At 67.9% G+C, this 43792-nt stretch carries 49 protein-coding genes and 1 pseudogene (1 of these 50 running past the window's edge); 24 read left to right on the top strand and 26 right to left on the bottom strand.

Annotated features, from left to right (window positions below):
* The 7 genes from GLP40_RS30070 to GLP40_RS30040 form a co-directional block, all read left to right on the top strand.
* Positions 1-136, top strand: a 136-nt coding sequence (locus GLP40_RS30070) for a GvpL/GvpF family gas vesicle protein (protein WP_196054848.1), incomplete at its 5' end; no start/stop codon positions are given.
* Between the two features lie 3 nt (positions 137-139).
* The gene (locus GLP40_RS30065) at positions 140-391 is read left to right on the top strand and encodes a gas vesicle protein GvpG (protein ID WP_154791374.1); all 252 of its coding nucleotides are present in this window, start codon (positions 140-142) and stop codon (positions 389-391) included.
* Between the two features lie 5 nt (positions 392-396).
* A complete protein-coding gene (gvpO, locus tag GLP40_RS30060; RefSeq protein WP_328290817.1) occupies positions 397-732 on the top strand; it encodes a gas vesicle protein GvpO in 336 nt (111 codons plus the stop codon).
* Positions 729-1115, top strand: a complete 387-nt coding sequence (locus GLP40_RS30055; RefSeq protein WP_154791373.1) for a gas vesicle protein — start codon at positions 729-731, stop codon at positions 1113-1115. Before gvpO ends, GLP40_RS30055 begins: the two co-directional genes overlap by 4 nt.
* Positions 1112-1906 carry a GvpL/GvpF family gas vesicle protein gene (locus GLP40_RS30050; protein WP_407671730.1) on the top strand — a complete coding sequence of 265 codons (795 nt, stop codon included), beginning with the start codon at positions 1112-1114 and terminating at the stop codon, positions 1904-1906. Before GLP40_RS30055 ends, GLP40_RS30050 begins: the two co-directional genes overlap by 4 nt.
* On the top strand, positions 1903-2133 hold the full coding sequence (locus GLP40_RS30045) for a gas vesicle protein (RefSeq protein WP_154791372.1): 231 nt from the start codon (positions 1903-1905) through the stop codon (positions 2131-2133). The genes GLP40_RS30050 and GLP40_RS30045 overlap by 4 nt, the downstream gene beginning before the upstream one ends.
* Positions 2126-2440: a gas vesicle protein K gene (locus GLP40_RS30040; protein ID WP_154791371.1), complete on the top strand. Its 315-nt coding sequence runs from the start codon at positions 2126-2128 to the stop codon at positions 2438-2440. The genes GLP40_RS30045 and GLP40_RS30040 overlap by 8 nt, the downstream gene beginning before the upstream one ends.
* Before the next feature lie 269 nt (positions 2441-2709).
* Here GLP40_RS30040 and GLP40_RS30035 read toward each other — a convergent pair whose 3' ends face one another.
* From GLP40_RS30035 to GLP40_RS30015, 5 genes are all read right to left on the bottom strand, one after another.
* A complete protein-coding gene (locus GLP40_RS30035) occupies positions 2710-3837 on the bottom strand; it encodes an alkane 1-monooxygenase (RefSeq protein ID WP_154791400.1) in 1128 nt (375 codons plus the stop codon).
* 284 nt (positions 3838-4121) lie between these two features.
* Positions 4122-5438 (bottom strand): alpha/beta fold hydrolase, encoded by a 1317-nt coding sequence (locus GLP40_RS34190; protein WP_154791370.1) that lies wholly within the window; start codon positions 5436-5438, stop codon positions 4122-4124.
* Between the two features lie 650 nt (positions 5439-6088).
* The gene (locus tag GLP40_RS30025; protein ID WP_154791369.1) at positions 6089-6448 is read right to left on the bottom strand and encodes a hypothetical protein; all 360 of its coding nucleotides are present in this window, start codon (positions 6446-6448) and stop codon (positions 6089-6091) included.
* An 81-nt stretch (positions 6449-6529) separates the two neighbouring features.
* Positions 6530-7618, bottom strand: a complete 1089-nt coding sequence (locus GLP40_RS30020; RefSeq protein ID WP_154791368.1) for an NAD(P)H-dependent amine dehydrogenase family protein — start codon at positions 7616-7618, stop codon at positions 6530-6532.
* Positions 7615-8439: an SDR family oxidoreductase gene (locus tag GLP40_RS30015; protein WP_328290816.1), complete on the bottom strand. Its 825-nt coding sequence runs from the start codon at positions 8437-8439 to the stop codon at positions 7615-7617. The genes GLP40_RS30020 and GLP40_RS30015 overlap by 4 nt, the downstream gene beginning before the upstream one ends.
* 95 nt (positions 8440-8534) lie before the next feature.
* Between GLP40_RS30015 and GLP40_RS30010 the strand changes: the two genes are divergently transcribed.
* The 5 genes from GLP40_RS30010 (at position 8535) to GLP40_RS29990 (ending at position 14071) form a co-directional block, all read left to right on the top strand.
* Positions 8535-9116, top strand: coding sequence for a TetR/AcrR family transcriptional regulator (locus GLP40_RS30010; RefSeq protein WP_328290815.1), 582 nt, complete (start codon positions 8535-8537; stop codon positions 9114-9116).
* Positions 9117-9168: 52 nt separating this feature from the next.
* Complete coding sequence (locus GLP40_RS30005) at positions 9169-10545, top strand: SPFH domain-containing protein (RefSeq protein ID WP_154791366.1); 1377 nt, start codon at positions 9169-9171, stop codon at positions 10543-10545.
* Positions 10546-10636: 91 nt separating this feature from the next.
* Complete coding sequence (gene fadD11 / locus GLP40_RS30000; protein WP_154791365.1) at positions 10637-12448, top strand: fatty acid--CoA ligase FadD11; 1812 nt, start codon at positions 10637-10639, stop codon at positions 12446-12448.
* A 339-nt stretch (positions 12449-12787) separates the two neighbouring features.
* Complete coding sequence (locus GLP40_RS29995) at positions 12788-13387, top strand: TetR/AcrR family transcriptional regulator (RefSeq protein WP_154791364.1); 600 nt, start codon at positions 12788-12790, stop codon at positions 13385-13387.
* A 30-nt stretch (positions 13388-13417) separates the two neighbouring features.
* Positions 13418-14071 (top strand): enoyl-CoA hydratase-related protein, encoded by a 654-nt coding sequence (locus GLP40_RS29990; protein ID WP_154791363.1) that lies wholly within the window; start codon positions 13418-13420, stop codon positions 14069-14071.
* 258 nt (positions 14072-14329) lie between these two features.
* On the opposite strand, the gene GLP40_RS29985 is transcribed toward GLP40_RS29990, so the two are convergent.
* The 3 genes from GLP40_RS29985 to GLP40_RS29975 all read right to left on the bottom strand — a co-directional run bounded on the left by GLP40_RS29985 (position 14330) and on the right by GLP40_RS29975 (position 19265).
* A complete protein-coding gene (locus GLP40_RS29985) occupies positions 14330-14539 on the bottom strand; it encodes a hypothetical protein (protein ID WP_154791362.1) in 210 nt (69 codons plus the stop codon).
* A 665-nt stretch (positions 14540-15204) separates the two neighbouring features.
* Positions 15205-16110, bottom strand: a complete 906-nt coding sequence (locus GLP40_RS29980) for an alpha/beta fold hydrolase (RefSeq protein WP_154791361.1) — start codon at positions 16108-16110, stop codon at positions 15205-15207.
* 50 nt (positions 16111-16160) lie between these two features.
* A complete protein-coding gene (locus GLP40_RS29975; protein WP_328290814.1) occupies positions 16161-19265 on the bottom strand; it encodes a type II toxin-antitoxin system Rv0910 family toxin in 3105 nt (1034 codons plus the stop codon).
* A 155-nt stretch (positions 19266-19420) separates the two neighbouring features.
* Between GLP40_RS29975 and GLP40_RS29970 the strand changes: the two genes are divergently transcribed.
* Together GLP40_RS29970 and GLP40_RS29965 are read left to right on the top strand one after the other, a co-directional pair.
* Positions 19421-19750: an ArsR/SmtB family transcription factor gene (locus tag GLP40_RS29970; RefSeq protein ID WP_328290813.1), complete on the top strand. Its 330-nt coding sequence runs from the start codon at positions 19421-19423 to the stop codon at positions 19748-19750.
* Entirely contained in the window at positions 19747-20226 is a 480-nt protein-coding gene (locus GLP40_RS29965) for an SRPBCC family protein (protein ID WP_154791360.1), read from the top strand. The genes GLP40_RS29970 and GLP40_RS29965 overlap by 4 nt, the downstream gene beginning before the upstream one ends.
* Positions 20227-20233: 7 nt before the next feature.
* Here the strand turns inward: GLP40_RS29965 and GLP40_RS34930 are convergent, their stop codons facing one another.
* The 6 genes from GLP40_RS34930 to GLP40_RS29935 all read right to left on the bottom strand — a co-directional run bounded on the left by GLP40_RS34930 (position 20234) and on the right by GLP40_RS29935 (position 25892).
* Entirely contained in the window at positions 20234-21121 is an 888-nt protein-coding gene (locus GLP40_RS34930; protein WP_154791359.1) for a GNAT family N-acetyltransferase, read from the bottom strand.
* Between the two features lie 290 nt (positions 21122-21411).
* Entirely contained in the window at positions 21412-22650 is a 1239-nt protein-coding gene (gene mshC, locus GLP40_RS29955) for a cysteine--1-D-myo-inosityl 2-amino-2-deoxy-alpha-D-glucopyranoside ligase (RefSeq protein ID WP_154791358.1), read from the bottom strand.
* A 154-nt stretch (positions 22651-22804) separates the two neighbouring features.
* Positions 22805-23575, bottom strand: a complete 771-nt coding sequence (locus GLP40_RS29950; RefSeq protein ID WP_328290812.1) for an SCO1664 family protein — start codon at positions 23573-23575, stop codon at positions 22805-22807.
* Positions 23576-23579: 4 nt separating this feature from the next.
* Positions 23580-24164 carry a DUF3090 domain-containing protein gene (locus GLP40_RS29945; RefSeq protein ID WP_154791357.1) on the bottom strand — a complete coding sequence of 195 codons (585 nt, stop codon included), beginning with the start codon at positions 24162-24164 and terminating at the stop codon, positions 23580-23582.
* Between the two features lie 26 nt (positions 24165-24190).
* Positions 24191-24925, bottom strand: coding sequence for a histidine phosphatase family protein (locus tag GLP40_RS29940; RefSeq protein WP_328290811.1), 735 nt, complete (start codon positions 24923-24925; stop codon positions 24191-24193).
* 16 nt (positions 24926-24941) lie between these two features.
* Positions 24942-25892 carry an undecaprenyl-diphosphate phosphatase gene (locus GLP40_RS29935; protein WP_154791356.1) on the bottom strand — a complete coding sequence of 317 codons (951 nt, stop codon included), beginning with the start codon at positions 25890-25892 and terminating at the stop codon, positions 24942-24944.
* Between the two features lie 274 nt (positions 25893-26166).
* Between GLP40_RS29935 and GLP40_RS29930 the strand changes: the two genes are divergently transcribed.
* The 4 genes from GLP40_RS29930 to GLP40_RS29915 all read left to right on the top strand — a co-directional run bounded on the left by GLP40_RS29930 (position 26167) and on the right by GLP40_RS29915 (position 30378).
* Positions 26167-27126: an aldo/keto reductase gene (locus tag GLP40_RS29930; protein WP_154791355.1), complete on the top strand. Its 960-nt coding sequence runs from the start codon at positions 26167-26169 to the stop codon at positions 27124-27126.
* Between the two features lie 20 nt (positions 27127-27146).
* Entirely contained in the window at positions 27147-28184 is a 1038-nt protein-coding gene (locus GLP40_RS29925) for a heme/hemin ABC transporter substrate-binding protein (RefSeq protein ID WP_154791354.1), read from the top strand.
* 338 nt (positions 28185-28522) lie between these two features.
* Positions 28523-29539 (top strand): FecCD family ABC transporter permease, encoded by a 1017-nt coding sequence (locus GLP40_RS29920; protein ID WP_230330080.1) that lies wholly within the window; start codon positions 28523-28525, stop codon positions 29537-29539.
* A complete protein-coding gene (locus tag GLP40_RS29915) occupies positions 29536-30378 on the top strand; it encodes a heme ABC transporter ATP-binding protein (RefSeq protein WP_154791353.1) in 843 nt (280 codons plus the stop codon). Before GLP40_RS29920 ends, GLP40_RS29915 begins: the two co-directional genes overlap by 4 nt.
* Positions 30379-30446: 68 nt before the next feature.
* Here the strand turns inward: GLP40_RS29915 and GLP40_RS29910 are convergent, their stop codons facing one another.
* Positions 30447-30722: a hypothetical protein gene (locus GLP40_RS29910; protein ID WP_154791352.1), complete on the bottom strand. Its 276-nt coding sequence runs from the start codon at positions 30720-30722 to the stop codon at positions 30447-30449.
* An 11-nt stretch (positions 30723-30733) separates the two neighbouring features.
* Between GLP40_RS29910 and GLP40_RS29905 the strand changes: the two genes are divergently transcribed.
* Positions 30734-31156 carry a hypothetical protein gene (locus GLP40_RS29905; protein WP_154791351.1) on the top strand — a complete coding sequence of 141 codons (423 nt, stop codon included), beginning with the start codon at positions 30734-30736 and terminating at the stop codon, positions 31154-31156.
* 25 nt (positions 31157-31181) lie between these two features.
* Here the strand turns inward: GLP40_RS29905 and GLP40_RS29900 are convergent, their stop codons facing one another.
* Positions 31182-31370 carry a hypothetical protein gene (locus GLP40_RS29900; RefSeq protein WP_154791350.1) on the bottom strand — a complete coding sequence of 63 codons (189 nt, stop codon included), beginning with the start codon at positions 31368-31370 and terminating at the stop codon, positions 31182-31184.
* Between the two features lie 75 nt (positions 31371-31445).
* Here GLP40_RS29900 and GLP40_RS29895 point away from each other — a divergent pair, with 75 nt between their 5' ends.
* Entirely contained in the window at positions 31446-31667 is a 222-nt protein-coding gene (locus GLP40_RS29895) for a linear amide C-N hydrolase (RefSeq protein WP_328290819.1), read from the top strand.
* A 32-nt stretch (positions 31668-31699) separates the two neighbouring features.
* On the opposite strand, the gene GLP40_RS29890 is transcribed toward GLP40_RS29895, so the two are convergent.
* Entirely contained in the window at positions 31700-32485 is a 786-nt protein-coding gene (locus tag GLP40_RS29890; RefSeq protein ID WP_154791348.1) for a CPBP family intramembrane glutamic endopeptidase, read from the bottom strand.
* A gap of 82 nt (positions 32486-32567) precedes the next feature.
* Here GLP40_RS29890 and GLP40_RS29885 point away from each other — a divergent pair, with 82 nt between their 5' ends.
* Positions 32568-32924: a DUF4158 domain-containing protein gene (locus GLP40_RS29885; RefSeq protein WP_154791347.1), complete on the top strand. Its 357-nt coding sequence runs from the start codon at positions 32568-32570 to the stop codon at positions 32922-32924.
* Positions 32925-33356: 432 nt separating this feature from the next.
* On the opposite strand, the pseudogene GLP40_RS29880 reads toward GLP40_RS29885, so the two are convergent.
* From GLP40_RS29880 to GLP40_RS29860, 5 genes and pseudogenes are all read right to left on the bottom strand, one after another.
* Positions 33357-33725 (bottom strand): annotated as a pseudogene (locus GLP40_RS29880) (recombinase family protein); the annotation flags it as partial.
* 363 nt (positions 33726-34088) lie between these two features.
* Complete coding sequence (locus GLP40_RS29875; protein ID WP_154791346.1) at positions 34089-35003, bottom strand: hypothetical protein; 915 nt, start codon at positions 35001-35003, stop codon at positions 34089-34091.
* A gap of 194 nt (positions 35004-35197) precedes the next feature.
* Positions 35198-35608 (bottom strand): nuclear transport factor 2 family protein, encoded by a 411-nt coding sequence (locus GLP40_RS29870; RefSeq protein ID WP_230330071.1) that lies wholly within the window; start codon positions 35606-35608, stop codon positions 35198-35200.
* An 11-nt stretch (positions 35609-35619) separates the two neighbouring features.
* A complete protein-coding gene (locus GLP40_RS29865; RefSeq protein ID WP_154791345.1) occupies positions 35620-36519 on the bottom strand; it encodes a fumarylacetoacetate hydrolase family protein in 900 nt (299 codons plus the stop codon).
* The gene (locus GLP40_RS29860; protein WP_154791344.1) at positions 36516-37157 is read right to left on the bottom strand and encodes an MBL fold metallo-hydrolase; all 642 of its coding nucleotides are present in this window, start codon (positions 37155-37157) and stop codon (positions 36516-36518) included. Before GLP40_RS29860 ends, GLP40_RS29865 begins: the two co-directional genes overlap by 4 nt.
* Before the next feature lie 88 nt (positions 37158-37245).
* On the opposite strand from GLP40_RS29860, the gene GLP40_RS29855 reads away from it, so the two are divergent.
* The 3 genes from GLP40_RS29855 (at position 37246) to GLP40_RS29845 (ending at position 39508) form a co-directional block, all read left to right on the top strand.
* Positions 37246-37791 (top strand): MarR family winged helix-turn-helix transcriptional regulator, encoded by a 546-nt coding sequence (locus GLP40_RS29855; RefSeq protein WP_328290810.1) that lies wholly within the window; start codon positions 37246-37248, stop codon positions 37789-37791.
* Positions 37792-38196: 405 nt separating this feature from the next.
* Positions 38197-38715, top strand: coding sequence for a hypothetical protein (locus tag GLP40_RS29850; protein WP_154791343.1), 519 nt, complete (start codon positions 38197-38199; stop codon positions 38713-38715).
* 232 nt (positions 38716-38947) lie between these two features.
* Positions 38948-39508, top strand: coding sequence for a TetR/AcrR family transcriptional regulator (locus GLP40_RS29845; protein WP_154791342.1), 561 nt, complete (start codon positions 38948-38950; stop codon positions 39506-39508).
* Between the two features lie 36 nt (positions 39509-39544).
* Here GLP40_RS29845 and GLP40_RS29840 read toward each other — a convergent pair whose 3' ends face one another.
* The 4 genes from GLP40_RS29840 to GLP40_RS29825 all read right to left on the bottom strand — a co-directional run.
* Entirely contained in the window at positions 39545-40666 is a 1122-nt protein-coding gene (locus GLP40_RS29840; protein ID WP_154791341.1) for an alpha/beta hydrolase, read from the bottom strand.
* Positions 40667-40955: 289 nt separating this feature from the next.
* On the bottom strand, positions 40956-41471 hold the full coding sequence (locus GLP40_RS29835) for a DUF6630 family protein (protein WP_154791340.1): 516 nt from the start codon (positions 41469-41471) through the stop codon (positions 40956-40958).
* 183 nt (positions 41472-41654) lie between these two features.
* Positions 41655-42062, bottom strand: coding sequence for a hypothetical protein (locus tag GLP40_RS29830; protein ID WP_154791339.1), 408 nt, complete (start codon positions 42060-42062; stop codon positions 41655-41657).
* 618 nt (positions 42063-42680) lie between these two features.
* On the bottom strand, positions 42681-43792 hold the 3' portion of the coding sequence (locus GLP40_RS29825) for an acetolactate synthase large subunit (RefSeq protein ID WP_154791338.1). It continues 445 nt past the right edge of the window; only the last 1112 of its 1557 coding nucleotides appear in the window; its start codon lies beyond the right edge, outside the window — the gene reads right to left on this strand; its stop codon occupies positions 42681-42683.

Here is a 43792-nt window from a genome sequence, read left to right as displayed (position 1 = left end):
CGAATCGGCCCGGGAACAAGAGCTGGAGGACACCGTGCGCCGGCTCGTCGCGGACTGGGACGGCCGGGTGGAGCTCGATTTGCTCGGACCGATGGCGGCCTACGACTTCGTCACCAAGCCAGCCCCCGGGGAGTGAGACATGGGCCTGCTCTCATCGATATTCTCGCTGCCCCTCGCGCCGATTCGCGGTGTGATCTGGGTGGGCGAACTGATCCAGGACCAGGTCGAACGGCAGCTGCATGATCCAGCGATCCTGCGGCGCGAGCTCGAGGAGATCGACCGCGCCGCAGCGACCGGCGACTTGTCCGCGGAAGAGGCCGAACAGGCGCAGCAAGCGGTTCTCGAACGCATGACCGGCTCCGCGGTAGGCCCGGTCGACCGGAAGGAGTGACTCACGTGGCCCGCGACACCATTTCCGAGGATTCCGACAATGCTCGTTCGGCATCGAATGAACAACCGGCCCTGACCGCGGCGCAAGCCGCCGCGGTGGCGGTCGAATGCCTCGCGGAACTGACTTCCAACGACATCAAAGGCGTCACGCGCGTGGAACCGACGGAGGACGGTTGGCTCGTGGAGATCGAGGCACTGGAGGATCGCCGTATCCCGCCGTCGGCGGACATCATGGCGCTCTACGAGGTGGAGATCGATTTCGACGAGAATCTGCTGGCCTACCGCAGAATCAAACGCTACAGCCGTGGCAGCACCGACATCGAACCGAGGGTGCAACGATGACGGTGGTCGGAGGCGAATCGTACGCGCCGCAGCCCTACGGGGGCGGGCGCCAGTCCACCAACCTCGCCGACATCCTGGAGCGAGTCCTCGACAAGGGGCTGGTGATCGCAGGCGATATCCAAGTCAATCTCCTCGACATCGAACTGCTCACCATCAAACTGCGGCTGGTGATCGCATCCCTGGAGACAGCCAGGTCAGTGGGCATCGACTGGTGGGAGAGCGACCCGTGGCTCAACAGCAAGGCCCGCGCGCTGGAACGGAAGGAACCCGATCTCGAGGTCGAGAACCGGGAACTCCGAAACCGGATCGCGGAACTGGAGGCGGCGAACGAACGCCGTCAACCCCTTGAAAGCGGCAGAGAACGGAAGAAAGAACGATCGTGACCGATGGCTTCGCGGTGTGGCTGTACGCGGTGGCATCCCGCCGCGACGGCGCGCTGGAATTGGGCACGCTGACCGGAGTCGCGGGCGAGCCGGTGCGGACGGTCGTCTCGGGCAACCTGACCGCGGTCGTCGGCTCGGTGCCGCTGGATGTTTTCGGGGAACAACCGCTACGCCGAAACTTCGAGGATCTCGACTGGCTGGAGGCCACAGCACGGGCACACGACGTGGTGGTATCCGCCATGGTGCGTCGAGGTCCGACCGTACCGCTGCGGCTGGCCACCGTCTTCCACGACGACAACCGCGTGCGCGAGCTGCTCGATGAGCGGCAAGCGGACTTCGACGCCGCCCTGCAGTTGGTGAGCGGCCGTACCGAGTGGGGTGTGAGAGCCTATGGCGATCGTGCTGCCCTCACCGCCGCCGTGGCCCAGGCCAGGTCCGCGAACGAGGGCAGCACGACGACCCCGGGGGCCGCGTACCTGGCCCGGCGTCGCGCGCAACTGTCCGCGCGGGAAACCGTAGAACGCGATGCGGCAGAGCGCGCCGAGCAGATCCACGAGCGTTTGGTTCACCACGCCGCCGCGGGACGACGTCACCCGCTGACCGACCCGGCGGTCAGCGGACGCCGGGACTGGATGGTGCTCAACGGGACATACCTCGTGGACGACGATCGCACCGACGACTTCACTACGGCCGTCACCACGCTCGGCGCCGAACTCCCCGGCATCCGGCTCGAACTCACCGGCCCTTGGCCGCCGTATTCGTTCGCGGGCATGGAACGAGGGCCGACATGAATCCGGCCGACCGCACCGTCGACACTGAGCGCCGCGTCGCGCTGGTCGACCTGCTGGACCGGGTGTTGGCCGGTGGCGTGGTCATTTCCGGCGACATCAAACTCGCCATCGCCGATGTTGATCTGGTTCAGATCTCGTTGCGAGCCCTCATCTCCTCCATCAGCACCCTGTGCGCGCCGGTCGGTTCGGCCTCGCGTGGCGTACTGGAACCGGCCGGCGATGACTGAATTCGGCGGCATCCCACCCCGAATCGACACCGATCCGGAATCGGTCGAACGCGGGCTGGTCACCCTCGTCCTCACCTTGGTGGAGCTGCTGCGGCAACTGATGGAGCGGCAAGCGCTACGCCGCGTGGACGCGGGTGACCTCACCGATGCTCAGATCGAACGCGTCGGCACCACCTTGATGCTGCTCGAACAACGCATGGACGAACTGCGCGATCACTTCGGACTCACCCCGGAAGATCTCAATATCGACCTCGGCCCGCTCGGCACGCTCCTCCCTCGTGACCCGAGCGATGGCTCATACGAGTGAACCCGGGTGTTTCGCCCGATCAGTAATCTATCCACTGTGCGGCGCCAGCCATTTCGGTCGTGCTGGACGTCGGCGTGTTCCCCCGGCACCCCGTCGGGGATCGACAGCACCAGAACGGTGGGTTCATGCGCTGACTGCGGCCGGCGAATCGGCTGGGGCGTCACAGGATTGGCGGGCACATGTGAGGCTGGTCGGTTGCGGGATCGCTGGAACGGATGTCGCCTGCGTGGGGGTCGACCGGCCGACATCACACCGAGGGTGTGCGCGGTTCAGGTTTTTGTGTTGATCAACGCCATGTTGCCGCCGTAGTGGGCGAGCACCCGGTGATCCATGACCGCGCGCCACAGCGGCGGGATCGCGGCGAGCACGATCATGGTGGCATAACCGTACGGTAGCTGCGGCGCGAGGTCGGAGCTGCGCAGGGTCTGGTAGCGGCGCCCGGGATTCGCGTGGTGGTCGCTGTGACGCTGCAGCTGGAACAGGAAGACATTGGTGACCAAGCGGTCGCTGTTCCAGCTGTCGCGCGGCGAGCACCGCACATAACGGCCGTCGGCGCGGCGTGGGCGCAGTAAACCATAGTGCTCGATGTAATTCGCCGTCTCGAGCAGCACGATGCCGATCAGGGCCTGCAACAGGAGGAACGGGACGATGACGATCCCGAACACGCACATCATCGTCGCGAACAGTGCGACGCTAATCGACCAGGCCTGCAGCAGCTGATTGTCCCGGCTGAACCAGCCTTTTCCCTTGCGGGCCAGCCGTTCCCGCTCCAGGGCGAGCGACGAGCGGAAACCGCCCAGCACGCTGCGCGGCACGAAGGCCCACAGTGATTCGCCGAAGCGCGCGCTCGCCGGGTCTTCGGGCGTGGCGACCCGGACGTGGTGTCCGCGATTGTGCTCGACGAAGAAATGCCCGTAACCGGATTGCGCCAGTGCGATTTTCGCCAGCCAGCGTTCGAGATGCTCGGCTCGATGGCCGAGCTCATGGGCGGCATTGATGCCGATGCCGGAAACGATTCCGAGGGTCGCGGCCAACCCTAATTTGTCGGCGAAGCTCAGTTCCGTGCCGGCCCACAGGTATCCCGCGATGAACAATCCGATGAACTGGATCGGCAGGAAGACGTAAGTGCACCAACGGTAATACCGATCATTGGACAGCGCTTCGTAATCCTGCTCGCGCGGATTGCTCCCGTCCGTACCCACGGCCATGTCCACCAGTGGGATCACCACCAGCACGAAGATCGGGCCGATCCACCAGAACAGTTCCAGCCCGGTCCAGGTCACCAGTTGCGCCGGCACGATCGCACAGGCGGGCGCGATCGAACCGAGAAGCCACAGGTAACGTTTGGGATCACGAGCTTGCGCGTTTTCGAAGACCGTCATAGTCGTCCCGCTCATCCCATCGACAACGTCAATTGCAGGGGTCACCGAGGAAAACGGTTGCGCTGTAGCTTTGTTGCCAAACAATAGCTGTTTCCGTGTCGGTGCACCACCGAGAACGGTGAAATCACTGCCTGACCGGCGGCCGGGAGGTCGGATCGGGGTCCGATGCGCGAGAGTGCTCGAGATGTCGGGACAGCGCGCCGGTGAGAGGGCGGGGGCCGGGATGCGCTCGTGCGCGTCGAACGGAGAACGCCGCTATCCGATGGGGATAGCGGCGTGCCGGATCGGATCCAACCGGGTCAAGGCAAGGCGCCACAATTGACGGGCGCCGGCAAGCCGGCGAGACGATCGGTCATCCACTGCTGCGAGGTTGCCAGCGATGGGAAGAAGGCCAGCACATGGGTGTCCACGAGTCCCGAGATGGCCGGAAGCTCGGCGTTCGAGTTCAGCTGCACGGACGCGCCGCCACCGCACCATCCCGCGGCCATACCGCGGATGGCAGGGTAGGGCGTTCCGTCGTCGTTTCTGGCCGAGGAGATCAGTACCGGCACCGCGGGGGTGCGGGTACCGAGCCGCTGCTCGTCGAATGCCGCCTTCAAGACCGGGGAGCCGTCGATGACGGCCGTGAGCGGTTGCCCGCTGGTGGTCCACTGGGCCGTGTTCTGATATCGCTCGAACAAACCGAAGAGGCCGGCGCACTTGTCCGCCGACTCCCGCAGGATCGCCTTGCCGGTGTCGTTCAGTTCGGCGTCGAGCACCGGACGGGTATCGGGATAGTCGGCGGTGATGCCGTTGAGAATCCATGCGATGGCGGGCGCGACGTCGGGCCGGCCGTCGTTGTACCCGATGAAGTATTCGTCGTCCACCACGGGACCGCCGACATAGGCCGCGCGCACGTTCAGGTCGGAGGCGTATTTCGGTTGCAGCTCGGCGGCGGCGGCAGAGGCCATTCCGCCCTGCGAATACCCATAGAGGACAACTGGCGTGCGGGCGCTGAGGCCGGTGCCGGGCAATCTCGTCGCGGCCCGTGCGGAATCCAGTACCGCGTAGCCTTGCGCCTTACGGTTGAGATAGTCGTGGGTGTCCGGCGTGCCCAGGCCGTGATAGTCGGTTATCACCACCGCCATGCCGCGAGACAGCAGCGAATACAGCGCGATGAGGTCGTATTCGAAAATCGCGTCGACCGGCGGCTGATACTCCACGAGCTGCGAGAGCAGCTTCGATGGCGCGCACTGCTCGCCCTGCCCCTTGGTACCGCCCGCGTACGCGACCAGCGGCCGTTCTCCCGGGCCGGTCCACGGCTGGGTCGGCTGGAGATACGTTCCCACCACCGCGGTCGGTGCGTCATTGGCATCGCTGCTGAGGTACATGACGCGCGTCGACATGGCCGGAATGATCCCGGGCTGGCCGGGAGCCGACAGCGCCAGCTGCGCTGACTCGGTGCGGATGATGTCGCCCGGCCCGCCATTCGGCAACGGCACCGGCGGAATGTAGAAGTCGGCCGCGGCCGCCTCGGTGAGCGGCTCCGCTGTGGCGAGTGGTGTGGAGATCGCCGCGCTGCAGGCTATGAGGATTCCTGTCAAAGCAACGGCACAGACGAGCTTTTCGGTCCTCACGAATTCGATCCTTCCTGCGGATTGGATTACCCAGGACAGCTAGATCTAGCTCGGTGAGTGAGAGTATCCGTGCTCGTCTCTCCTAGTGCAAGGGGCCTTGCCCTCACGTGCGCTATGCCGGCAGACGGCAGCGGCCGGCTCCTTCTCGCGCTGGGCGGCCTCGCGGGCCGGCATGCGGTCGCGCTGCTCTTCACGTCTCGAGCACCGGGTTCACCTCCTCTGCGGGTGCTGAGATGCCGTGTTGGGTCATCAGCACGCCGGTTGCGGCGGAATGGCTGTTGTCACGGTAGTCGCACGTATCCGTGTCCGCCGAGATCGTCAGGATCCTGATCTCCCAGAACCAAACCTATTACGTCAGAACCGAATACGGTCTGGGCGCGGTGATTTGTCGGCTCTTCTGGTGGAGGATTTGCGGATTCGTCAGCGATTCGCTGTGCGTGTGTTCCTCGGTGGCGTCTGTCGGTCTCGGGTGGCCGCTCCCCTGGCTCGGCGTTTTTCGAGCTTCGATGCGTCACAGTGACATAATGGGGTGTGGTGGCTGAATGGTGAAAGCCCTTGCCATCTGGGCGAATTGGGCGATTTTGGGGCTGGTTTCGGAGTGCCATCCGACCGTGTCCCGATCGGGTGACAACAGCTCCTCCGCCTTGCAGTCAGAGCGGTGTGGCGACGATCGTGTAGCTCAGCGCCGCGAAAACGGTGCTCCTCCGCAGGGTGCACAGGAGCTTCAGCCACGGTGGTGCCCGGTGGATTTCCATGTGGCAGCCGAGCATGAGCGTGACCTTGACGTCGGTCAGGGACAAGGCAAGGGCCGCAATCGGTTTCGAGCGGGAATCCCGCGGCGTTCGGCCGCGGAGGTCCATGTGCCGGCGAGGAGTACGGATCGAATGGGCCCGGTGTCCAGATGCGGGCATGGTGTCGGTGGGAGTGGTGATGACGACGGCCGTATCGGCCAGGTCAATGGCCGATACGGCCGGGAGCGGGCACGCCGCCGATCCCACTGTGATGGACATGGACCGTCGAATCGGCGGCAAGAGGTTGCTGCCAGCGACAATCGAGTGATTTCTGAGCCGGCAGCATCAACTCGGCGATGGTCAGCGGATGGTGCCGAGGCCCGGGATAAGCGGGAGGTCGAGCGGGGTGACCCAGCCGGGTGGCAGGGCGTTGACGGCCGGGACGGCATTGAGGGCGCGCATGCCGGTGGCCAGGCATCCGGCGACCGCGGGGGTACGGCCGGAGCCGTCGGTGAAGCGGAAGGAGGTTTCCTGGGAGATGGAGGGGCTGCCGAGGATGTCGACGCGGTAGACGTCGTCCTTGGTGCCCGCGGGCCAGTCGGGGGCGGCGTCGAGGCCGATGCGGTTGACGTGTTCGAGGGTGATGACCTCGCGGTCGCGGTAGACGCCGTTGATGGTGAAGCGGATGGCGGCGACCGTGCCCGCCTTGATGATGCCCTTGGCCGAGGGACGGTCATCGGGAGTCACCCATTTGTCCCAGGTGGTGGTGATGCGGTCGAGTTCGATGCCAGCGGCGGTGGCGATCATGGGAACCGTTGCGCCCCAGGCCATGATGAGCATGTCGGGATGTTCGAGCAGGGCGGTGAACTCGGGCGGGTGACCGATGCCCATCTCGAATTCGTAGTCGCCCTCGTAGTCGGTGTAGTCGAGCAGCTCGGAGGCGCGCACCGATTCGACCTCGCCGCACAGGCCCATCAGGGTCATGGGGAACAGGTCGTTGGCGAAACCGGGGTCGATGCCGGTGGTGAAGCAGGACGCTCCCCCGGCCCGGCAGGCCTCGGTGATGGGATCGCGCCAGAGAGCGGGCAGCGTGTCCATCCGCGGCCACACCCACGGTGTCATCGCGGTCGAGCACACATCGATGCCCGCGCGCAGGAACGACCCGATGACGCGCATATTCTCCTCGGCGAACGCCGCCGTCGGGCCGTAGTGCACGACCGCGTCGGGACGCAGGGCGATCAGCTCCTCGACCGAATCGGTAGCCAGCACACCGGTTTTCGCGGCCCCGCACAGATCCCCGGCGTCCTTGCCGATCTTGTCGGGATTGCTCACGCCCACCCCGACCAGTTCGAACAGCGGGTGGCGCAGGATTTCGGACAGCACCATGGACCCGACCACGCCGGTCCCCCATAGCACGATGCGCTTGTTCACGCTGACTCCCGTTCTCATCGGTGGAACTCGCCGCAGTCGACGGTGAGCATCTGGCCGGTGACGGCGGTGGCCAGATCACTGGCCAGGAACAGCGCCGCGCGCGCGACCTCGTCGGGCCCGGCGAGGCGACCCAGGTCGGTGGGTTCGGCCTTCTGCCGGTAGATGTCGTCGTGGGTGACCCCGGCCTGGCCGGCCAGCCAGTCGAAGTAGGCCTTGTTGATGTCCTCGTACACGTAGGAGGGCGCGACGCTGTTGACGCGGATGCCGCGCGGGCCGAGCTCGGTGGCCAGCGACGAGGCCAAGTGCGCGAGTGCGCCCTTGGACAGTTTGTAGCCGGAGTACTCCGGTTGTGAGCTGTAGGACACGCACGAGTTGAGCATGATGATCGACCCGTGCGAGCGTTCCAGCGCGTCGGCGAACAGCGCCGACAGCCGCAGTGGCGCGAACACATTGGTCTCGTTGGCGTTTCGCAGCGCTTCCACCTCGATCTGGGTGATCGGGTGCATGGGCGGGATGGCGAAGGCGTTGTTGATCAGGCAGTCGACCCGGCCCAGTTCGGCCAGCGCGGTGTCGACGAGCGCGGCGCGCTGGGCTTCGTCGGTGATGTCGGTCTTGGCGGCTACGGCGGTGCGGCCCAGGGCGCGGACCTCGTCGGCGTATTCGTGGAGGCGTTTCTCGGTGCGGCCGGCCAGTACCAGGTCCGCGCCCATGCGGGCGGCTTCGATGGTGAGCGAATGGCCCAGGCCCGGTCCGACGCCGGAGACCACGATGACCTTGCCGGCCAGCAGCGGGACCGGTTGATAGGTGTCGGCGGGGGTGACCTGCGAGGCAGCTGACACGACTCCTCCTCGAGTCCTCAGCGGTTACAGAATGTAACGACTTTGATGTGACAGACTGTAACGACTCTCGCCCTCAGCGACAAGGACGGATTTCCGTGACCACACGCCACCGGCTGGGCCCGCACCGCGACCCCGCGGTGGACGCCGCGGTCCTCGACGCCGCCCGCGCCCTCATCGTCGAACAGGGCTACGGCGCCACCTCCATCGACGCCATCGCCGCCCGCGCCGGAGTCAGCCGCCCCGCCATCTACCGGCGCTGGCCCTCGAAAGCCCACCTCATCGCCCAGGCGGTCTTCCCGGATGTCGGGTCGGCGGTGATCGCGCCGGATCTGCCGGCCGAGGTGCGCAAGGTGATCCGCGGGACCATCCAGCTGTTCGGCTCCGCCGAAACCCGCGCCGCCATGCCGGGATTGATGGCCGAGATGCGGGAGGATTCGGGCCTGTACGAGAAACTGTCGGCCCGCCTGGACACCCCGACCCGCGACGAGCTCGCCGACTACCTGCCCGCTGACCGGCAACGCCCGGGCCTGGACCCGAACACGGTGCTCGACGCCATCGCCGGGGCGGCCCTGTTCGCCATGTGCATTCGCGATATCGACGATCTGGACGGATTCGCCGCCTCCCTCGAGGATCTGCTGCTCTACGGCATCCTCGGTACACGCCGGCAGCCCGAATGATCCGGATGAATTTCGGTGGGCGGAACGATCTTTCGGCGGTAGCGTGCCCGCCATGGCGGCGAAGAGCAACAGCTATCTGGATCAGGTCGTAGCGCAGCAGGCGGAACTGGAGGAGGATCTGCGGCCCGGGTTCGCCCGGTCGGCACCCGCACCGGTGGCGGCCGGCGCGCCGAGCCCGCGCGGCGCATTGGCCAAACGCGCCGCGCGGGTCGGCCAGACACGGGAGCACACCCCGCAAGGCCCGGTGGACGTGCGGGTGACCGGATTCTGGCGCTGGCAAACCGTTCTCGTGCCACCCAACGCGTTCGTGGTGCACACCCGCCGCGGCGCCGCCGAGCCCCTGCATATCGGACTGGGCGTCTCGTTCCGGTTCAACCCGGCCACCGACTCGTATCTGGTGGTGCCCGGCGCGATCCAGACGATCCTGATCAACGCCTACTGCATCTGCCGCGAACTGCAGGGTGTGCTGGTGCAGGGATATGTGCAGTGGATCATCGACGATTTCGCCACCGCCTACCGCAAACTCGACTTCTCCGACCCCGAAGACCCGATGCGCCTGGTCAACGTGCAGCTGCGCGAACAGGCCGAGGCCGCCATCAAGGACAAGGTCTCCACCATGGCGGTGCGGGACGTGCTCTCGGACAAGCAACCCATCATCGAGGAACTCACCGCCCGCCTGCGCACCGTCGCCGAAGGCGCGGGCGAGGCCGGCGCCCGAGGTGACCGCGGGCTGGGCCTGTCGATCGTGACCGTGCAGATCAAGGAAGCGGTCGTCTCCTCCAACACGCTGTGGGAGAACCTGCAGAAGCCCTACCGCAGCGAACAGAACCGCGTCGCGCGCCTGGCCGAACTCGAAGCCCAGGAAGCGGTATCCACCCGCGAGGCCGCCGCGGGCCGCGCCGCCGAGGAACGCCGCATCGAGAACGACCGGGAACTGGCCGATTTGCGCGCCCGCAACGACGCCGCCCGCTTCGACCGCGAATCCGCCGAACGCCTGCGCCGCACCGCCCGCGAACACGACGTCGACCGCGAAGTCGCCGACCTCGCCCAGCAAACCGCCCTGCACGCCCTGCGGCTGGAACGCGACAAGCACGCCGAACAACTCGAGAACGCCCGTCTGCAGCAGGAACTGCGCCGCCTGCAACTCGAGGCGGAACTGGCGCTGGCACAGGCCAAGACCCGCGCCGCACACGAGGCGGCGCTGCTCGAACTCGAACGCGAACGCGTCGGCATCGACAATGCCAATGCCCGCACCGACACCACCGTCCAGGCTCAACTGATCGAGACGCTGCCCGCCATCGTCAGAGACCTGCCCGCCCCGACGGAACTGAAATCGGTGCAGATCGGCGGCGACACCACCGGGCTGGCCGGATTGGTCGCGCAGCTCAGCGAGATCGTGGCCGCGGTACGGCACAGTCCGCAATCCTGACCGGCCACCTGCGCGCCATTCGGGCCCGCGACACGCACCTCGCGCCTTACCTTCTGAGAAGGCTTCGATGGTGAATGGATCGAGAATTGTGATGAGCGAACCGAATACGTCCCCCGCCGCGTTCCAGGCGACGGCCGCGATCGACCCCGACGCGATCGCGGTCCGCACGATCGGCGGCACCCAGACCCTGACCTGGCGCGACTACGCCACCCAGGTGCGGGAGGTCGCGGCGGGGCTGGCCGCGCTGGGGGTGGGTCGCGGGGACACGGTGGCGTTCATGATGGCCAACCGGCTCGAGTTCTATCCCCTCGAGGTCGGCGCCCAGCACACCGGCGCCACCTCGTTCTCGGTGTACAACACGCTCTCGGCCGAACAACTGCACTACGTGTTCAGCAACGCCGGTAACCGGATCGTGCTGTGCGAAGCCCAATATCTGGACCGCATCCGCGCCTGCGGGGTGCCCATACAGACCATCGTGTGCGTGGACGCCCCCGCCCCCGGCACCCTGTCCGTCACGCAACTCATACAACTCGGGCGCGGCGATTTCGACTTCGACGCCACCTGGCAGGCCATCGGCCCCGACGACATCGTCACCCTCTGCTACACCTCCGGCACTACCGGCAACCCCAAGGGCGTGGAGATCACCCACGCCGGCCTCGCCTTCGAATGCCGCGCCTACGCCTCGGTCATGCCCGTCGAGTTCGGCGACCGCATCACCTCGTTCCTGCCCACCGCGCACATGGCCGACCGGGTCACCAACCTGTATCTGCACCAATACTTCGGCACCCAGATCACCGTGGTCCCCGACCGCACCCAGCTGCCCGCCGCGCTCGCCGACGTGCACCCCACCATCTGGGGCGCGGTGCCGCGCGTGTGGGAGAAACTCAAAGCGGCCGTGGAATATTCGGTCGGCGCCGAAACCGACCCCACCCGCAGGACGGCCCTGATGTGGGCGCTGGAGGTGGCCGGGCGCAAGGCGGCCGCCCAGCTGGCCGGGCAACCCGTCGACGACGCGCTGGCCGCGGAATGGGACCGGGCCGATACGGCTGTGCTGCGGGCGCTGCGCGCCGAACTCGGCCTGGACAAACTCAAATGGGCCCTCTCCGGCGCCGCGCCCATCCCGCCGGAAACCCTCGGCTTCTTCTTCGGCCTGGGCATCCCCATCTCCGAAGTATGGGGCATGTCCGAGCTGACCTGCATCGTCAGCGTCGCCCCACCCGAGCAGGCCCGGCTCGGCACGGTCGGCCGGCTGCTGCCCGGCCTCGAATCCAAGATCGCCGACGACGGCGAATTTCTGGTGCGCGGGCCACTGGTGATGCGCGAATACCGCAAGGAGCCAGAGAAAACCGCCGACGCTCTCGACGCCGACGGTTGGCTGGCCACCGGCGACATCATCACCCAGGACGCCGACGGTTACCTGCGCGTGGTCGACCGCAAGAAAGAACTCATCATCAACTCCGCCGGAAAGAACATGTCCCCGGCCAATATCGAGAACACCGTCAAAGCCGCCGCCCCGCTCATCGGCGCTCTGGCCACCATCGGCGACAACCGCGCCTACAACACCGCCCTCATCGTCCTCGACGCCGAATCCGCCGCACCCTACGCCGCCCAGCACCTCCTGCCCGACGCCTCGGCCGCCGCCCTGGCCGCCGACAAGGGTGTCATCGCCGACATCGCGCGCGGCGTCGCCGCGGGCAACGCGAAACTCTCCCGCGTCGAACAGATCAAACGTTTCACCGTCCTGCCCACCTTCTGGGAACCCGGCGGCGACGAGATGACCCTCACCATGAAACTGCGCCGCAAACCCATCGCCGAGAAGTACGCTGCCGAGATCGACCGCATGTACGAGCCCACCCTCGCCGACGGCGTCCACGAACCCGAGGTCGCACCCGTCACGCCCTGATCCACGCGGGGCACGCGACACCTCACCTCCCGGTCTGCCCGGCACCGCCGCGTGTGCGGCCCACCGCCTGGGCCACGCCGTCCTCACCAAACCTCTTGCTGCCCGGCCGTCTCCGCGTCCTTCGCGGGGGCGGATGGTGTTCGCACCGAACCCTATTCGTGACCAGACCGAATCCCTTCGCGCGGAGCGGGATTCGAGGCAGGAGCATGCGTAGAACCGGGATATCGGCACCGAACGCCCGCGAGCGCGGCGCGATCCGGACCCGGTGGCGCGCACGGTGAAGGCAGGCCCGCGATGTTCTCCTTTATAACAGAGCGCTTGCTCTGTTATGGTCGATGCATGCCACGCCCCCGCACCCACGACCCGGACCTCGTGCTCGATGCCACCGAGGCCCTGGCCGTGCGGTCCGGGCCCGCCGCGGTCACCATCCGGGCGGTCGCCACCGCCACCGGCGTGTCCAATGGGGCTCTCTATCACAGCTTCGGATCGCGGGCAGAACTGGTGGGGCGCACCTGGATTCGGGCCGCGCACCGGTTCCTGGCATTGCAGGCCGACCTGGTGGCCCGAGCCGGGGACGACGGAGTGGAGGCCGTCATCGCCGCCGCCGAGGCGCCCGCGGAATTCGCTGCCCGCCATCCGATGTCGACGCAGCTGTTCTTCACGGTGCGCCGCGCCGACCTGCTCGGCGACGATCTGCCCGAGCAGGTGCGCGCCGAACTGGCCGCCACCCAGCACACCCTCGTCGACCTGATGAAGACCCTCGCGCGCCGGCTGTGGGACCGCGCCGACGCGCACGCCGTGGACACCCTCACCATCTGCCTGGTCGACCTGCCGACAGCGATCCTGCTCGAACGCGGCCGACTCGCCAATCCCCTTGCCCGCCGCCAACTGCGGGCCGCCGTGCGCGCGGTGCTCGACATCGGGCCCGCACCCGCCTGAAACCGACACATCCCGCGGAAGGACACCCCTATGCCCACTCTCACCTACCACGACAAGATCGCCGTCCTGGATCTCGGCGGCGACGAGAATCGCTTCTCACCCGAATTCCTCGACCAAATCGGCCAGCACCTCGACGCCGTCGTCGCCGAGGGCGCGCAAGCACTGGTCACCACCGCCTCCGGCAAGTTCTACTCCAACGGCTTGGACCTGGACTGGCTCTCGGTCAACGGTGAGCGCGCCGAATGGTATGTGGCGCAGGTGCAGTCCCTGCTGGCGCGCATGCTCACCTTCCCGCTGCCCACCGCCGCCGCCCTGCCCGGGCACGCCTTCGGCGCCGGAGCCATGCTCGCCCTCGCCCACGACTTCCGGGCCATGCGCGCCGACCGCGGCTACTTCTGCTTTCCCGAAGCCGACATCCGCATCCCGTTCACCCGCGGCATGGCCGCGCTCATCCAATCCAAGCTCACCCCCAAATCGGCCGTCGCGTCCATGACCACCGGCCGTCGCTTCGGCGGCCCCGACGCCCTGGCCTGCGACCTGATCGACGCCACCGCCGACCTCGACGCCCTCACCGCCACCGCCATCGGGATGCTGGCCCCGCTCGGCGCCAAGGACCAGGCCACCCTCGGCGCGATCAAGGCCACCATGTTCGCCGACGCCGTCGCCGCACTCCGCAACCCCTGACAGGTCTGACAGGGTGCGGCGCACGGCGAACACCGCCGGCCGCACCCGGTCCCCACGCACGTCGCCGGACCCGCAGACCGGCACACCCCTGGCAGACCGGCACCGCCCGGCAGCTGCCGCGCCTATTGGCCGCCCGCTGTACGGGCCAGGCCTATCGGACAGACCGCAAAACCAAACCCGGTGTGGCCAAAGCCGATGCCGACCCCGGCAGCGGTCGCGCCAGGGTGTCGTACCGGCGCGCGTTCGGCGGCTGCGGCGTCACAGTGCCCGCAGCCGGTGTCGGCCGCCCGGTTGCGGGCACTCGGGGTCGGCCAGTGCCGGAATCTGGTCGGTGGGGTCGTCCAGCAGCCGGTGTAGTCGTGCGCAGAACGCCTCGACGGACCCATAGCGGGCAATGATCTCCCCGATGAGCCGCCGCATACTCGCGGTGATCAACCCTCCGGGCACGTTGTCGAGCACTTCGTCCATCACGCCTCCCGCCCTAGAACCGCCAATCGGTATGTGTTCCACAGCGTGCGCGACAGGCTCCGAGCCAGCTGTCAATCGATGGCAACCAGGCCGATAACCTGTGCTGTTCGATCGGATCCGCACGCTGCACGCACGAAACCCGCCGGTCACCCCAGCTACACCCCGCGCAATCCCGTCACCGCCACGCGCATGACCAATCGTGCCAGGTTTCCCCGCAGCGAACCCATGGAAACCTTTCGTCCGCCGAACACCGCACGCCGCCGGCGGGAACGGCACGGATATCGTCGACAGTGAGCGGCCCGAGTCGATACACACGCGGTAGTCCCGGAGGCCATCCGCGCACTCGCGGTCGTGAGCTAGGGGATGGTGGCGCCCCAGCATCCCCGGTTTTCGGTCGAGGTAGCGGTTCCACCGAACGATCACGATCGTTCCGCCGAACCAGCCGCTCAGCGTGACTTTGCTCGACGCTGGCCCTCAGTGGCAGTCTTCACGCCCGCACCCACGGACGAGATCACCTCTTGCCAACGAGAGCCGTTCACTGCCCAAGGGCGAGAACCAGGCAGGCTCCCCACAGCGGCCACTGACCACTCCGGCAGGTGACGGTGGTGGCCGATCACGGAGCCCATTGATCGATCATGGCGGCCGCCGGCAGGCTGCGCGACTCCTCACTCGGTGTTCGTGCCGGCCGCGTGCAGATGCGGTAAGAGCAACTCCGCCACCGCATCCGGGCGTTCGGCCTGTAGGAAATGGCCGCAGTCAGGCAGCTGCGCGTGCTGCGCTTGTGCATGCTCTGCCAGAACTCGCTGCAGATCCGGCGACATGCAGCCGTCCCGCCGGCCCGCCAGCGCCAGTGTCGGCAGTGGGGCGGCATCGGCCATCAGGATCTCACCGAACTCGCGGGTCGCCCTGCGTTGCACCGTGAACAGTGACCGGTAGTACCGCGTCGCCGCCCACGCCATCGTCGGGTCGGTGAAAACGGCCGCGGTAGGCGCGAACTCGTCCTCGGTGAAATCCCACCCCGGCGACCACCGCCGCCACAACGCCCGCACGAATTCCGCACCACGTCGGGTCAGCAACCGGGGCGACAACCCGGACTGCATGACGGGGATATACGACGAGAGCGCCATCTGCCGCGGCAGATACCGCCACATCCGCGGCGCCACCCCACCCCCGAACGGCGGAATCGCCAGCAACGTCAACGACCGCCACCGCCCGGGATCCCGCTTCGCCATAATCATCACTACGAACGCACCCCAATCGTGGCCCACCAGATGCGCCTGCGGCGCACCCAGTTCCGTATGCCAGGCCGCCACATCCGCACTCACCGCCATCAGGTCATAGCGGGCCGACCGCGCCGCCGACCCCGGCGTATACCCGCGCAGCCACGGCGCCAGCACCTGATACCCGGCCTCGACCAAGCGCGGAATCAACCCGTCCCAGGTATGGGGCGTATCCGGAAAACCATGCAGCAGAATCACCAGCGGCGCCTCGGTCGAACCGAACCGGCGCGCCGAGAGCGTGAGCCCGTCCCGCTCCAAGGTGAGAGTGGATTCGATGAGATCCGGTGTCATGACCGTTCTTTCGTGCTCGCAGTCGAAACACAGCGTCCTGGATCGAAGGCTCAGCGGCCCTGCCAGACCGGGGGACGCTTCTCCACGAAGGCGCGCATGCCTTCCCCCGCGTCCTGCGAGGACAGCGCCGCCGCGGCGACCTGCCCCTGCTTGCTGAACGCCTCGGCCACCGACCAGTCCGGGGCCTGCTCGATGATCTGCTTGCTGGCATCGATGCTCAGCGGAGCGTTCACCGCTATCCGTTCGGCCAACTCCAGCGCGGCCTCGAGGGCCTTGCCCGGTGCGGCGACCTGGTTGATCAGGCCGATCTCGGCGGCGCGGGCCGCGGTGATCGGGTCACCGGTCAGGGCCAATTCCATGGCGACGGCCCGGGGTATGCGCTGGGACAGGCGTAGGACGCCACCGCCCACGGCGACCAGACCGCGCTTGACCTCGGGGATGCCGAAGGTCGAATCGCTCGCCGCGACAATGAGATCGGCGGTCAGCGCCAGCTCGCAGCCACCGGCCAGGGCCGGGCCCTCCACGGCGGCGATGAGGGGCTTGCGCGGGGGCTGGGAGACGATGCCGAGAATGCCGCGCTTCTCGGTGATCGGCATCTCGCCACGCGCAGCGGCCTTGAGATCCATTCCGGCGCTGAAATATCCGCCCGCGCCGGTGAGAATCGCGATGCGGGCATCGGCATCGGCCTCGTAGGAGTCGATCGCGCGTTCCAGACCCTGCGCCGCCGCCAGATTGATGGCGTTGCGGGCCTGCGGGCGATTGATGGTGATGATCATGACGTGGCCGCGGCGCTCGATGAGAACCGGAGCCGGTGGCGGGGGCGGCAATGCGACCCGGCGCAGACCCGCCGTACTCAGCTGCGGGCGGGAACCAGCGGTCTCGGACGAGACTGCCACGGCGGCGTCGGTACCGGACTCGGATTCCTCGGCATCGGATGCCGATTCGCTGACCCGCGCAGCGACGGGGACGATCGTGTCGCCGTCCACGGTGACCGGCAGGCCCAGCCAGTCGTCCTCGGTGAGGGCGGCCAGCAGGGCGGAATCGGTGGAGCGCACCAGGACTCGATCGCCCTTCGGAGTCAGCACGCTCACGATCGCGGCCTCGGGGTGGCCATCACGGCCGTAGGGCAGGGTGTAGGCCTCCACTACCGCCTCACCGGTGTACTCGCTGCGGGCCGGTCGAGCCGGTGGGTGCTCGATGACCGGGGTCAGATGCCGGTAACCCTGCCTGGGCGGTGTCGCCGAATACACGCCGAGCGCGTGCTTGGTCAGATACCAGCCCACAGAGGTGGCCAGGCCGAAGGACTCGGGCTCGGCGCGCAACCGCTGTACCAGGGAAGCCACCGCGTGACCACCGTAGTTGTTGCCGGGACCGCCGCCGAAGGTCAGACCACCGGTCACCGACAGCGGCCGCTTCGGATCGTCGACCGGCAGACCCAGCTCGCGCGCGGCGATCTGCACCGCCACCGGGAAACACGCGTACAGGTCGACGTGCGTGAGATCCTCGGCGGTGATGCCCGTGTGGTCGAGCGCCACCGCACCCAGAGTCCGAATAGCCGGGGACGCGGCCAGTTCGCTGCGCTCGCTGACGAACCACTCGTCGGTGCCCGACGCACCCGCGTGCAGGAACACCCACTTGTCCTGCGGAATCCCCGCCGCCTCGGCCGCCGCCGCGCTGGCCATGATGATGCCCGAAGCCATGTCCACGGTCAGATTGGCGCATTCGAGCTTGGTGTAGGGCGCGGAGATCATCCGATTGGCCTCGGTGACCGTCGCGATCTCGGCCGCCGAGAACTCCTGCGGCTGCCAGGCGTTCGGGTTGCCCGCCGCCACCGCCGAAAGTCGCGACCACAACTCGGCCACCGCCGCCGCATGCTCGGCCGGGGTGCGGCCCAGCCGCTGCCGGTTGGCCGACTCCAGCAGCGCGTACATAGTGATCGGAGCCTGCAACCCGGCCGCCGACTCCACGGCGTTGTTGGCAGCCCTGTCGATCCCCACGGTGCGTGTCGGCGCCACCGCGGAATCCTGCACCGGCCACGCCGGTTCGATCCCGGCCCGCTGCGCCGCCGCCTGCGTCGCCCCGGCCTCCGCCCCGGTCACCAGCACCAGGTCGTAGTCACCGGCCGCGATCGCCGCCGCGGCCTCGTTGAGCACCAGTTGTCCGCCGTCACCGCCGAACGGGCTCGACTGCACCGTATCCGCCGCGCCCGCGCCCACCGCCTGCGCCACCAGCGCACCCAGATCCCGGTACTGCCACGACGTCGGCGACACCGCGAACACCGCGTTCGCCTGCGCCAGCAGCCTCTCCCCGGCCCCGGTATCCGCGGCCGCCGCCCGCAGCGCCCGCAGCGCCAGCTGCGCGGGATCGCCATAGGACGGATCAGGGGTGCGCTGCACGACCTGCCCGACACCCACCAGCACGGGCGTCGTCGGCGCCAGTACGACCCCGGAAGCCCGGTGCCGCACCGCCTTGCGCGCCGGATGCCCGGTCGCCGCCTTGGCCGCCGCCAGCGCCGCGGGCAGCGCCGCGAGCGAATCTCGCAGCGCCTCCCCCAGCGCCCGCGCCACCGTCGCACCCAGCGGCCCATCGATCGGCTGGCCCGACAACCCGGCATCGATGTACACGCTCGACCCGGACCCGGTGGGCGCCACCGTGATCCACAACCCCAGTCTCAGCCCCTGCGGCCCGCGCCCACGCAACGCCAGACCGGAGTCGCTGAGCTCGGTCACCGTCCAGGCCACATCCGCGGGAATCCCCATGAACTTGGCGACCTGCGTGTACTCCACGCCCAGTGCCGCCGATCCCGGCGCCTCACCACGCCAGCCCGCATGGAACGTCACCCACTCCGGAAGCCGTTGCAGCTGCACCAGATACGCCAGTGTCGCCGCCGCGCCGGAGTCGAGATCGAGATGGGCGTGCGCGGTGCGCGCGTAATCCGCCAGCCCCGCGGGCAGCGCATGTTCGACCGGCGCCAGCGCGGATTCCCCGCCGTGGCCGGTCAATCCGGCGACCAGCTCCCATACGATGCGCGGATCCCGGCGCACACTGGCGAGCAGCTGCCCACCCGCTCGCAACCGTTTGCGCACCGACGCGCTCTTATCGCGTCCCTGCCCGACCACCGCGCGCAAACGCTCGAAACCCGGCACCGCCGTCACGGTCCACCTCCTCACTGAGGGTCCACGCCATCCGGCCCTCACGGTATCGGCCGCTCACCGCCCACGGGAAGGGTGCAGCCGACTTCGCACCCCCACCAACGGGATTCGCGCCGGTCCCTTCCCCGCTGATTTGCGTAAGCGTATACTTACGGTTCGTGGGTACTTACCAAAGCGCCGCTCTCGACGCCCTCGGTGACCCGACCCGGCGAGCCATCTTCGAGCGCCTCGGCCAGGGCCCGTGCGCGGTCGGCGAACTCGCCGGCGAACTCCCCGTGTCCCGGCCCGCGGTCTCCCAACATCTCAAGGTGCTCAAACAAGCGGGCCTGGTCCGAGACGAAGCCATCGGCACCCGGCGCGTCTACCGGCTCGACCCCGCCGGCATCGACGCGCTGCGCGCGTACTTCACCCACTTCTGGTCGACAGCGCTGTCGGCCTTTCGCGACGAAGTGCAAGCCCACCACGACGACCCTCAGGAGCAGTCATGACCAGCCAACCCGACCCGAACGCCGTCACCGTCGAACTCACCGTCGACGCCCCCATCGACAAGGCCTACCGCGTTTTCACCACCGGCATGGACAGCTGGTGGCCGCGCGAGCATCACATCGGGGCCGGCCCGCTCGCCGAAACCGTCGTCGAACCCCGCCTCGGCGGACGCCTCTACGGCCGCGAAGCCGACGGCACCGAATGCCCGTGGGGCCGGGTGCTGGTGTGGTCCCCGAACACCCACTTCGCCTTCTCCTGGGACATCGGCCTGGACTGGAAACCCGAATCCGACCCGGCCCGCACCAGCCGCGTCGACGTCACCTTCACCGCCGTCGATGCCGACCACACCACCGTCACCCTCGTGCACTCAGGCTTCGAAAACCACGGCCCCGGCTGGGAATCCATGCGCGACGCCGTGGGCTCCCCGGGCGGCTGGCCCGCCCTGCGGGACAACTACGCCAAGGTCGTCGCCGCCTGAGACCGGCTCACAGCAGACGGGTGAACCACACCTGATCCAGCAACCGGATTCCGTCGATCATCTCGTGCTCGGGATACCCGGCCGCGGCGGTGAACACCTCGGGCACCACCCGCGTCATCCGGAAACCGCAGCGCTGATAGAAACGCAGATTCCCCACATCGGCGGTGGCGGTGGCCACCTCCAGACGCCGCACCCCTGCGTCGGTGGCCGCCGCCACCACCTGCTCGATCAGCCGCCGCCCGACTCCGGTGCCCCGCAACGGTTGCGCCACAGCGGTATTGACGATCTCCCACGTCGACTCGTCGGCCTCCGGAGCCGCCTGAACATGGCCGACCACCGCACCGGAGTCGTCGCGCGCCACCCACACCCGCCCCCGGCCGATATACCCGGCCAGCATCTGCTCGGAATCCTCGGCCATTCGGAACGACCACGCGATCTGGGCGCGATCACCGACGAACTCCTCGATGCGCACCGGCCCCGGACCCGCCTGCGGTGGCACCACGATCAGCATCCAGCCCTCGGGATCGAGCACCGCGAACGCCCTCGCCGCCACCCAATACGGATTGTCCGGAACCACCTCGGCCACACCGTGATCGGCCAGCCTCGTGCGCAACTCCTCGAACCCCGACCGCACAGACAGCACCACCGCATGCTCGGGATCGGCCGGCGCAGGCGGCGGCGCTCCATCCAGGCGTACCAGCTCCAGTTGCGCCGAAGCATCCGGCAACCCCAACACGAACCCGCTGTAGCCCGCGTGATCCTCGAACACGAAAAGCTGTGTCAGGCCCACGATCTCCCGATAGAACCGCGCGCACTCCACCAGCCGGTCGGTCGCGCGTGTGAACCGCGCCGCGGACAGCGACAACCCAGCGGGCCCAGACTCCGCGTCAGCCACGACAACTCCTCCTCACACGCAGAACACCCGCCTCCAGAATGCGCGGTCCGCCGCCCACCGGTCGACCCATATACGCCATATCCGATCGACGGAACCGAGGAGGCCCATCGCCGGCCGTCGGAACGGGTCGCATACCGGCCGCGGTTCGCGTCAGCGGTGATCTGCTGCGGCACGGACTGTCGTGATGCACGGTCATACCACCATCCCCGGCCGCGGGCTCGCAGTGGCCGAAACACGAACGCGCGAGCCCGGATTCGGGCTCGCACGTCCATCTCACGCGAACGGGCGGCTCAGAGCGCGATACCCAGCAGCGCGTCCACCGCATCCTTGACCAGGCCGGGAGCGGCCGCGTCGGGGCCGCCGTAGGCCAGCGCCTGCTGCGCCCACGCGTCGAGGGCCGCCAAGGCCTTCGGAGTGTCCAGATCGTCGGCCAGATGGCGGCGCACCCGGGCGACGGTGTCGGTGGCGTCGGGGCCCGAGGTCAGCGCGATGGCCGCACGCCAACGGTCCAGCCGCGAAACCGCCTCCGCCAGCACCGCATCCGACCACTCCCGGTCGGTGCGATAGTGGCCCGCGAACAGGCCCAGCCGGATGGCGCCCGGGTCGGTGCCCGCCCGGCGCAGCGTCGACACGAACACCAGATTGCCGCGCGACTTGGACATCTTCTCGCCATCGAGCCCGATCAGGCCCGCATGCACATAGTGGCGGGCGAAGCGCCGACCCTTCACCAGCGCCTCGGCATGCGCCGCGGAGTACTCATGGTGCGGATAGATCAGATCGCTGCCACCACCCTGCACATCGAACTCGGTGCCGATCCGGTTGAGCGCGATCGCCGCGCACTCGATGTGCCAGCCCGGACGTCCCGCACCGAACGGCGCCGGCCACGAGGGCTCACCCGCCCGCTCCGCACGCCACAACAGCGCGTCGATCGGATCGCGCTTGCCGGGCCGCTGCGGATCCCCGCCGCGCTCGGCGAACAGTCGCTCCATGGTCGCCCGGTCGTAGCCGGACTCGTAACCGAACTGCTCGGTCGCGTCGTGACGGAAGTAGATGTCGGGATACTGCGGGTCGTCGACCGTATACGCCGCGCCCGAGGCGAGCAGCTTGTCGACCAGCTCCACGACCTCCTGCACCGACTCGATCGCACCGATGTAGTCGCGCGGCGGAATCACCCGCAACGCGGCCATGTCCTCACGGAACAGATCGATCTCGCGGGTGCCCAGCTCACGCCAGTCGATGCCGTCGCGCTCGGCGCGCTCGAAGAGCGGATCGTCGACATCGGTGGTGTTCTGCACGTAGTGCACCTCATGCCCGGCGTCACGCCAGAGGCGGTTGACCAGATCGAAGGCCAGGTAGGTGGCCGCGTGCCCGAGATGGGTGGCGTCATAGGGGGTGATCCCGCACACGTACATCGTCGCGGTCGAGCCCGGGGTCACCGGGCGCACCTGCTTGTCGGCGGTGTCGAACAACCGCAACGCCGGTCCGGATCCGGGGACGGTCGGGACAGCGATATCGGACCAGGACTGCATGAGTCGAGGTTATCGCTGTGATCGCGGCGAACCCGCGCCGCCCCCGCACCGGTGTGCCGCGCGACACCCGCCCGCAGCGGCGGACCTGCACCCTAGTCGCGGGCGCGACGATGTCAACGATTGCAATCACGATGATGCGAACATCGCGGTCGGTTCAGAACGCGGGCCAGGGAATCGGGCGCTGGCTCACCGGCATCGGCATCACCGGCTCCTCCAACAGCGCCCGCCCGCGCGCCTCCAGGGCCTCGATCTCGGCGTCGGTGATCAACTCCGCTAGCCGCTCACCCAGTTCACCCGCCAGCGCCTTGACGAAAACCGTGATGTCGGTGAGCAATTCGTCACCGATCGGCTCACCGGCCCAGCCCCACAGCACCGTGCGCAGCTTCGGCTCGCGGTGCAGGCAAATCCCGTGATCGACCCCGTAGACGCGCCCGTCGAGCCCGTCGAGGGCGTGCCCGCCCTTGCGGTCGGCGTTGTTGATCAAGATGTCCAGCACCGCGATCCGATGCAGTCTCGGATCATCGGCGTGCACCAGCGACACCGGCCGCCCGCCCGGGTCCAGCGCCCGCAAAACCTCCCGATAGCCCTCGGGCGCCTGACCCACCGGACACAGATCCACCAGATCCGGGCCCTCGCCGTCCTCGACGGTGTCGACCCAGCGCTGCACCATACCCGGCCCGAAAGGCCCCTCCCGCAACACCGTTTCCGGGATCACCCCCCAGCCCAAGGCCTCCGACACCAGATATGAGGCCACCTCCCGTGCCGCGAGGGTGCCATCGGGGAAATCCCACAGCGGCCGCTCCCCACGCACCGGCTTGTACACCACCCGCGGCCCGCCGTCCTCGGCCTCGCACACCAGGGTGACATTGCTGGCGGTGGTGACCTGTCCGATCACCGTCAGTTCGGCGGCGCGCAGCAGGTCCACGATCTCAGTCCTCGAGCTCGGTGGTGCCGAAGATCTCGCCGCGCTTGTAGCCGTTGGTGCGCACGCACATATGCCCCTTCGACGACAGCGGCTCCCCGCACAGCGGGCACGGCGGGCGCCCGGCCGCGATCACCCGCGCCGACCGTAGCGCGAACTCGCGTGCCTGCGCCGGGGTCAGGAACACCCGCACCGCGTCGGGACCCTCTTCGGTGTCGTCGAGCACCACCGATTCGTCCACCTCGGTTTCGGTGATCGCCAGCAACTCCACCACCACCGCGCCCGCATCGGCGTCCCAGCCCAAACCCATGGTGCCGACCCGGAATTCGGCATCGATGGGGGTGATCAACGGCGCGGTGTCGGCCACGTCGGCGGCTTGCGGCGGCACCGAGGTGCCGAAGCGCCGTTGCACCTCGTCCAGCAGCAGACCCATCCGATCGGCCAGCACCTTCACCTGCTGCTTCTCCAGCAGCACGCTGATCACCCGCGGGTCCTGCACGGCCTGCAGATAGAACGCGCGGTCGCCCGGCTCGCCGACGGTGCCGGCGACGAAACGATCGGGGGTGCGGAAGATATGGATTGCTCGGCCCATTGCACCTCCATTCGGTTCACTCACACTTATGAATCGGGGCGTTCCGCTACCCCATTATCCGTACTGTCGGCGGTACCCGTTTCGCCACCGGGAACCGGCCCCGAGCGCGATTCGCCGCCGGTTCGCGGTAAAACCGCCGCCAACCCGGACAGGTCCGGCCCGGTGTCATTGACCCGCCACACATACGGGGCAGTCGGGGTGTAGCGGATGACGCTGATCGACGCCGGCTCCACCACGATCCGCTGGAACCCGTCGAGGTGAATGCCGAACGCGTCGGCCAGCACCGATTTGATGACGTCGCCGTGTGTGCACGCAATCCACAACACATCGCTACCATGCCGGGCCGCGAACTGCCGATCCCGTTCGCGGATAGCGGACACGGCCCGAAACTGCACCTGCGCCAAGGACTCTCCGGAGGGGAAAGTCGCCGCCGACGCATGCCGCTGCACAACCTTCCACAGGGGCTCGTTGATCAGGTCGGCCAGTGCTTTGCCGGTCCAGTCGCCGTAGTCGACCTCCAGCAGCTGCTCGTCGGGCTCGGGTTCGAGACCCAGTTTGTCCGCGAGCGGGGCGACGGTGCGCTGACAGCGCAACAGCGGCGAGCACACGATGTGTTCGACGGGCAGCGAGCCCAGCCGCTCCACCAGGCCGCGGGCCTGCTCGCGTCCGCGGTCGGTCAGATCGACGCCCGCACTGCGGCCGGCCAGGGTGCGGGCAGTGTTCGACGTGGAGACGCCGTGCCGCAACAGGATCACCGTCACCGGGCCAGCCTACTGGCTAGGTCGCCGACACGACGCCGGTCGCCAGCAGCGCCATCACCGTCAACCCCAGCACGATCCGATACGCGACGAACCAGTCCAGCGAGTGCCGGGCCACGAACTTCAGCAACCACGCCACCGACGCATACCCCACCGCGAACGACACCACCGTCGCCACCAGCAGCTGCGGACCCGACGCGTTCAAGCCCTCACCAGCGGGTTCGAACGCGTCCGGGAGACTGAACAGGCCCGAGGCCACCACCGCCGGAATGGCCAGCAGGAATGAGAACCGCACCGCCGCCTCCCGCGTCAGCCCACAGAACAAGCCCGCCGACGAGGTTGCGCCCGAACGCGACACCCCCGGGATGAGCGCCAGGCACTGCGCCAGACCCATGATCAGGCCGTCACGGGTGGTCAACAACTCGATCGGGCGCCGCCGGCGGCCGTGGACCCTGCCGGAGTAGTACTCCGCGGCCGCGATCACCAGTGCGAACACGATCAGCATGATCGACACCAGCCACAGATTCCGTGCCCCGGTACGGATCTGGTCCTTCAACAGCAGACCCAGTACTCCGATCGGGATGGTGGCGATGATCACATACCAGCCGATCCGGTAGTCCAACTCCCGCTGAATGTCGGGATCCGGGCCGAACGAAAAGCGCCCGTCCTCGGTCAGCACCGGCAGCCGTGTGGTCGCGCGCTCGTGCACCGGCACCGTATCCCGTTGCGGCGCCGCCACCTTCGACCACATCGTGGTGCACCAGGCGACCAGGATGCGCCAGATATCCCTGGCGAAATACACCAGCACCGCCGCTTCGGTGCCCAGCTGGGTGACCGCGGTGAACGAGGCGCCCGCGTCGTCACCGAAGAACACCGCCGAGGTGATCCGCAGGTGCGCCGAGGAGGAGATCGGCAGAAATTCCGTCAAACCCTGCACCAGCCCCAGCACCAGCGCCTGCACCCACGTCATCGACTCGCCCACACACCCTCCAGTCCCGAATTGTCGGCTCCCGGCGGACAATTCGCCGCACCCTCGCGCCCGAAGCCCACCGCGCCCGGCGCATCCGCGCCGCAAACACCGCAGCGACCCTACCGGGCTACTGTCCGATTTCGGACACGCGTGCGGGTAACGGACGGTGGCCCGGGCTCGGGCATCGACCCGCCGCGCTCGGCGCGGGCCGTAGCCGAGCAGATGCGACAGGTGCGCCTAGGCTGACGTGTGTGACGAAAGTGCAACCGCGGTGATGGAACAACGGACGGTCGGCCGCAGCGGACTGCGGGTCTCGAGGCTCGGGCTGGCCACCCACACCTGGGGCAGGGAAACCGACGCCGAGGACGCGGCCGCCCAGCTGATGGCCTTCGTGGAAGCGGGCGGCACCCTGGTCGACACCTCCCCCGCCTACGGTGACGGCACCGCGCAACACATCCTCGGCGACCTGCTCTCCGAGATCGGGCGCGAGGACCTCGTCCTGTCCGGAAGCGCCGGGTACGCACCGATACTCAGCGATGCCGCCGCCGACGCGCCCGCCGCCGTGCGCTGGACCGTCGACGCCTCCCGGCGCACCATGATGCGCCAGCTCGACCACACCCTCACCCAGCTCGGCACCGACCACCTCGACATCTGGACCGTCGCCGCCTGGGACCCGCACACCCCCCTCGAGGAGATCGCCGACACCCTGTCGTGGGCGGTGCGTTCCGGGCGCGTGCGCTACGCCGGGGCTCGCGGCTACGACGGCTGGCAACTGGCCACCCTGGCCGCCGCCGCCCCCATCACCGCCGCCGCCACCCAGTACTCGCTGCTCGCACGCGGGGTCGAACACGAATTCGTGCCCGCCGCACAGCATCACGGCATCGGGCTCATCGCCACCGCACCCCTGGCCGGGGGCATTCTCACCGGCAAGTACCGCGACGGGGTGCCCGCCGACTCCCGCGGCGCCGACGAGGCCACCGCCGCCGAGATCACCCGCCACCTCGACGAACGCGCCGTGCGCGTGGTCGACGCCGTGGTCACCGCCGCCGACGGGCTGGGCACCTCGCCGCTGGCGGTGGCGCTGGCCTGGATCCGCGATCAGCCCGCGGTGGCGTCGATGCTGGTCGGGGCGCGGGACATCGGGCAGCTCACCGGGATCATCGCCGCCGAAACCCTCGAACTGCCGCGCGCCATCACCGCCGCTCTGGGCGATGTGAGCGCACGCACGGAATGAGCAAGGCTAACCTTACTTGCATGAGGTGTCTCGTGTATGCCCGCACGGCCGTCCGCCCGCTGCTGATCATGCTGCTCGGACTCGGCCTCGTCGCGGGTGTGACCGCCTGCGGCATCGGCACCTCGAACACGAGCGGCGGGCACGGGCCGGTCACCGCGAGCATCGGCGATCTCGACCCGATCCCGATCGGTGCCGAACCCAGCCCGGTGCTGCCCACGACGGTGAAGTCGTTCGACGGCAGCCAGGTGACCGTCACCGACACCAGCCGCATCATCGCCGCCGACCGCTACGGCACCCTCGCTCAGACGGTCGTGGCGCTCGGACTCCGCTCGAAACTGATCGGCCGCTCCAACTCCGCGGCGTTCCCCGCCGTCAAGGACCTGCCCACCGTCTCCAGCGGCGCGGGCACCCTGAGCGTGGAATCGGTTGCGGCACTGCGCCCCACGGTATTCCTCACCGATACCACCGCGGTCACTCCCGCCCTGCGCGACCAGCTCGCGGCCCTGGGCATCACCGTGGTCTACTTCGACCCGCAGCGCACCATGGACGGCGTCGTCCCCCAGATCGAAGCCGTCGCCGCCGCCCTCGGCGTCCCCGACGCGGGCAAGGCCCTGGCCCAGCGCACCCGCGACGAGATCTCCGCGGCCACCGCCTCGGCGCCGCACCGGGACTCGAAACCCAAGATCGCGTTCCTGTACCTGCGCAGCGCCGCCATCGCCATGATCGCCGGACCCGGTTCGGGCGCCGACTCGCTCATCGCGGCCATCGGCGGCGTCGACGCCGGCACCGCCTCCGGGATCACCCGGGACTTCCTGCCCATCACCAGCGAGGCCATGATCGCCGCCTCCCCGGATGTCTTCCTGCTCATGAGCGACGGCCTGGCCTCGGTCGGCGGCGTCGACGGGCTCGAGAAGATGCCCGGCGTCGCCCAGACCCCCGCCGGCCGCGACCGCCGCGTCGTCGACATGTCCGACGCGGTGCTGCTGTCCTTCGGCCCCGACACCGGCCGGGTTCTCACCGCACTCATCACGGCCGTCTACGGCCGGACCAACGCATGAGCGACCCGACCCGCGCGGCCCAGGATCGAGCCCCACATCCGGATTCACCCGCCACATCCGCAACGGGGCGCCGCGCCACCGAGCCCACTGATCGACCCGCCGTCACCGGATCGAGCGCCGAGCAGGGCCCGAATCCGGATGCGTCATCCGACGGTGCCGACGCGGACGTGCGACCCGATGCGGTTGCCGCGGAGAGCGAGCAAGGCTGCGCAGCAGGGCAATTCGCCGCTGCCTCGACCCGCGGAGCCGCGGACGAGGTCTCAGCGAACCTGGGGAACACCGACAACGTCGCCACCGGCGCCCGGGCCGGCGGCGGTCGGAAATGGTCGCGCAACGCACTGATCTTCGCCGGCGCGATCGCCGGATTGCTCGTGCTGGCGCTGATCTCGGCGGCCATCGGGCAGGTACCGACCAGTCCTGCCGAAGTGGCAGGTGCGGTATTCCATCGGGTGGGACTGGACTGGGGTCCCATGCCCGAGCATCCGGCCGGGTATGTGACCCTGTGGCAGGTGCGGTTCCCCCGCGTCGTGCTGGGCATGCTCGTCGGGGCCGCACTCGCGACCGCAGGCGCGCTGCTTCAGGGTGTCTTCGCCAATCCGCTCGCCGAACCGGGCGTGATCGGCGTGTCCGCCGGTGCGGCCGTGGGTGCGGGCACGGTCATCGTGATCGGCGGCGCCTTCGCCGCCGCCTGGTCGGTGGCCGCCGGGGCCTTCGTCGCCGGGTTGGGCACGACGCTGCTGGTGTATCTGCTGGCGCGCTCCAACGGACGCACCGAGGTCGTGACGCTGGTGCTGACCGGTGTGGCGATCAATGCCTTTGCGGGCGGGCTGATTTCGTTCCTGCTGTTCACCGCGTCCCCGGCCGCGCGGGATCAGATCGTGTTCTGGCAGATGGGCAGTCTCAACGGCGCCACCTGGCAGTCGGTCAACGTGGTGTGGCCGCTCACGCTGCTCGGAATCGCCGCCGCGGTATGGATGGCGCCGCGACTGGACCTGCTGGCCCTCGGTGAATCCGCGGCCCGCCACCTCGGCGTGGACGTGGAGCGGTTGCGGCGCAATGTGATCGTCGTGGTCGCGGTCCTCGCCACCGCTGGCGTCGCCTTCACCGGCATCATCTTGTTCGTCGGACTGATCGTGCCGCATCTGGTGCGCATGCTCGTCGGGCCCGGTCACCGGGTGCTGATCCCGCTATCGGCGGTCGTCGGCGCGATCGTGCTCGTGGCCGCCGACATCGGCGCCCGCGCCCTGATGCACAACGCCGACCTGCCGCTGGGCATGATCACCTCGCTGGTCGGCGGCCCGTTCTTCTTCTGGCTGCTGCGCCGCACACGCTCACGATCGGGAGGCTGGGCATGAGCGGCCTACGCGACCTGGCCACGGTCTTCACCCGCGTGCGTGACCTGCCGGAACCACCCGAACCGGGCGCCGTCACCCTGCGCGCCCGCAAGGTGAGTGCCACGCGCGGTGATCGCACCGTCCTCGATGGCGTCGACTTCCCCGTCGTCGCCGGGCAGATCGTGGCCCTGGTCGGACCCAATGGCGCGGGCAAATCCACGCTGCTGGCCGCCCTCGCCGGGGAACTCGAACTCTCGGGCGGCAGTGTCGAACTCGACGGGCACGCCCTCACCCACTGGACCCACCTCGACATGGCGCGCCGACGCGCGGTGCTGCCGCAGTCGCATACCGTCGGATTCCCGTTCAGCGCACGTGAAGTGGTCGCCATGGGCCGCTCGCCCTGGGCGCACACCCCGCGTCAGGACGAGGACCACACGATCATCGCGGCCGCTATGGCCGCCACCGACGTCGAGCACTTCGCGGCCCGCCCCTTCCCGGCGTTGTCCGGCGGTGAACGCGCCCGCGTCGCGCTGGCCCGCGTCCTGGCCCAGGACACCGCGACGCTGCTGCTCGACGAGCCCACCGCCGCACTCGATCTCGGCCACCAGGAACAGGTGCTGCGACTGGCCCGCGATCGTGCCGCCGCGGGTGCGGCCGTCGTGGTCGTGCTGCACGACCTCGGTGTCGCGGCCGCTTACGCCGACCGCGTCGCCGTCCTGGAAGCTGGACGTATCGCCGCCGACGGCCCACCTCGCGAGATCCTCACCCCCGAACTGCTCAGCCGTGTCTACCAGCACCCGGTCGACGTCTTCGACCACCCGGTAACCGGCGCGCAACTGGTCCTGCCCGTCCGTGGCTGACCGGCCGAAGTCGGGTCGCGGTAGAACTCGCCGAAAATCCAGCGATCAGCGCTAGGGCTTCGGCGGGGTCACCACGGGTGGAACCGGCGCAGGAGTCGCGATGGCGACGTCGGGCAGCGCACCTTGTCGGCGGCGAGCGCGCGCCCGGCGTTGAGGTAGCTGTAGACGGTCTCGCGGCTGATGCCGAATTCCCTGGCGAGGGCGGCTTTTTCTCTCCGTCGGCGGCGCGTTGACGGGGGTAGTGACTGGTGAGATCGCCTATTCAACTGTCGCGGGTTCATGAGTTCCGTTTGGGAGGTAATGACCGTGAGCGGCGCGGTGATCTGTTCAGCGAACGCATCCATCGGGGAGGGCCATGGTCGCCGGAACGGCAACGCTGAAGGAGCGCCGCCGGGCCGATCACGGCGGTCGGGAGCCGGAATCGGCGGGTCAGTTTGTTGGCGGGGCACCAGAGCAGAAATCCTCGAATGTTGCTGCGGGCGTGGGCATTGTGTTCGACAGGCCAGGCATCGATGGCGGCTTGGCCGCAGTCGGCCAGCCTGAGGTCACGCTCTGTGAGCCAGCCGAGGAACCGCGTCGCCTGGCTGATCTGATTGGTGAAGTCGCGTCGGCTGCCGACGGGAAGCGGGCCGCGGGCAGCTCGTGCCCGCAGTCGTGGCTGGACATCCCAAACGGCGAACCGCCTGATCAGGCGGGCGTGGCCTGGGTCGGTGATAGTAGCGAGGTGCGTGATCATCCACCGTTCGAAAGCACAGATCTGTTTGTCGGCCGGGGGTAGAGTTCCGCAGGCCATCAGCAGTTCCTCAAGGTGTTGCGGCGGCTCGCCAGGGTAGCTTGTGGAACGCCTCGTGGGTCAGCTCGATCTCGCCGCGGCCGAGTTCGGCCAGCAGGTCGGCTGGTGGGTCCGACGACCCGAACCCGCTGACATGGACCGCGAAGTACGGCAGCCTGGTGGCCAGTAGGACATCACCCACCACCGTCGACGGGCTCAACGAACGTGGTCTGGCGGGCCACGTGCTGTGGTTGGCCGAATCGCAGTTGGGTCCCCGTGATCCGGCGCTGCCGGACTGTCGGGGCCGCTGTGGATGCAGTACTTCCTGGATCAGTTCACCAGCGTGGACGAGCTGGTGCGCGACCTCGCCGCCAACCCGGTCCATGTCCGCCCGGTGTCCGCACAGGGCGAGGTGTCGACGATCCATCTCGCGTTCGAGGACACCTCGGGCGACTCAGCGATCATCGAGCATGTGAACGGCAAGCCGCGGGTGCATCACGACCGCAGGAGTGGCTGACGGCCGGGGGGAACGCCGGCCGCGGCCGTGATTCAGTGCGACGACGCGTCGACTGCCCGCGGAGTCCGCGACTTGCCGCCCCACATCAGACCGGCGGTGAGCGCGGCCGTGAGGACGCCGGTGGCGAGCGCGCTGATCGGCCGGTCCAGCCCCGGGGTGTAGGCGGCGGTGACATTGATCGAGGCGTGCATCAGGATCGCCGCACTCACTCCATGCCCGGTGCGATCGTGCAGCCACACGATCAGCACCCGAGTGGCGACCGTACCGAGGAACCATCCGGCGATCCAACCCATCGGATGTCCCGCCTCGAACAACGGAATCACATGCCAGACCGCCCAATAGACACCCAGGCCGAACGCGGCCGGCAACATGCCGAAGCGCTGCCGTAACGGCTCGATGGCATATCCGGTCCAGCCCAGCTCCTCGCAGGTCGCCGCGATGAGGAAAATCAGCACCAGCCCCGGAGCGGCGGCCGGAGACAGCGGCAGCCGCCATCCGGCCTGCCCCGTCCAGCACACGGCCGCCGCGGACCCCACCGCCAGCGCCACCGGCAGCAACACAGCAAGCACATACCAGCGCAGCGCGGCAGCGGGACGGTCCACGGCCCGCCGCAGCAGCCCCGGCACCGCCGCAGCACCGGAATACCGCCAGGTCAGTGCCACCGCAACGGCAACCGGAACCACGAACATGACCGCGCTCGCAGGCAGCCGCAGTGCACCCATCCGTACTCCGCCGGTGACCGCGCCCAACACGAAGAACGGGATCGACGACACCGCAACCCAAGTCAGGAACAGCAGCGGTCTGCGCTCATCGATCACACTCCGACCGTACTGCCACAGCCCCGAAAAGCGTATCCGCACTCGGCGAGCGGTGTTGGGCTGTAGGTGATTTCATGTCGCGGTGATCGACAAGGACAGCTACGGCCGGGTTCCGGTGTTGTCTCGGGCGGATCTGGAGCGCTACTGCCATCTGGATGACGAGGACCGCAGGCTCATCGCCGCCCGGCGGCGGGCCGATACGCGATTGGGTTTCGCCCGGGGCGATATCGCCGACGCCGATACCTGGTGCCGGCGCCGCGAGGCCGGCCACACCAGCGCGATGTTCAACCTTGGTGTCCTACTGAAGCGCCGGGGTGACCTGGCCGACCCCGACGCCGTGCACAATCTGGAAATCCGGCCTCGGGCGGGTGGAGAGAAACGCAATGCCGGGGCCTGGTGGCGGCGTGTCGCGCGGATCGCGCTCAGGCCGCGTCGGTGATTCGAATGGCGGCGTGTCAGCGGACCCTCGCCGAGCCGAGCGGGTGCTCGGCAGCGACCACCCCGACACTGCGCGTGTTGTACCCGAAGGAGGTCTTCGGTCCGAGCTAGCTCACACTGGAGACGTCGTTATCTGCACAGTAACCGGCTTCCGGGTGCCAGATGCCACCGGATCGTTGACAGTAGAACTGGCTCCACAGCAGCCTGGCCGAACTGGAGCCTGTGTTCGCATTCGCATCGAGAGTCTGCATCGCTGAACCGGATGTGACGGAGCCCGAGCCCGAAGCGTTTGACGTGGCCACCGGATCGAGGGTGAACGGAGCGGCGGTGGCGACCCCGATTCCGTACAGGATGGCCGTGCACAAGCGGTCGCGATGGTGGGGAGCCGGTAGGCCAGAACGGATTTCAACTACGTACTGGGGTGCAATGTCCCAAGAAGGGCACGTTCGAATTCGGCGACCGCGCCCATCATGGTCAGCAGCAGGTTGGCCATCGGGGTGTCGTCGCCGATGAAGGTGAGGCCCTCTTTGACGAACTCGACCTTGATCTGTTGTTCGGTCAGGCCGCGCACCAGCTGGCGCAGGTCGTCGAGGCTGCGGGCGAGCCGGTCCATGGAATGCACGACCACGGTGTCGCCGTCGCGGACGTAGTCCAGCAAGGCCGTCAGCTGCGGGCGCTCGCGGTCCTTGCCGGAGGCCTTGTCGGTGAAGGTCTTGTCGACGGGTACGCCGTCGAGTTGCCGCTCGGTGTTCTGGTCGTCGGTGCTGACCCTGATGTAGCCGATTCGCTGACCGTGCGCCACCCGGAATCCCTTCTGCGCGTGGGAATGTGCCGGGCTGGAGTCTGAGAACTGACACCGACAAGTGTCGGAAAAAGTCGATACGGATTCTATTCCGACTCCCGCGGGGATCCGATATGTCGGGTTGGGGTCTACCCCAGAACGACAGCCCAACATGCAGTCCGGCCAGCCCGCCGCGAACACGTTTCCCGACATCCGGACTTGAGCCACAACCCTGCTGTGACCGAGTCATCGAAGTAGATGTGCGTTCCGGAGGGGCCCTGTCCCTGCTCGGCGAGCAGGCCGGCCGGGCCGCGGTCACCGCGGTTCATGCTCAACGGAATGCGCGCGCTGACCGCTGCCGCGCCCGATGCGGCGTGGGTCCGCTCAGACGCCGGGAGTCAATCGCTTCCGGGCACGTTCGACGCGGCGTTCGACACCGTCCAGGTGTTTCTGCGCACGCTGCAGGGCCTCGCGAGCCGAACGCTCGGTGGCGGCCGTGAATCGGTGGTGGTGCTCGGCTTCGGTCAGCTCGGCACGCAGGGCTTCGATGCGGTCGTCGAGATCAGCGAGATCGGCGGCCGCAGTGTCGTGGTCGGATCGGGCGGAAGTCACAGCGGCGCGGGCGGATTCGACCTCGGCGAGCATCTCCTCGAGCTCGCGCCGCACGTCGGCCTGCGGATCGGGGGCTGGCCCGCCGGCACCCGTGGGATCAGCTCGCCGACGAGTCCGCGCGGCCGACTTCTCAGCGCGATCCTCGGTGGAATCGGCTGTCGTCGAGCGCGTCCCGAAGCTGCGGTGCCCATCGCCGGGAACCGCGGTCACCACGGCGGGGCCGAATCCCTCGTAAGTGGCCGCGGCGGTGAGGGTTCCGGCGCGCAGCCCCTCGGCGACCGACTGATCCGCCAGGGCCGCCTGCAGGCTCGCGCCGATATCGCGCAGGACGGGTTCGGTTAGGCGCTGGCCCCGGCCCGCGGCCAACTCGGCGGCCTTGCGGGTGACGGCGTTGACCGCTTTCTGCCGCTGCGTGGTGAGGGCGCGCAGCTGCTCGGCCGACAGTCGGCGCTGGGCATCGCGCAGGGCTTCGCCCACCTCCAGCAGTGCGCGGACATCATCGCTCGCCTCACGAGACAGCAGATTCAGCGCCCACGCGGCGACCGTCGGCCGCCGGAGCTTGCCGATGGCGGCGGCCAGGGCCTTGTCCCCGGCGTCGCGGGCCTGCCGCACCCGCTCGGTGCGGGCGGCCACGAACTCGGCGGGCTGGAGCCCGTAGAGTTCGGCCACGACCTGGTCGAGCGTCATGCCGCCCCAGCCTACGGGCACACCCGCCACCCGCCCCGCAGGATGCCATGGTCAGCGATTGGCCGGCCCGAAGGCGGGCCGCGACGATCCAGCCGCCGACACCGCTCAGATCGACCGAGAACCAACTGCCCTGCAGGGGGGCACAGCGCGCGGGTAGCGGCAGTAGCGGATTTCGTGCAGGATCTAGGATTCGATCACTCGGTCAGTGTTGCCAGCACCGCAGAGGTGTCGTGGTAGTACGGGCGAAACTCGGTGATCAAGCCGTCTCGAAAGCTGATCCATTGCAGTAGTGACGTTTTCAATGTTCGGCCGGTGCGTCGTGCGCGCAGTCGGCCGCGGCTGTAGACCACGACCCGATTCTGGTCACTGAGGAACTGCTGCTCGTCGAACCACAGACCGTCCCAGTTCTCGCCCATGGCGGCAATGAACTTCCGGAAGCCCTCATGCCCACGCCATTCGCCGCCGTAGGGCAGGCTGGACGCCTGGTGCATAACGACGTCCGAGGCCAAGTGCGCGGCCATCTGCTCGAACTCGGCGCCCTCGGTGAGGTATGCGGCCTCGGCCGCGTAGAAGGCCCGCAGAGTGGTCATCACATCGACTGTCATTCTCCCAACCCTCACAGCGACTGGTTCTCCACGCTGGCGGGATTCTGACTTTGCGATTCGAGACCGGTGTACGGGTGGGGTGGGCCGACGACCTCACCGGGCCCTGTTCGTTCCGCGACGACCCGGTTGGCGCAGGTGCCGATGCCCTCGATCGTGGTGGAGACAAGTTGCCCCGCGCGCAGGTAGAGGCCGGTGGTCTCGCCGACTCCGCTGGGTGTGCCGGTGAGGATCACGTCGCCGGGCAACAGGGTCAGGAATCCACTGATGTAGGCGACGAGATCCGCAGGCGAGAACAGCAGGTCGGCGGTAGTGCCGGTTTGCAACAGGTGGCCGTCTATCTCGCAGGTGACCGCCAGGTTCCGGGCATCGTCGAGTTCGTCGGGACCGACCAGGACCGGCCCGAGCGGGGTCGAGTGGTCGAATGCCTTACCCTGCAACGCTTCGCTGGTGCGGTGTTGCCAGTCGCGCATCGAAATGTCGTTGGCGACGGTGTATCCGGCGATCACCGCCCGCGCCTGCGTGGAATCGATCCGGTAAGCGGGACGGCCGATCACGACGGCCAGCTCGGCCTCCCAATCGACTCGATCACTGACCGCCGGAAGTACCAGCGGCTGCGTGGGGCCGAGCAGGGTCGAGGCGAACTTCGCGAACAGGGCCGGGTAGACCGGTTCGGGCCGGCCCAGCTCGCGAATGTGACCGCGGTAGTTCAACCCGACACACAGTATGTGGGCAGGCTCCGGGGACACCGGCAGGTATTCGACCGCGCCGGCATCGAGTTCGGCCAGATCCCGGACGGCGCCCCGGCCTCTCATCGCGGCCACGGCATCGGGGGCGTCGACGACGATCAGCCGATCACCCTCGACGCGAGCGGCGGCCACGGCACCGTCGTGCCGGATCGTGGTGTATCTCATCCGATCTCGACCGATTCCCCTGCCGCGAGCCGATGGTACGGGGCACCGGTGCCGGGCCCGTTGTCGCCGAGCAGTCCGCCGACCATCGCGATGCCGATGTCGTTGAGGGCACCGTCGTGTACGGCGTAGGCGCGGCTGGGAGCCACTTCTCGCACATAGTCGATCAGCTGACCGGTCGTCGACCACGGGCCGTGCACCGGCAGCAGCAGCGTGTCGACGGCGACGTCGGGCACGGTGAGTGCATCGCCGGGATGGAACAAGGTGCCGTCGATGAGGAACCCGATGTTGCCGACCCGGGGAATGTCAGGGTGGATGACCTCGTGCCACGTCCCGAACACCCGCACCTCGAATCCGGCCGCGGTGAACACCTCACCGGCACCGACCGCGTCGACGCGCTGTTGCAAACCGTCCAGCTTGCGGGCCACCGCGGTGTTGGTCCAGATCCGCAGCGCCGGATCAGCTTCCGCCGCCCTGCGCAGCGCCTCTTCGGAGAAATGGTCGAAGTGCTCATGGGTCACCAACACCGCATCGACACCGTCGAGGGCACGCGGATCGGTGAGACCGCCTGGATCGACCACCAGCCGCCGGCCATCGATCTCGACACGGACACAGGCATGGCCGAACTTGGTGAGCTGCATGAGGGCCCTCTCCCGTAACGGATACTTACAACCAAATTGTACAACCAAACTGTACAGTTAAGTTCCACGATTCGGCTAGTATGGGGTGGTGAACGACACCCTGGCCGAAGACTTGAGACAGGCGATCGGCTCGCTGGTTCGTGTCGTCCGGGTCGCCGACGCCATGCCGCCCGGCCACGCGGCCATTCTGGGATATCTCGACCGAGACGGACCGCAAACCATCGCCGAGTTGGCGCACCGCCGCACGGTGACCCACCAGTCGGCCGCCAAGTCGGTCAAGGAACTACTCGACCTCGGCCTGGTGCGTACCGAACCGCATCCCGTGGATCGCCGAAAGCGGTTGCTGTCCATCACCGACGACGGAGTTACCCGCCTGTCGCAGGAGCGCGCTGTGCGCGCGTCGTCGCTGGGCGACGCCATCCGCGGCGCGCTCACCGTCGGCGAGCAAGAGCGGATTCGCGACTGCATCCCCCTGCTGGACAGGCTCACCGTATATCTCAGCGCCCATGGTGGTGATCACCCCGGCGTACTTGCGCAGGGTGCTGTGTCGGTGGCCGGTGACGATGATCGCGGCGTCGGAGGTGACGGTCTTCAGAACCAGCAGGTCCATATCGTCGAGGATCGGAAGCCGTAGCCGCAGTATGCTTTCCATCCGCTCCCACGCCTCCCGCGAATCAACATGCGGGGCGCATTGCCCAGCGATGTCTGGATTCGATCCAGGCCGAGGCAGTCCTGGACATGTCGGAACTCGGCCCAGCGTGAGCGTCCACCGCATTGCGCCTGTTCACTGGAAGTCGAGTCCAGCCGCGGCTTCCTCGGCGGAGTCGCTCGGAGCGCGAAGAGCCGGGGAAAGGTGTGCACACCCGCACCGTGAGCTGGCACAGACATAACAGACCCTATTCAGCAGACGGTCACAGCCACGGCGCAGGCCTTCGACTGGTCATGTACCTGGTGACACGATCCTTACCGTTACCCCCGGTATGCGGCAGATGAGTACACAGTATGCAGCTTGTCGGCAGGGCTGGTTACATTCCCGCTTATGGCATCTGTGTTTTCCTGGATTGCGGTACGCGGTCGGACACCTCGGGCCGTTCTCGATGATCTCGGACTCGTCGATACGGGTGTTGCCCATTCACCGGGTAGTTCACAAATTGCAGGTGAGGGTCTTGCCGATGGCTGGTACGTCATCGTGGACTACGACGTAGACCCAGACGGGTATGTCAGCAAAACGCAGATACTGGAGCGCCTGTCGCGAGATGCCGATGTGGTCGCCTGTTATCAGTCGTCGTACGGTCCCGACAGTGCTGCTGCTCGCTGGAAGAACGGTCGCCAGCTTTGGATCGTGACGCACTGCTGTGACGAGGGCGAGGAACCCGACAACCTCGAATATGACGGTGACCTGCCCGAGGACTTCCCCGAGATCCTCGACGACGCCAGAGCCGACGCAGCGGACTTCGGAGACTGCCTGTATCAGGTCCCTATCGATCTAGCCGCCGAGACAACAGGTTTCCGCGAAGACGGCATCCTCGACCTCACCGAACTCGCGTGGGCCAACTGAGCAATCACCAGATCGAGCAAACGTCCTCAACTCGGCAGTTGAGGATGTTCTGCTGGCCTCAGTTCGGTCCGGCCGGGTGATCATTCGCCCCGCCGCGCTGGCCGGTTCGGTCAGCGCGACAGGCGGCATTTGAGGATGTTCGTGGACTGTCTGCTGGACAGTTCCCTGCCCGGGCCGTTCTTGGGGGCTGGTCAAGATAGCATCGGGGCCGGGGACTAGGTCAGGACTGGAGATGCCTCGCAACAGACGTCCGCAGGATCGGGAAGAGAAGCGTGCGGAGATCGTGGTGGCTGCTCGGCGGTTGTTCGTCGAGGAGGGATACGACGCGGCGTCGATGGCGCGGATCGCCCGCGACGCCGGGGTGGTGTCGAACACGCTGTACTGGTACTTCCAGGACAAGGACGCGGTCTTGATCGCGGTCCTGGACGCGGTCCTGGCCGACTCGATGGCCTCCTACAGCGACATCCTGGACTCGAGCCTGACTGATCGGCTGTTGTGGCTGGTCGGGGAACTGGAGCAGCTGGGCCGGTTGGTGAGCACGGTGCACACGCGTGCCGAGGAGTCCGCGGCTATCCGCGAATGGCACGAGCAGTTCCACGCGCTGGCCGAGGGATTGTTCCGGGCGGAGCTGATCGAGCTCGGTGTGCCCGGCCACGAGGTGGATCCGCTGGTCACGATGGGCGTTTTCGTTGTCGAGGGCTTGCTGACGCACCCGGCGGAGCCGCCTCAGCGGCGTGCGGTGATCGAGACGTTGCTCAACAGCGCTCGCGGTCTTGCCGCGGCCGCTGGCTGACTGCCCGGTCTGTGTACGTCGACGAGCCGGGGAGACCTACTGCGTGGTGGCTGCGGTGTAGTCGAATTGTGTTGACAGGAAATAGAGTTGGTCACGCACGGCGCGTTCGAAGTGCTCGCCCACGTAGATGTCGAAGTGGTCGCACGGATAGTTCTGGACGTGCACGTGTGCCAGGCCCTGCGCTCGCCGTTTGGTGGTCTTCGCGGGTGCGGCTGCGTCGTTGTCGCAGACACACAGCAGCGTCGGAGTGCTGAAGCGCGCCAGCGCGCGACCGGGCCGATAGAGCGGAAGGTGCAGCACCAGGCGTGCGGCCAGGGCGTTAGCGGCATCGAATTCACCGTCCGGGCCGCGCAAGACACCCCACACGGTGTCGCGACCGACACCGGTAGCGGGTTCTTGCCCGCCATCGATTTGGGTCAACTCGATGTTGTTCGAGACCTGGGCCCGCACCGACGGCAGCCGCTTCAACACTGTGCTGCTGCGCCGCGAGAGCCGGGTCCCCGCGGGCAGGAGCGCGGAAGCACCGGCAAGTGCGTCGGGTGAGGCGACGAACGCGGGCATCCAGGACGTTCCGGCCATCGGCAACAGGATCGGCTTGGCACCGAACCAGGAACCGAACGTGTCGAGGATGCCCGCCACGGTCAGCGCTACCGCGCTCAGCGGGCCGACCCGTAGACGCGAGCGCAACGACGCCGGTCCGTCGGTGAAGGGGCACTGAGCCACGACCGCCGCGATACCGGTGTCCTCGGAGGCGACTTGGAGGACATGACCGCCGCCGAAAGAGCTGCCCCACAACGCGATCCGGTCGAGATCGACCTCCGGCAGCGTGCGCGCGAAGGCCAGGGCGGCATGCCAATCGGCGCGTTGGCGGCCGATATCGAGCAGCTGGCGCGGCGCTCCGCCGCTGGCCCCGAGGTGACGGTAGTCGAACACCAGCACCGACCATCCCGCCTCGGCGAACCGTTGCGCGTAGGCGTCCAGGCGCATCTCCCGCACCGCCCCCAGCCCGTGCCCCATGATCACCATCGGGCGCGGACCCGTCAGACCAGGTGCGGTGTACAACCATGCCGCGCACTCATCCTGGCCGGAAGGGAACGAGACCTCACGCCGCCGCGCCGCTACCGCCTCACGCCGATCGGCAGGCCCACTGATTTCCATGACTCGCATCCTCCCGCTCCACTGCCGCTCTTCTTGGATGTCATCCAAGAAGCAGGTTGTGGCTACGGTAAAGACTTCTTGAATGTCAGTCAAGAAAATGGCGGGTCGCGGGTTAGCGTCGGCGGCAAGCCGACCCTAATCGCACTGAATTCGGCATGATGGTGCGTTCGGTCGGCACTCCGGATGCGCACGGCCAGTCCGTCTCTCGCCGCTCTGCGCTGGCCTGTTCGGGTCGCGTGGCATGCTGCGTAGAGCGGATGTTCTGCGCCTGCGCCATGGCATCCGAGGTTCAGATCGTGGTTTCCTGGCGCACGGCGAGGTCGGTGGGCATGAACGTCATGGCATAGCTGTCGGACTGGGTGTCGACCGCCAGCAATGCGATGCCGTGGCCGTAGCAGTGTTCTCCAAGAGTCTCGAGGAAACGCTCGGCGACGTCTCCCGCGTGCAGTCCTTCGCAATCGCGGAGGAACGCCGGATACCAGTTCCACGGCAGGCCTCTGGGGTACGACAGCAGCGCCTCGAGCTGTCCGCGGATGTCCTCGGGGCTGGCCTTCCAGTCGAACGCCGTCAGGTGGTCGTAGTACATGAGGCAGTCCAGCAATGGCTGGACAATGTCATTCGGTTCATCAAATGTGTACTCGTCGAAGATTTCGCCGTCGATCATGATGTAGGGCTGGTCCTCGGCGAGGGCAACGTAGGTGGCATCCAGAGCCGAGCGGAGCCAGGCGTGTACCTCCGAGTTGCCTGGCATCCAGAGTGCGGCAACAGCAAGCAGGGCCTCAGCGCGTTCGGAGTCGTGTTCCATGTGATTGTTCCCGTCTGCTGATGCCGAGCCCTTTCAGGCCGCAAGAGTAGAAGAAGCCGGTGACAGGCTCACTTCGATCGCCGTCTCATCGTGGCGGCCAGCCTTCGGCATTCGGAATACGGGGTGTTTGTGATTGCGCGGTGTTCGTACCCTACGGCCGATCCTCGGCTACGCCATCTGCGATCAATGCCGGCCGACACCGGCACCGATCAGCGCGAACTGCGCGAGAACACATACGACGAACACTGCCGCACCGACTACCAATCCCCCGAGCGGGCTGCCTCCGCGGCGAAGCGTCAGACGAGACCTGATGAGCGTGACGATCATCGCTGAGGCCCATCCGATGAACGGCAACAACGTAACCAGCGGAAAGAGCTGATCGTCATGGCAGAGGGCGTCGATTCCGGGAGATTCGGAGAACCCCTGACCGACACCTCCGCAGTCCTCGGCGAACAACGTGCCCATCATCGCGATGAACACCGCTGCCGCGAAACCCGCAAAGCCCAGACCGAAGGCCCATATCAGCCAAAAATACCCTCGTTCGCTGGTTTTGCCCGGAGATGTTTGATCCGCGTCAGCCCGCATGTCCATCGACGACATGGTAGTAAGTCAAGGCCGACGAGCCCACGAACGTGCGAAGCAGCCGTAGCCGGGTACTGAACTCGGCGGTAGCGGATGTTCTGCGCCGCAGCGGGTTCCGACCGCCGGCGTCCTCGCGCTGGCCGGTTCGGTCAGCGCGGTATGCGGCAGAATAGTGCGTTCGGAGTGGCCGAGTCATACGAGCGGGCGAGGTTTACAGGTGTCCTTCCAGATCAAGGTCAGCGATGTTACCGAGAAGGTCACCTCAGCCCTTACCTGCATCTGAATGCCCCTGTCGTTCGGCCTGGATTTCACTGACGTACCCGATAGATGGTGCTGCCCGGGGATTGCGCGGCTTTGGCTGGCCACACGGTGTAGCAGGGGAAGTCGCCATAATGCAGCATCGTGATCCGGTGGTCGCGGCGGCTGACGGTCGATCGTTGCGGTGGCCGGTGGTCGTGCTTGGGCCGGCGAAGAAATCGGGCCGCGCTCCGCGTTGATCGATAGGAGCGCGGACGACGGATGACCCTCGCGTAGGCCGCGACAGCGTGCATCTGCCATGACATCGCGATCAGAGGTTCCCGGCCAGTGCCAGGCCGGAGGTGCGCCTGGAGAAGATCATCGGTGCGCTCAAAACAGTGCTGGGATGCGCGCGTCGATGAGGTGCGGCCCGGGTTCGGCCAGTGCACGACGGAACTGCTCGGCCAACTCCTCGCAGGTGGTCGCCACGGTGGCCGGCACCCCGAAGCCCTCGGCGATCTTCGCGAAGTCCATATTCGGCCGGGACAGGTCGAGCAGATCGTTGGCTTTCGGCCCCGCGGCTTCGGCACCCACTCGGGAAAGTTCAAGCCGCAGAATGGCATAGGCGCTGTTGTTGAGCAAGACGACAGTCACGTCGAGGTCCTCCCGCGCCATCGTCCACAGCGCCGAGATCGTGTAGGCCGCGCTGCCGTCGGCCTGCAACGCGATCACCGGCCGGTCCGGAGCGGCGACCGCCGCGCCCAACGCGACCGGCAGGCCCTGCCCGATCGCCCCGCCGGTCAGGGTGAGTACGTCATGGCGCGGCGAGCCGGCCGTGGCCGCCGGCAGCAGGAGCCCGGAGGTATTGGACTCGTCGGAGACGATCGCGTTCTCGGGTAGCAGCGCGCCGATGACCTGCACCCAGTTCTGTGGTGTCAGCTCACCGCTCGGCAGCTCCGGCACGACGGCGTCGGCGAGGCGAGGCTGACTGCCGGGCGCCACCAGATCGGCCAGCTGTTCAAGAGCGCCCACGACGTCGGCATCCAGGCCGGCCAGGGTGTGCACCGCAGCCCCCTTGGGAGTCAGGTCGCTCTGCTTGCCCGGGTAGGCGAAGAATGAGACCGGCGCGCGGGTTCCCGCGACGATCAGGTGCTCGACGCCGTCGAGTTGGAATGCCGCCTGCTCGGCCAGGTACCCGAGCCGTTCGATCGCGGGCACGCCCGCGCCTCGGGTCAACCGGGCCGGAAAAGTCTCGGCCAGAACACGCACACCGGTGGCCGCGGCGATGCGGTCCGCGGCCTCCAGCCCCCGCACGCCAGTGGCCGGGCCGCCGATGAGCAGCACGGCCGATTCTCCGGTGCGGAGCACCTCGGTGATCTCGTTGATCGCCTTGGGATCTGGTGACGCCGGCGGCATCGGTGCGATCGGTTCCGACGCTTCAGCACCACCACCCCACGAGACGTCGGCAGGCAGGATCAGATTGGCGATGCGCCCCGGGCTGG

It is taken from the genome of Nocardia aurantiaca (assembly GCF_009708175.1).
Classification (GTDB): Bacteria; Actinomycetota; Actinomycetes; order Mycobacteriales; family Mycobacteriaceae; genus Nocardia; species Nocardia aurantiaca.
This window is presented reverse-complemented; position numbering and strand designations above follow the sequence as displayed.

Bases quoted from the DNA above. Each gene is read 5' to 3' on its own strand.
- GLP40_RS30065 (WP_154791374.1), top strand. From the start codon at position 140: ATGGGCCTGCTCTCATCGATATTCTCGCTGCCCCTCGCGCCGATTCGC.
- GLP40_RS29930 (WP_154791355.1), top strand. From the start codon at position 26,167: ATGGAACAACGGACGGTCGGCCGCAGCGGACTGCGGGTCTCGAGGCTC.
- GLP40_RS29945 (WP_154791357.1), bottom strand. From the start codon at position 24,164: ATGGGCCGAGCAATCCATATCTTCCGCACCCCCGATCGTTTCGTCGCC.
- GLP40_RS29840 (WP_154791341.1), bottom strand. From the start codon at position 40,666: ATGGAAATCAGTGGGCCTGCCGATCGGCGTGAGGCGGTAGCGGCGCGG.
- GLP40_RS29985 (WP_154791362.1), bottom strand. From the start codon at position 14,539: ATGGACGAAGTGCTCGACAACGTGCCCGGAGGGTTGATCACCGCGAGT.
- GLP40_RS29870 (WP_230330071.1), bottom strand. From the start codon at position 35,608: ATGACAGTCGATGTGATGACCACTCTGCGGGCCTTCTACGCGGCCGAG.
- GLP40_RS30035 (WP_154791400.1), bottom strand. From the start codon at position 3,837: ATGAGCGGGACGACTATGACGGTCTTCGAAAACGCGCAAGCTCGTGAT.
- GLP40_RS30040 (WP_154791371.1), top strand. From the start codon at position 2,126: ATGACTGAATTCGGCGGCATCCCACCCCGAATCGACACCGATCCGGAA.
- GLP40_RS29995 (WP_154791364.1), top strand. From the start codon at position 12,788: ATGCCACGCCCCCGCACCCACGACCCGGACCTCGTGCTCGATGCCACC.
- GLP40_RS29925 (WP_154791354.1), top strand. From the start codon at position 27,147: ATGAGGTGTCTCGTGTATGCCCGCACGGCCGTCCGCCCGCTGCTGATC.
- fadD11 (WP_154791365.1), top strand. From the start codon at position 10,637: ATGAGCGAACCGAATACGTCCCCCGCCGCGTTCCAGGCGACGGCCGCG.
- GLP40_RS29990 (WP_154791363.1), top strand. From the start codon at position 13,418: ATGCCCACTCTCACCTACCACGACAAGATCGCCGTCCTGGATCTCGGC.
- GLP40_RS29830 (WP_154791339.1), bottom strand. From the start codon at position 42,062: ATGGACATGCGGGCTGACGCGGATCAAACATCTCCGGGCAAAACCAGC.
- GLP40_RS29835 (WP_154791340.1), bottom strand. From the start codon at position 41,471: ATGGAACACGACTCCGAACGCGCTGAGGCCCTGCTTGCTGTTGCCGCA.
- GLP40_RS29850 (WP_154791343.1), top strand. From the start codon at position 38,197: ATGGCATCTGTGTTTTCCTGGATTGCGGTACGCGGTCGGACACCTCGG.
- GLP40_RS30025 (WP_154791369.1), bottom strand. From the start codon at position 6,448: ATGTCCATCACAGTGGGATCGGCGGCGTGCCCGCTCCCGGCCGTATCG.
- GLP40_RS29980 (WP_154791361.1), bottom strand. From the start codon at position 16,110: ATGACACCGGATCTCATCGAATCCACTCTCACCTTGGAGCGGGACGGG.
- mshC (WP_154791358.1), bottom strand. From the start codon at position 22,650: ATGCAGTCCTGGTCCGATATCGCTGTCCCGACCGTCCCCGGATCCGGA.
- GLP40_RS29865 (WP_154791345.1), bottom strand. From the start codon at position 36,519: ATGAGATACACCACGATCCGGCACGACGGTGCCGTGGCCGCCGCTCGC.
- GLP40_RS29965 (WP_154791360.1), top strand. From the start codon at position 19,747: ATGACCAGCCAACCCGACCCGAACGCCGTCACCGTCGAACTCACCGTC.
- GLP40_RS30045 (WP_154791372.1), top strand. From the start codon at position 1,903: ATGAATCCGGCCGACCGCACCGTCGACACTGAGCGCCGCGTCGCGCTG.
- GLP40_RS29875 (WP_154791346.1), bottom strand. From the start codon at position 35,003: ATGACGCTCGACCAGGTCGTGGCCGAACTCTACGGGCTCCAGCCCGCC.
- GLP40_RS29935 (WP_154791356.1), bottom strand. From the start codon at position 25,892: ATGACGTGGGTGCAGGCGCTGGTGCTGGGGCTGGTGCAGGGTTTGACG.
- GLP40_RS30020 (WP_154791368.1), bottom strand. From the start codon at position 7,618: ATGAGAACGGGAGTCAGCGTGAACAAGCGCATCGTGCTATGGGGGACC.
- GLP40_RS30055 (WP_154791373.1), top strand. From the start codon at position 729: ATGACGGTGGTCGGAGGCGAATCGTACGCGCCGCAGCCCTACGGGGGC.
- GLP40_RS29860 (WP_154791344.1), bottom strand. From the start codon at position 37,157: ATGCAGCTCACCAAGTTCGGCCATGCCTGTGTCCGTGTCGAGATCGAT.
- GLP40_RS29905 (WP_154791351.1), top strand. From the start codon at position 30,734: ATGGTCGCCGGAACGGCAACGCTGAAGGAGCGCCGCCGGGCCGATCAC.
- GLP40_RS29910 (WP_154791352.1), bottom strand. From the start codon at position 30,722: ATGGATGCGTTCGCTGAACAGATCACCGCGCCGCTCACGGTCATTACC.
- GLP40_RS30005 (WP_154791366.1), top strand. From the start codon at position 9,169: ATGGCGGCGAAGAGCAACAGCTATCTGGATCAGGTCGTAGCGCAGCAG.
- GLP40_RS29845 (WP_154791342.1), top strand. From the start codon at position 38,948: ATGCCTCGCAACAGACGTCCGCAGGATCGGGAAGAGAAGCGTGCGGAG.
- GLP40_RS29915 (WP_154791353.1), top strand. From the start codon at position 29,536: ATGAGCGGCCTACGCGACCTGGCCACGGTCTTCACCCGCGTGCGTGAC.